A 57,671-nucleotide genomic window follows, 5' to 3' on the forward strand; every position below is an offset into this window, starting at 1 on the left:
CAGTAGTGGCCTCCATCGTGGTATCCTTTCCGCTTGTCTATCAAACGATGAAGGTAGGCTTCGCTTCCGTTGATCGGAATTTAGAGGATGCAGGCCGATCGATGGGGGCAAATGAGTGGGGCGTATTTAGGTATATTACGCTTCCGTTAGCTTTCCGCTCGCTCATCTCCGCCTACATGCTTGGTTTTGCGCGAGGTCTTGGCGAGTTTGGCGCTACGCTGATGATTGCGGGGAATATACCAGGCAGGACACAGACGATTCCCACAGCTATCTACGTAGCCGTCGATTCTGGAAATACCGCAATGGCTTGGGCGTGGACATGCGCGATCATTTTGATCTCTTTTTTATTGCTATTGCTTACAGGTCGGAAGAGCGCTTAAGTGATCTATTTATTCATAACCAGCGGCAGTTTGGGATTTGAAAATAATCTTCCAGCTTGCTGCTGTTTTATTGTAACGAGTCGCATATGATGAATCCGTCCTCCCAGCGATGATCCGCTTGATCCAATCGGTCCAATGAATGCAAATGATTTCGTTAACTACACAGGATTATCGGATCGTGTTCTTCTTCGAATCGGGGGAGAATGGGCATAACTAAGGCCGCTGACATCCGTTGGGATTATGTACAGGGCGATTCAATCGGAACAAAAGTGGGACAAAAAGCATCCCACGACGTGTACATCGACATGGAAGGCAGAAAGACAGCTGGTGAGAGCAGCATGTTCGACATCCTTCTACCGGAGCAAAATGAACTACCCATATATCAACAGCTTTACTTTAAAATTAGAAATCAAATCAGATTTGGGAGCATTCCCGATGGGACAAAGCTACCGTCTGTTCGTACTTTGCGGTTACAGCTCAATATCAGCAAAACGCCGATAGAAACAGCCTATCAAATGTTAACGCTGAAGGTTATTTGATACGCAAGCCGCGTTCTGGACTGTACGTGATTAATCCTCATGCGCCTATAACCGCACAGGCTAACGTTCCAATTGGCAAGGGGAGGTCTACCGGAGCTCCGACATTGCCACTGCTATCAACAATGCTGAAGGAAGCTCTTGAAGCTGATCATAGCTTGGTAGGAAAATATGGTGATCCTCAGGGTGAATATGATCTGCGCGCTGCCTTGTCCGAATATTTGCTGCATGCAAGAGGCGTTAATGCCGAGCCAGAGCAAATCGTTATCGGGTCGGGGATAGCATACAGCATCGGAATCTAATTATTGGGTACGACATTATCCCAATCCCGCTAAGTGAAGAGGGGCTTTCACTTAACGAGTTGGAGGCATGAAGTATTGTTTGCTCCTTCGCGCGTAGAGCAGTGGGCGATGCAATCCTTTTTAGAGCGAGGGCATTTGTATCGGCATATACGGAAAGCTCGGAGCTTATATCGCAAGAGGCATCAGCATTTAGTCGCTTTGATCCAAGACCAATTGGGTGATCATGTCGAGATCACGGGTCAGAATGCAGGTCTTCACTGGAATCCCTTTGTTAAAAAGGGTGTAGTCCATGGACTAAAACCATGTACACAAAGACGAATCGAAGGACGCAAACCGTTCTTTTAATTCTTGAAGCATAACGGCCTGATATTCGTTTCCGTCCCGATAGAGCTCGCCGATCTACCGGTAAACTTGATTTATATTGTCCTGATAATCTGGGTGCTGCTTATCGGGGTGATTTTTCTTGAACTGATCCATGACGGCTTGTATGTAAGCAGGCCGCGCCCCCCCAGCTATCCACAACATCGCCATTCATTTTCATTAAAATCGCGATGGGCTGCGCTCGGCCTCCATCTGTCAGAAAGTGATCCATCGTATCCAAATGTTCTTCCATTAGCAATACTTCAGTCGAAATCCGGCTTTGCTCCATCACTCGAAACAATACAGGAACATTCCAGATAACATCCGGGCACCAATCCGTACAAAGAATCAAACAATAGAGATCGAACCGGTCACTATAGGATGAAAAAAACAGCTTCTCCTCTTCATTTAACCATTTGAATTTTTCGTAATTGGCGGTACATTGCTCTTTGGTATTTGGAATACCGCTTAACGCCATTACCCGAATCTGCATGCCATCCTAGAACTGCTTGGGGGATATGCCTTGGCCTATTTTATGTTTTAAGTTTAAGCGTTTTTCCATTTGGTCACGCAACCCTTCGTTAGATTAGGTGTACTGTGAATATAAATCAAATCTGACCATCTATAAATGGTCAGTTTCATCAATTTTGACCATGACAGATGGATAATGCCGATTAGATGAGCAGCATACCTATGATACAAAAAAAGGAAAAGCTCTGTGTTTAAAGAATATTGGTATTAACGTTTTAATATCGATGAGAGGAGCAGGAGTATGATTTGCGAAGAGAGCAAGCAAATGATTGAAAATTATGTAGAGGCCTATAATTCATTTCAGGTTGAGGGCATGATTAAACTTATGCATAAGGACATATTATTCAGAAATTTCTCCAATGGGGAATTAAACACGGAGACCATAGGAATTGAAGCGTTTAGGGAACTGGCAGTGCAATCGTCAAAAATGTTGTCCAGCCGCCGTCAAACGATAACCAACTATCGCGCAGTGGATGACAAAATTGAGGTGCAAATTGATTATGAGGGAATAATGGCTGTTGATTTGCCAAACGGATTAAAGATTGGAGATCGGCTGGAGTTAAAAGGGAAGTCCATATTTGGAATTAAAGAAGGCAAGCTTTCATTGATTGAAGACTACAGTTGAGGAAGAGGCGAGACCCATCATGGCTTTAGAGAGGGAAAATCCATTCATGCGAAGTAAAGAAGGAACAAAGTTGGAGATCCGACGATTAGAAAAAAAGGATGTGCCAGCTGCAAAGGCACTTATGGATGATGTAATCTCCCGTCTGCCTTCACAGGATCTATTTGCAATGGACGATGAGGATTATTTGAACCACTTAGTCGATGACCAAGGCGAAATATACGGCGCGTATCTTAACGGGGAGCTCGTTGCGTATACGGCTCTAGCCTTCCCTGGACAGAGTGAGAGCAACCTCGGAAGGGAGTTTGGAGTACCCGAACAACAATTAGGTGATGTAGCAACTCTTGAGGCAACGATAGTCCACGAATCTGTTCGTGGCTTAGGCTTGCAGCGGTATTTTCATCAATTGCGCGAACGACGAGCTAGGGTGCTCGGTTTCCGCTACCTTTTTTCAACCGTACATCCTGAAAATCATGTGAGCTTAAAAAACTTAGAAGCTGAAGGGTTTATCCTCCAATTTACTCGGCCTATGTATGGCGGAAAGCTCAGGCATTGTTATGCGAAACGATTAGAGGAATAACCGTGCATCGGATGTTAATAAAATAGCTGCCTGCATCTGTAAAACGGATTATTCATGTAGGAGGTGCGATATGAAAATTCATAATTCGATTAATTGGAGGGACAATCTATATCTCTTTAATTACCGAAGTGTTAGCGAGGAGTCCTTGGAATATTTCCATGCCCATGACGGATTGGAGATCTTGTACATTCACGAGGGGGCAGGCAGCTACTTCATCGAAAATCAAAGATATACGCTGCAGCCAGGCACGTTAGTTCTTATTAAGCCTTTTCAAGTACATAAGCTAAAAGTCGTTGTTCCACCGAATTACATTCGCAGCTTGCTGAAAATCAAAGCTTCAGTCATAGAGCGTTTCCTCACCTCGCTGCCACAGCTTGCATCTGCATTCAATGAGCTGATGGCTCATCCATTGCCTAATCAAGTATTCCATTTGTCTCCTAATGAAGCCTGTTATTTTGAAAACCAATTTTTGCAATTGCATGAATTGCTTGCAGTCACTGCGTCTAAGCTTCAGAAGGAAGTCGTTACGTTGTTTTTATTTCAATTTTTCACGTATTTTAATAGCCATATCTATTCGCTGGAAAACAATAATAAGCGTAATCATGCTGCGGCACCCCGATCGACTGAGCCTATCGGTGCTATAGTGAAATGGATTGACAGGTATTACAAATTGTCATTCACCATTAACGACATCGCGTCTGAGCTTCATTTTTCCGCCAGCTATTTATCTAAAGTGTTCAAGGACCAGATGGGCGTAACCATCGTCGAATATACGAATGAGAAACGTTTGGAGGAAGCGAGAACACTTCTTGCTTTAGAGTTTCTAACGATTGAGGAGATCAGTAGGAAGACGGGCTTCAATTATCCGTCCTATTTTATCGCTATGTTCAAAAAAAAGTATGGGGTAACCCCGCTCAGGTATCGGATGTCGATGGAATAGTGATATTTTCGAGCAGCAATCTGTTATTGGTTTCGCCTTATAATGAAAGCGCTTAAACATTTAATCTCACTGAGAATGAAAGAGGTGATCGTTGCTTTAGATATTCGCGGTGAACAACGAGAGGCAGGAGGAGGCACCAATCGGATCAACATAAAACATATAAGGAGGATTAACTATGACTAATCAATCATTAAAGCTAAACCTTTTATCGCTGCTTTGCTTCGTGCTAGTATTCGCGTTTTACCCAAGCCACACAGTTCATGCGGCGACAAAAACAGTTCCAGCCGGTAATGTCGCAACTCTGCGCAGCTATTTGGCGAGTGCTCAGCCTGGCGACATTATTCAAGTATCAGGAACCTTCAACGTGTCAGATGGCACAATTGCCACATCAATCAGCGGAGCATCAGGCAAATACATCACGATCCGGGGAACTGGAAGCGGCGCAACGTTTAATTTTACCGCATCCGGAGGCAATTCGGTTATTCATATCAAGCATCCTTATTACAAGCTGGAGAACGTGACGATTAATGCCAACTCCAAATCAAACAAAGGGCTTTTAATTGAGGCCTCCCATGGTTACGTGACCGGAGTGACAGTCAAAAATTCGTTGTCAGAAGCTTTTAAGATTAGAAAAAACAGCCAGTATTGGCTCATCTCGAATAGCTCTGCGCAAAATGCGGGACAAAGCGGCAAGTTCGGAGAAGGGTTCTACGTAGGAGATGCGGATCAGAACTGGACGACAAAACCGAATCCGGACAAAAGCGGTTATATCACCTTTCTAAACTGCAGCGCCATAAAAACTAAAAATGACGGCTTTGATTTCAAAGAAGGCACGCATCACATTAAAGTGGTGAGCAGCGTAGTGGATTTTCAAAATACGGTACCCGAATCCACCGTAGGCAACAATGGCATATTCATGCGCGCCAACTATGTTCAAATCATCGACACGACTGTGAAAAACAACAAAGCGACTGGCCAGGCATACCGAACGAGCAAAATGACAGCTTCAGATGGCGTATCGTACGGGAACCATTTAGAGCTTATAAACGTAACCGCATCCAACCTATCAGGTGCCATGATTTATACGAACTACACCTCAAATAAACTATTTACCGATTATACAATGTCCGGCGTTGCTGGCGGGCTTTATCAATCCGGCTCACAAACAGCAGCATCAGCTAGTCCGTCCACATTCGTCGAGATGACTTGGAGCGGAGAAGGCGGGGGGACATACGGTTCCTAGAACAGCAGGGCAAATAAGATCAGTAGGAAAAGCCTGGGGCAAATGCCTCAGGCTTATTTTCGTTATCGAAACGAAGAGAGCCAAACAAGTCATTCGAGTGTAAAATAAAGGGATATTATATTGGCGAAGGAGTGATCGTTGTGCCGCGAATCACATTTCATGATTTGGATATGTTTTACGAAAAAATGGGCATGGGAGAGGCTGTTATCTTTTTACATAGTGGATATTCGCGCGGGATATTGGCTTTTGCTAGCCAATTATTAGATTTTCAACGAAAGTATACCTGTTACTTACCGGATTTAAGAGGGCATGGACGAACGAGATGCGAGAGCTTAGAGTGGAGCACTCCGCAAATCGCCGAAGATATTTTGCAATTTATGGATCGGCTGAATATTACAAAAGCTCATCTGGTCGGTTACAGCTTGGGAGCAAATGTAGCATTATACGTCGCGATTAATAATCCCGACAAAGTCGCTACCATAACGACGATAGGCACAAGCGGTTTTTGCGATCCAACCGGCGCTGAACAATTTGAACCCGAATGGCTGCTGCAAACGGAGCAAATGGATTTTATTAATCAAATGATTGAAAGGCATGAGGAAGCACATAAAGGAAATTGGCAGCAATATTTGCGGCAAAGCGCGTTAGACTGGACGTTATTTCCTCAGCTAACGAGAGAGCAGCTTGGGCTTATTCGTTGTCCGGCGCTGTTTATTACGGGGGAGCATGATCCGTACGTGGGCGAAGAAAAGCTCAAACTGCTCGTATCCATTGTAAAAGAATCAAGTTATCTCGTCGTTGCAGGCGGCAGCCACAGACCACATATGATAAGAGAAAATCCGGTTCTGGTAAACGATTCTATACTTGCATTTCTTGACGCAAACCCTATCCGTTAAATGCATCACTTCTACAAAGCAGTTCTTGCCTCGGCCGAGGGAGAGCTGCTTTTGCTATATTCACAAGTAAATTCCCTCCAGCTTGATCAACGTCCGTTTTTCCACATCCCCCATAATTATGTTATCTGTCAATCATCTATTGATACTTATGTATCTATTGGTACAATTTTCTATTTGATTATAGAATTGTTCTATTATTCAAACTATTTACATTTTGGTATGCTGGGTGTACTTAAAGTTTACAAAACACATTGGAATTATATGAATTAAATGTGAAGCTACATATTCCCTCAGGTGAAAGCAGGTGAGCGCGATTGGGGCTGCTGCTCGAAGTCGATCGATTACAGGTAGCATTTCGGACCGAACGAGGAGAAATGGTTGCCGTTGACGAGGTGAGTTTTGAACTGGAGCATGGAGAAACGATCGCAATTGTAGGTGAATCGGGCTGCGGGAAAAGCGTGACCTCCCTTTCCATCATGGGCTTGCTTGGCGCAAATAGCTCTATTAGGCAAGGTGAGATCCGCTTCGATGGTTCTCGATTAACCTCATGCACTGAAGCACAGCTTCGCAAGCTGCGGGGCAGCGAAATAGCGATGATTTTTCAGGAGCCAATGACGTCGCTTAATCCCGTCTTCTCGGTCGGCGAACAGATTGAAGAGTCGATCCGGCTTCATTTGGACCTTCCGCGTAAGGAGGCTAAGGCCAAAGCGGTGGATATGTTAAGAAAAGTGGGCATCCCTCGTCCAGAAGCGATCATGAAGGAATACCCGCATGCCTTATCAGGCGGAATGCGACAGCGGGTCATGATTGCAATGGCGCTCGTATGCCAGCCCAAACTGCTTATTGCGGATGAGCCGACGACAGCGCTTGATGTGACGATTCAGGCGCAGATCCTTGAACTTATGAAGCAGCTGCAAGCAGAAAGCGGAGCAGCTATCTTACTTGTCACACATGATTTAGGCGTGGTGGCGGAGATGGCGGACAGAGTTATTGTCATGTACGCAGGGCAAGTAGTTGAATCGGCGGATGTGTTTACGCTATTTCGTGAACCCCAGCACCCGTACACGAAAGGTTTAATGAAGGCGATCCCCCGTCTTGATCAAGACAACAAGGAGCGATTACATGTTATTCCGGGTTCTGTTCCTTCGCTACAGCAGATGCCCGCAGGCTGCCGCTTTCATCCGCGCTGTTCCTATGCAACAGGCCGCTGTCGAGAAGAACAGCCAGATCTAACCAACGCAGGAGCAGGACATCATGTACGCTGTTGGCTTATGGGCGATGCAAAATCAACATTCGTTGACCAAGCAGAAGAGGTTACCCTATGACAGCTATCGAACCGGTAAATAAGAACGAAAACAAGCAAACGTTATTGCAAGTCGATCGCTTGAAGACGTATTACCCCATTCGCGGCGGATTATTCTTGAATAAGCCGGGTTATGTCAAGGCAGTAGATGATGTCAGCCTCTCCATGTATGACGGGGAAACCGTTGGTCTGGTCGGTGAATCAGGCTGCGGTAAATCAACGATTGGACGCACCATCGTCCGCTTGGAAAACCCACAGTCAGGGCGCATTTTATTTGACAACGAAGATATTACGCATTACTCGCAGCGACAGCTAAAGACCGTTCGCACCCGAATGCAAATGATCTTTCAGGACCCCTATGCCTCGTTAAATCCGAAGATTCGAGTATTCGATACGCTAGCCGAGCCTTTGATCGCTCATAAGCTAGTGGGGCGGAGCGAGGTGCAGCGCGAGGTCGACAACCTGCTTCAATTGGTAGGGCTGCCCCGTTCTGCCAGCAATCGTTATCCGCATGAATTTTCCGGAGGGCAGCGTCAGCGTATCGGTATTGCTAGAGCTATTTCCTTCCGGCCAAAGCTGATTGTATGCGATGAGCCAGTCTCAGCGCTTGACGTTTCGATCAAAGCGCAGATTCTAGGATTGCTGCAGGATTTACAGGAAGAGCTGAAGCTAACCTATTTGTTTATCGCTCATGGCATCGGTGAAGTGAAGCATATTAGCACTCGTATCGCTGTCATGTACTTGGGAAAAATTGTGGAGCTAGCTCCGACCAACGATTTATTCCGCAAGCCGAAGCACCCGTATACACAATTGCTGCTAAGCGCGTATCCTCAGCCGGACCCGACGCTGCGAAAGCAAAAAAGTGTGATCATTCGCGGCGATGTGCCAAGTCCCGCTCATCCACCGGCCGGCTGCCGTTTTCATACCCGATGTCCTTTTGCGCAGGAGTTATGCATGAAGGCGGAGCCACCGCTTACAGATGACGAACATGCCGTAGCATGTCATTATCCTCTTGCAGATTACGAAGAAGGGCAAAGGTGAGGGCTATGATGGTTCATTACATCGTTCGAAGGCTGCTGATCGCCATTCCCGTTTTTTTAGGCATTACGATATTGAATTTTCTAATCATGAACATGGCTCCAGGCAACCCCGTGGATATGTTAATCAATCCGAACATCCCAAAAGAAATGCTGGAGCTGAAGAAAGAGCTGCTAGGGCTTAATGATCCTCTTTATATTCAGTACGTGAAATGGCTCGGCGGCTTCGTAAAAGGGGAGCTAGGCTATTCGTTTAGCAGCTTCGCGCCTGTATCTGAGCTGATCGGCGAGCGCATCGGTCCAACCTTGCTGCTGGCAGCCTCATCGATGCTGGTAGCGATCTTGATCGCAATTCCCGTTGGGGTGGTCAGCGCCGTTAAACAAAATTCGAAGCTGGATTATATAATGACCGGTTTATCCTTTCTTGGCACGTCGATTCCTCCGTTTTTTCTAGGGTTAGGCTTAATCTATTTGGTCGGTATCCAGCTCAAATGGCTGCCCACAGGCGGGATGTCGACGCTTGGGGGAACAGGTACGGTTAGCGATATCCTCGTACATATGATTCTTCCGGTTCTAGTCTTAGGCGTTACCATCGCAGGCAAGAAGGTTCGATATGTTCGCGCCAGCATGCTTGATGTGCTCCATCAGGATTACTTGCGAACGGCTCGAGCAAAAGGGCTTAGCGAATTTATCGTGACGAATAAGCATGCGCTTCGCAATGCGTTAATTCCGATAATTACTGTTGTCGGTGCGGAAATTCCGTTGCTGCTCGGCGGCAGCATCATAATAGAGCAGGTATTCCAGTGGCCAGGCATTGGGCAATTAACGATGGAGTCGATTCTATCGCGAGATTACCCAACGTTAATGGGGTTAAATATCGTAGCCGCTTGCGTTGTGCTTTCAACCAACTTATTTACGGACATCATTTATTCCTTTGTTGATCCACGCATTAAATATAGCTGATAGGAGGGCGAGACGATGTCCATACCGGAGATTCCTTGGAGAAATGACGTTTTCGCCTCCGGTGTGGGGAATGAGAACGAACAGCCAGCCAGCGAAATCGAGAGTTTTGCTAGGCAGGTGAGGCGCAAGTTTTTTAAGCATAAGCTCGCCGTATGGGGTCTAGTGACAACCTTGCTGCTCATAATTATCGTGCTCTTGGCACCTTGGCTTGCGCCGCATAATCCCGATGAGATTACCGAGGTGTTCTCCGCCCCTCCCTCATTTGCCCATTGGCTGGGTACCGACCAAGTTGGCAGGGACGTGTTAAGCCGGTTGATTTACGGAACAAGGGTATCGTTGGTGATTGGATTTTCCACGGTTGCCCTGTATGTGACTTTTGGTGCTTTAATCGGAATGATGGCTGGTTATTATGGAAAATGGCTGGATATGGCGCTTATGCGAATGACCGATATCTTTTTGAGCTTTCCCTATATGATGGTTGTTTTGGTCATTATAAGCGTGCTTGGCGCTAACGTATCAACCATCATCATTGTCCTCGCCTTATTCAAATGGCCAACGATCGCCATGCTAGTCCGCGGTAATGTGCTGTCATTGAAACAGATGGATTTTGTCCGGGCAGGCCTTGCACTCGGATTCAGTACACCGCGGATTTTGCTGAGGCATATTCTTCCGAACACGCTAGCACCCATCATTGTAAATGCAACGTTTGGCGTCGCCAGCACCATTCTTAGCGAAGCCGGCCTTAGCTTTCTTGGCATGGGAGTCAAATCTCCGCAGGCGAGCCTAGGAAATATGCTGTACGATGCGCAGTCCTTAACGGTATTAACGGAACAGCTTTGGTTGTGGGTACCTGCCGGCTTCGTTATCCTCATTACGGTTCTGGCCATTAATTTCGTAGGCGACGGCCTGCGTGACGCTATGGATGCGAGATCCTAGCAAACGCTCCATCGATAAGATTTGTGAATGAATAAATAAGAAAATCGACATTAGGGAGAGAAATCAATGAACAGAATAATTCGATTACAAGGACTTATATGGTTAATGCTATTAATGATTTTCGTATCCGCATGCAGCAGTGCAACCAAAGAGGAAGTTAGTGCAACAGCCGAGCCGACAACCGAGGCGGCGAACGTCAAGGAGACAGCAATTGATGTCACAGCCAAAAAGACGTTATACATCGGAATCGTGAACGCTCCCGTCACTTTAAACCAGATCAATACGCAAGATAATTCGGCGTCGCTCGCCCCGATTAATTTGCTTAATGATTCATTGCTCGATGTTACGGATTCGGCGCAGTTTTTGCCTAAGCTGGCGGAATCCATCGAGACAAAGGATAACCAGACGTTTCAGGTCAAGCTCAAGCCAAATGCCAAATGGAATGACGGAGCTCCTTTTACGACAGCTGATGTGGCATTCACGCTAAAGCTTGCGCTTCACTCCAAAGTCGATACGTCATTCAAGCTTAATTTCATAGAAGGATTAAACGATGCAGGGAAGCTGGAAGAAGGAACAACGGATATTTCCGGCCTGAAAATTATCGATCCCACCACCTTTGAGATCAGAACCAAAACGCCTATAGACCCATTAGTGTTCAATGAACGTTTTGGCGTGAAGGTTAATTTTTTGCCGGAGCACATTTTGAAGGACGCTGATCCGGAGCAGCTGTCTACGAATCCATATTTTCAAAAACCGACGGTAACGATTGGTCCCTATAAATATGCAAATTATGAAAAGGGCCAATATGTCGAAGTAACGAAAAACGAAAATTACTATCTCGACGTACCTAAAATTGACAGTATCTTTATCAAGGTTCTACCGGCCGCTAACCTTGTGGCACAGCTGCAAACGGGGGAAATTCAGATGAACTCCTTGCCGGTCGGCCTTGTCCCGATTACGGATTACGACAAGGTGAAGGGGTTTGAAAATGTAACGGTAACGTCTGCTACCGCTTCTGAGCCGGCTGAAATCTTCTTCAATACCGAGAAGCTCTCTGACAAAAAAATTCGCCAAGCGATCGCGCACGCCTTGAACCGCCCACTCATCGTAGAGCAGCTGTTAAAGGGGCAGGCAGAAATTATAGATGGCGGCGTACCAAGCTCGCATCCCTATTTTAATAAAAACATTAAAAACTATGATTATGATCCGGAAAAAGCGAAGCAGCTGCTAAAAGAAGCTGGCTGGGACTCCAAGCGCAAGCTTGCGTTTTTCATCCCGGTGGGGAATAAGGTTCGCGAGCAGGCAGCGGATATTCTCGTTCAAAACTTAGAAGCAGTAGGCATTAAGGTAGACGTCCAAAAGTTTGATTTCCCGACGTTGATCGATAAAGTGGAGAAAGGCGAGCATGATATTACGATTTTCACAAGAGATTACTATATCGAGCCGAGTCTATATTTTACAACCTATAAAAGCAATGATCCCGAAAGCGTTATTCGCTATAACAATCCGTTGGTGGATGAACTCATCCAAAAAGGGGAGCAAGAAATTATAGAAGCGAAGCGTCACGAAATCTATAACCAATTGCAAGAGGTACTGCATGAAGATGTGCCGACGTTAGCCGTTTATTCCGAGAAGCGTTTGCAGGTCGTATCCAAGAACGTACTTGTTGGCAAACCACTCAATCTGGGTACGTTCAATAATGTAAATCAGTGGGATTTGGCGGCAAAATAGTTGATTAAAGCAGCAATCGTGCTGTTAGCAACCGGTTATAGGGAATTTATTCCTTTATAATATAAAGCTCTCTCAAAAATTATAGGAGGTGTATGGTAAATGGCAGATTTAAATTGCTTGGTTTGCAAGTCGGATATCGATGTGGAGGAACGCGCAACTACGGGTGAAATTGTGGAATGCGGCTCTTGCGGCCAAGAGCATGAAGTGCAGGTAGAAGCCAATCTCGTTTCGATTGCTTTAGCTCCAGAAATTGAAGAAACTTGGGGGGAATAGGCTACGAATATGGAGCAAAATAGCGCTATTTTATTATGTGTAACGAAGCTGCGAGAGGAAGAACAACGGATTATCGATCATCTCAAGGTGTTTGGTATTCGCGTGCAGGTAAATCTTGATTCGATGGAGTTGCCTTTAAGCGGTGGTGAGGTTGAGCCTTTCGGCCTCGCTCTCATCCGTTGCCTATCTCAGAAAAACGCGCTGAATCGCGCCCATCTGCTGGAGTTAGCCGGGCATGAGACGCTGAATTCGGTAAAGGCGATTACGATTTGCACGAATAAAATTCACCAAGCGATCGTGTTTCAAAAGCATGGCATTCCTCAACCTCGGTTTAAAATTGCTTTTACGCCTGAGAAGCTGTACGACGCCATGCGGAATTTCGACGATCTGTGCGTCATCAAACCGGCGACTTCGTCTTGGGGCAGGGGAATTGCCAGAATTACCGGCAAAGAATGTTTGGACGGCTGGATTGCAGCGCGCGAATCCGTTGATCCTGGGCATCAATCCTTTCCGGTATTGGTGCAACAATTTGTAGAGAAGGGGGACTATGATATACGTGTTGTCATTGTCGGCCGTACGCCCATCGTAGCTTTCCGGCGGGTATCTGCTGATAACTGGAAGACGAATACGCACTTAGGCGCGGAAATCGATCCCATTCCAATAAACGAAGAGATTGCGTCTATTTGCAGACGGCTGACGCAAGTGTTAGGTGAAGGCGTTTATGGCGCAGATCTATTTTATGACTATAAAGAGCAGCGGTATCTCGTTTGTGAAGTGAACCAAAATCCGGAATTCGCTAAGTCGTGGAAAATCCATGGCGTCGATGTGGCCTATCATATCGCAAAATATGTGAGAGAAGTGGTAGAGCTTAAAAACACGGCCAAATACACGGTTATTTCTCAGTAAATAGGGAGGAAATATAGGAATGGGAGAAACTTTAACGAAGCCCGAGGCTGCCTTGCAGAAAGAAAACTATTTTCAGCTTTCCTTTGTATTAGCGAGAGTTTTGAACTCCGGCGTCATTATGAGTATCGAGAAAAATGATCATGAGCTAAAAGGGCTCGAGAAGAGCATCGCCAAGCTCACGAAAACCAAATACGTCTCCTTATTTAATAGCTATACAGGAGCGATTCACGGTGCGCTATGGGGACAGGATCTTGGATATGATTCAGCTGCAAGACTGAATCATCCAAGTGAACAAGAAACAAAATTCGTCCACTGGCTTGGTGTCTCGCTATCGGCCGATCCAAACGTGACGTTAGCGTATGAGACTATTGCCGTAACCTGGGAAAACCTCAATCGCTTGAATCAAATTATGCTTGGGATAAGTGGCCGTGCCCCCGTTGTCGTCCTAGATTTCACGGGGCTTGGCTTTGGACCTGCAGCTGCCATTGCAGCAAATAACGAAAATATTTGGAAAAAGGCTGAGCGTTTGAAAATATTTGGCGCCTTTGATTTGCAAACGATGTGGACGCAGGAAGAGAGTGAGCCGGATTTGCAGCCGGCCGCTCAATTCAACTACAGGCTCAGTCCGCTCGTTGCGGCATGCGTGAAAGTTGCCTTGCTCAGGAGGAATCCATAATGAAAACCGATTTTATCCGCAAGCCGCTTGGGCTGCCATCAGATGATTGGGTCCAAGATCCGTTAGCCTTCGTTGGCGGGCCTGCCATCATCCCAGAGGACGTCAGGAAAACGAATTTCCCGATTATTACGAAGGAAGACGTCGTCCAACTGCTCGTCTCGATCCAGCAGGATGGCGATCAGGTCGTTGATGAGTTCAAGGAGGCGTACCGCAACTATGTAGGTGCCAATTACGCAATTGCAACCGCTAGCGGCACATCGAGCCTGCATCTCGCGCTTGTAGGCGTGGGAGTGCAGCCCGGCGATGAGGTTATCGTGCCTGCATTTACGTTTATTGCAACCGCACAGGCCGTCGTTGCCGCGAAAGCAATTCCGATTTTTATAGATATCGATCCGGTAACGTATTGCCTCGATCCAATAAAAGCGGAGCAAGCGATTACGAGCAAGACAAAAGCGATTATGCCTGTACATGTGCACGGTTTGCCAGCTGATTTGCCGGCATTAAGACAGCTAGCCGATAAGTATTCGCTGCGGCTCGTGGAGGATGCCTCGCATGCGCATTCCGCCTCTATCCATCAACAATTGGCAGGATCGATCGGAGATAGTGCGGGACAAAGCTTGATGGCGGACAAAAACTTTCCGGTAGGCGGAGAAGGCGGCATCGCTTTTTTCAAAGAGAAGGAGGATTATGAGCGCGCGCTGGCTTTTCTTGCATCCTCGGGTATCGATTACCGAATGTCGTGGATCGCTGCGGCTTTTGGACACAGTCAGCTGGATCGCCTTCCTTATTACGATGCCATTCGAGCACGGAATGCGGCGTATTTAACAAACGCGTTGTCAGGCACGAAGCTGTTCAGTGGACCATTCGTACCAGAAGGCTATAAGCACAGCTATAACATGTATCGCGTTAAGCTCTCGCCAGAGAAGCTTGGTCTTGGCGATTTGGAGGATTACCGGGTGAAGGATGCCGTTCAGCAGCTCATTAACCACGAAGGGGTTTATGCGCGCGAGTGGCAAAACGTGCCGATTCCAGGCCATCTTCCGTTCAAAAACCGGAAGGGCTTTGGCAATGGTTATCCATTCACGCTGTCGGATCGGCTGGATTTTGGATATGATCTGAGCCATTTCCCTGAGACGCTGAAGATGCTTCGCAATAGCTTGACGATATGCAGAGAGCTAAGAACGCCGGTTGAGTATGAGCGAATTCAAGCCTATGCGCTGGCCTTCAAAAAAATCGATGCGAACCCGCATATTATCCGTGAGCTCGTAGAGCAGGGCGGCGATCTGAAGGTGCTGTATGAAAGGGACGCTAGATTAGGATGAGCATAACGGAGAATGGGAGGAAACGAGTAGCCATATTAGGCGGCAGCGGGTTCACTGGCGCTGAATTATACCGGCTGCTTCGCAAGCACCCTCATTTTGAAGTTGATTTTGTTTCCTCCGAGTCGAAAGCCGGTTTTCCCGTAGATAAGTTCTATATCGGGTCGATTCATAAGAAAAAGCCCGGCTCGTTAAAGTTTAACAAAGCTGCCGAGCTTGATGGTCATTACGATGCGATTTTCTCATGCTTGCCTACAGGCTCCTTGCCTAAGATCATCCAGCATGCGGCGGAGCATACCGATTATATTTTCAACGTAAGCGGAGATTATCGCATAGCCGACACCGATCTATTGAATCGGCATTATCCCGAGACGTTAAAGCATGATTTTGAAGGAGACTGGCACTACTATATCCCGGAGTTTAGTGAGATCAATTCCGCGGTTAAAGTAGTCAATCTTCCGGGCTGTATGGCAGTTGCGACGCTGTATACGCTCTATCCGCTCGTGGCGCATGACTTAATCGAAGGACGAGTCGTCACCGATGCCAAAACAGGCTCAAGCGGCGGCGGCAAATCGACGACGGAGCATCATGCGGAACGCTCCCATAACTTTAGAGCCTACAAGGTTCACGGGCATCGGCATAAGCCGGAGGTGGAGCATGCGTTGACGTACCACTTGGATCGCTCGGTGAATCTGCAGTTTTCAGTCTTCAGTCTTGATCTTCCAAGAGGAATCATGGCAACTTCATATTCATTGCTAAAGGAGCATGTTACGGACGTAGACGTGAAAAAAGCATTTTACAGCGCCTATGCATCCAAGCCGTTTCTTCATTACTTCAATTCAGGCAGCGGTTCGCCCATGATCAAAACGGTGGTCGGAACCAATTATGCCGAAATTGGCGCTTATGTAGAGGGACGAAACTGCGTATCCATTGCAACCATCGATAATTTGATAAAAGGGGCGGCAGGGCAGGCGATTCAAGCAGCCAATCTCTATTTCGGCTTCCCCGAGGAGGCAGGATTGCAATTCGAATTTGAAGGGGCGTGGCCTTGATGAGTAAAAGCAGCCTCTATGTCGTCAAGCTCGGGAGCAGCACGATTGTAAATCACCCCTCAATTTTCGCAGAGATCAATCGCATCGCAAAACGCGGTAACCAGGTGCTGCTTGTGGCAGGCGGCGCAGAAGCGATCAAGCAGAAATATGATTCGATACAGCGGGAAATGCCTTTTCTAACTTTGCCATCAGGCGATGAGGTACGCTACTGTTCACCCGAGGAGATGCCATTTATTCGTGCAGCTTATCATGAGTTCATCTTAACGACGATCCATACGCAATTAAAAAAACATGGCCTTTCCGTATACGCACAGCTTGGCGGCGACCAAGGGCTTGTCTATGGACAAAAAGCGAAGCCGCTTAAGGCGATCAGAGACCAGAAAACGGTCATCGTACGTGATTCCTTGTTTGGGCATTTCATGGGCAGTCACAAGGCGTTTCTGAAATCCGCTTTGGCTGCGTTCGATGTCGTATGCCTGACGCCGCCGATATTCGATCCAGAGCTTGACGCGTATATCAACATCGATGCGGATGTACTTGCAGCTCACTTAGCCGTTGATTTAGAAGCGCATCATTTGCGGTTCGTTACCGGAACTGCCGGTTTGCTGGAAGATATCCGCGATCCGTTTTCAACGATTCCAAATGTCTATAACGATGATGAATTAAGCTCTGTCCAAGGACGTATGAAGCAAAAGGTGAGAGCCGCAAAACTAGCGATCCGCGAAGGCGTCTGCGATGTGTTCATATCCGGCCCGCATACGCTGGAAGAGGCAAGCAAGACTTGGTTCTGGAACGTCGACCGGGAGCTGGGCGAGCTCGATTTGCTGAATAAGGTCGCCCGTATTCCTTCGGTTTCACAAGATGAGCATGAGCTTGCGCATTACTTATTAGAAACAATTAAATATCCATCGGTCGCCGGAAAAATTGACGAGGCAGGCAATATCGTATTCCAAAAAGGAAACGGGCCAAATAAGCTGCTGCTTCTCGGACATATCGATACGGTTCCTCATGTATGGCCGGTTCGCACGGATTCTAACGGTATCACTGGCAGAGGCATCGTGGATGCCAAAGGCTGCTTCGTTAATTTTATCCACATGCTGCAAGAGGTTGATGTGCCTGAGCATGCCACTCTGCTTGTCATCGGAGCGGTTGAGGAAGAAATCTCATCTTCTAAAGGCGCACACTATATTCGGGACCATTATGAAGCGGATGCCGTCATTATTGGGGAACCAAGCGGAGAAGAGAGCTTAACGCTCGGATACTATGGCCTGTTCAAGCTGCAAATTACGATTCACCGCGCACAGGAGCATACGGCAGCCAAAGATACGATCAGTGTGATCGACGAGCTGTATAACGTGGTGGCGGACATCCGTCACCTTGTACGGGATGTTGATCCGCAATCCTTATCCTCTCTGATCGATATCCAGCATCGGAATGAGCAAGGATTTTTAACGGTAAAAGGCACGCTTAATTTCAGAATATCCCCAGCGGCAGGCAATGATTATACGGGCAAAATCGACCTTGCATTTGGCGAAGGCGTGACTGTCGAAGTATTGCGTGCGACACCGGGCTTTGCCAATTCACGCTCAGACACCTTAGTTAAAGCCTTTGTTCGAAGCTTCGCTAAGCAAGGGAAATCGATTCACTATATCAAAAAACGCGGAACGAGCGACATGAACACGCTCGCCACAACATGGCATTCCGTCCCGATGGTTGCCTACGGCCCCGGAGACTCCAGCCTGGACCATACCAATGAAGAGTATCTGCACAATGATGAGGTGGAGTCAACGAGAACGATTTTGAAGGAAGCGATAACAGAGTGGTTTCGGCTACGAACGGAGGAGTAGATGGAGCAGACGATACCTATCCAAAGAGAGCATGACGATGAAATTTCATCCCTTATCGAAAGAGCCAATGAAGCGAGAAAACTAATTATCGACATGGCGGCTACCTCTACAGGCTGCCATATCGGAGGAAGCCTATCAGCTATCGATCTATTGATCGGCGCATATGCCAAGTATGGCCAAGATCCGAATACAGCCATCATTCTTAGCAAGGGACATGCGGCAGCTGCGCTGTACGCCGCATTGCATGTGTACGGAATCATATCGGATAACCCAGCGGAGAGCTATGGACAGAGCGGTTCTTTGTTTACGGGCCATCCCAACCACAAGCTCCCGGGTATCCCGTTCGCAACAGGGAGCTTGGGACATGGCATTCCTTACGCAGCCGGCTGGGCATTAGCTCAGAAAATGAAGCGTACGAATGGCTTAGGCATCGTAGTTGGCGGGGATGGGGAGCTGCAGGAAGGCTTATGCTGGGAAACCGCACAGATTGTGCAATCGCAGTCCATCACCAATTTTGTCTATATCGTTGATTGCAACGGTGGGCAAAACGATGGATACATTCAGGATATTTCGCCCATCCGCAATCTCCGTCAACGGTTTGAAGCGTTTGGCTTCACCGTAAGAGAGATTGACGGACATCGATTCGAAGAAATTGTTGCGGCCATTGAACCTGATCATGACAGGCCGGTTGCCATTCTAGCGAGCACGATCAAAGGAAAGGGTGTCCCCGCGATTGAAGGAAATCCAGATGCCCATTATGCGAAAATACCCGCAAAGCTTTCCCACAAATGGAAGGTGAGCCTAGCATGACAAAGTCAGGGAGAGACGCATATAAAGACGAGCTCGCTAAGCTCGCTGCAAGCAATAGCCAAATTGTTTGTATTGAAGCTGATTTAGGCGGCAAAAATCACCCGTTTGGGCAGCAGCATCCTGATCGTTTTTTCAACTTAGGCATTGCTGAGCTAGCCGGCATTGATATGGCAGCAGGACTTGCTGAAGCCGGTTATGTCCCGTTCTTCTCGACCTTTGCTGCCTTCGCAGCCTTGCGTGCTTCCGAGAGCGTCAAGCTGACGATGGGGTATATGGGCAAAAACGTGAAGGTCGTGGCTGCATACGGAGGTGTTTCCGGCGGATGGTTTGGCACGACACATCATGCGCTTGAGGATATCGCGGTTATCCAATCGTTTCAAAACATTCGAATCGCTTGTCCTCATGGCGAGCAGGAAACAAGGAAGGTCATTCAAGAGGCCGCCGTATCCGAGGAGCCGTATTATATTCGGCTCTCTAGGAATGATGCTTTTGAGAGTCTGTACCGCGATGAAGACGCAAGCTGCCGAGACATGCTTGTGCATGGCACGAAGCCGGCTGGCGGATCAAAGTTATGCATAATTTCGGTTGGCGAGCAAGCGACCGAGTTATGCAAGCAGATCATCCAAGAAGACGATTCTATTGTTCATGCGCATTTATGTTATGTCGATATCCAAAGCTTGCAATCGTATGCCGAGCAATTGCGCGTTTTGTCCGATCGTTTGCTTGTTGTGGAGGAGCATCGCGCTACCGGAAGCACAGCGTCCTATCTAGCGCTTTTATTGCCAACGCATCAGGTATATGCCCATCATTGCGGTGAAGAGTGGCCGATCTATGGCGGAACGCATGCTGAGGTACTAGACTATTTAGGGTTTGGAATAGAACCGTTAAAACAACAAATTCTGACGATCGCAGGAGGTAGCGATGTTTTTTCGAGTTCTAAAACCTAAAAACTTCCGCCATTATTTTATCGCCGATATCGTCTCCGGTTTTGGCGTTGGGATGAGCACGATTGGCGCGAACTGGTACCTATTGGATCAGACAAATTCGATTACCTCGATTGGGTTTATGCTTTCCTTAAACGTAATTGCAGGCTTCCTTATCTCCGCTTTTGTCGGCACCTTAATTGATAAGTGGAACCGGAAGTCGATTATTTTATGGGCGAATGCGATACGGGCGGCAGCGCTGCTGCTTATTACGGGCGCTTTTTTATGGACGGGTTTTCGCATCGAGTATCTTTATGCGTTTGCCGTTATTAACGGTATGGGATGGACCTTGTATATGTCCGCTTCTCGGAGCCTTGTTCAAGAGATTCTTCCAGAGGAGGACCTCATTCATGGCAACTCCGTAATCGAGATCAGCTTGCAGGTCGGCATGTTTATGGCTGGAGCGCTCTCGGGCATTTTGTACAAATACGTTGGATTTGAGATTATTTTGCTGCTGAACGCGCTCGCCTTTATCGCAAGCAGCCTCTTCCTTCGCCGGATCGAATATACGCCAATCCCCGTCGAGAACGAGGAGGAGACCTTCTACGGCACGTTTAAAAATGGCATTCGCTATTTGGCGGAACGGCCTTCCATTTTCTTATTGGGCGTAGTATCGATTATCCCGCTCGTTTGCACGATGGTCTACAACGTGGTTCTCCCAGGTTATGTAAGCACTGCTGTAAAAGGAGACTCCGTCGTTTTTGGATTATCGGATATGTTTTACGGGATTGGAGGGCTGTTGTCCGGCTTTGTTGCGGCACCCTTGGCGAGGAAAATCTCACAAAACGGAACGATTCTATTGTTTTTCCTAGTATCCGTATTGAACCTGCTGGCAGTTGCTTTTAATTCCACCATTCTATTGTTGTATTTCGGCAGCGTATTGATCGGCTTAACGAACTCTTCGCTGCGAATTTTAATGACAACAACGTTGATGGAATCAGTCTCGAAATCCTACATGGGACGCGCGACTTCGGTGTGGATGGCGATTTCGCTGCTCTTGCAAACCGTATCCGCCACAGGGCTTGGCGTTTTCATTGACCGTTATTCGCCGGGTGTGGGCTTTATCTGCATGAGCGGTTTGATGGCGGCTGGATTGGTCGTCTATTACGTGCTAAATAATCGATTATCCGAGAAAAAAGCGCTGGAAGCACAAGTATGAATCCATGCCAATCATTAAGGAGGAAAAAGATATGACTACAATCAAAACGGTCGCTTTTGTGGAACCCAGCTTCTATGGCGTTAGTTTCGCTAGAGTCGCTTATGAGCAAGGACATAAAGTCATTTCCATCGTCTCTTCCACGGAAAACCCGCAGAAATATGGCTATGAAGGCATCTACCATGAACTGATTGTTGCTGACATTCGAGATGAAGAGTCGCTTTATGAGGCGATCGTTCATTCCGGGTATGCGGATCAACTGGATGCGCTAATTCCGGCAACGGATTATGCGTCCCATCTAACGGCCAAGGTAGCGGAGCGGCTTGGGCTTCGAGGGGTGCCTTACGAGGCTGCCCTGAGATCGAGAAATAAAGATTTGGCACGGGTTGCCTATGCAGAGCATCATGTGCCAAGCGCAAAATTCAAAAAAATACGAACCTACGAAGAAGCGGCAGCTGCTGCGGAAGAAATCGGGTATCCCGTAGTGCTAAAACCGACCAATTGCGCAAGCAGTCAAAATGTATACTTCATCAACGATGAAGCGGAGCTGCAATACGCGATGGATATTATCGTGGCGTTCAAAGTGACGTATATGGATTTTAAAGTCCGCGAAGAGTATTTAATCGAGGAATATTTGGATGGGCCGGAGTTTAGTGTCGAGCTGTTCGTAAAAGAGGGCGAGCCGATTTTTTCAGCCGTCACGGAGAAGATTACGTCACCGCTTCCTTATTTTGTAGAGATTGCCCATACACTGCCTACTTCGGTGCATACGGACCGTCAGGATGAAATCGTTCAAACAGCCGTTGCTGCGTTAAAAGCGATTGGCATAACGGATGGCCCCAGTCATGTGGAGGTTAAGCTATCAAGCACGGGACCACGCATTATTGAGGTGAACGGACGGCCTGGCGGCGATAATATTTCCTCGGATTTATTGGTGCAGGCATTTGGGATCGATATTTTTGAAGCGACTGTGAACTACTACTTGGACAATCCGATTCATATTCAGAAAAAGCGGCATCGAGCAGCCTCGATTGCTTATATCACCGCGGATCGAGACGGAATTTTCGATGGAATAGAAGGTTTAGATGGTTTGGAGCAGCATGCGAATGTAGTTCGTACACACTTTGCGGCATCTGCCGGTGACGCCGTTTCGGTAGCAAAAAGCTCGGATGATCGTTTAGGCTATATCATTACCGTTGGCGATACCCCTCAAGAGGCGAAAGAGCTTGCTCTGTCGCTAGCAGGGAGCTTGAAGGTGACCTATCAAGCGCAGGAGGTTGGGTTAGCGAAAGCTTAGTATATACGAATTTGTAATGTGTCAGCAGGGAAGCGGGTATGTTGTATAAGGCAAGGGAAGTTAGAAGCTAGCAAAAGGAGAGGGACAGACGGATGGGGATCGCAGTCATTTATGGAAGCTCGCGCAAAAATGGTAATGCGGAGCAGTTAGCTAATCTTTTGGTGGATGGGTTTGAGACAGATAAAATTCATTTGTCTGACTATCGCATTGACCCTATCACAGACTATCGTCATTCCGAGAAGGGACCCTATCCAGAGGATGACTATCATCAAGTGATAGAACGCGTGCTCGCGCAGGATGTTCTCGTGTTTGCTACACCGATCTATTGGTATGGCGCATCCGGGCTGACCAAGACGTTCATTGATCGTTGGTCACAATCCTTGCGAGAGAATAAGGCAGATTTTCTAGCGAATTTCGCGACAAAAACAGCCTACGTCATTGGCATTGGCGATGATGAACCTCATTTGAAAGGAATTCCGCTCGTTCAGCAATTCCAATATATTTTTGATTATACGGGCACAAGCTTTGCTGGCTATATATTAGGCAGAGGCAATCAGCCGGGTGATATTTTGCAGGATACGGTTTCCTTGGCAACGGTTGAGGAAATACGGAAGAAATGGCGCTCTTGAGCTTTCAACTAGCATAATAAAACGCCAAACGAGCGGTTAGAATCACTTCTAAGGCTCGTTTGGCGTATTTTGGTTTGTCCATAGGAAGAAGCATCCTCAAACCCTACCGTCTGCGTACAATTAACAGGAAAAACTCCCGCTAGTTGAGCTTGTTATGATTTCCAATATTTCTCAATAATCGCATCGCGTCCTGAATAAACTCTTGATTCTTTATAAAATTACGGGTTTTTGCGGTGATAGTTCTGGTGGTACTCTTCAGCCGGGTAAAACACCTGTGCTTCCTCAATCTCAGTCGCAATAGGCTTGTCAAACCGGCCGCTCTTGCCGAGCTCCTCTTTAGACTTTTGAGCAAGCTGGCGTTGTTCCTCATTATGATAAAAAATTGCCGCACGGTACTGGCTCTTGCGATCATTGCCTTGCCCAACAGCATCCGTAGGATCGATCTGCGGCCAATAAAGCTCTAAGAGCTTTTCGTAAGGGAAGATGGTGGAGTCAAACGTAATTTGCACCACTTCCAAATGTCCCGTTTCCCCCGTTAATACTTGCTCGTAAGTTGGATTCTCCAGCGTTCCGCCCATATAACCGGACAAAATGCCGTGAATGCCTGGCTGTTCCTCAAACGGGCTTACCATACACCAAAAACAGCCACCGGCAAACGTTGCTTTTTGTATCATTTTATTACCTCATTTCATGGAATTCATTTATTATAGCATGTTGTGTAATTGAACTAGCTAGTTCCTGCAGCTTTTCTACGATTTTTGCTTCGTAATCTCCAACTAGCGGAATCGCTTCCGTAGCATACTGCGCAAGCTCATCATGATGCCCAATCATAATCGCTTGCTGGGCATTCTTGAACATTGTTATATCGTTTGTATCGTTGCCAAAAGCGATAAACTGCTTTTCTTCTACGCCTAGCTTTTGCAGAGCGCTCCACTTATGAATGTTCTGCGGACTAATGTCTATCACATTTTCATTGCGATGTCTGTGAACAACTACGCCAAGACTCGAGAGCTTTTGCTCCAACACTTCCGAATCGTTCGCCGTAATGATGAGTATCTTAACAATGGACAAGAGGGACTCGGCATCCACACGGTTGGCAAGGTTTGAGGTGTCGACATTTTTTAGAATAGGATGATCTAATGCGCCGGTATACGCATAGTCCCAATGACTATCAATCAGATAAGTCGCTTGATGTTCTTCTATATGCTTTAGAAGCACATTCTTTAGATCCTCGCTAAATGTTTCTATGTGCGTAATACTGCCTTCTTTAGAAACGAGTGAACCATTGCCCCCAATCAGGGAAAAGCGGTGAAAACGTTCATGAAGCACCGGAAGCATATCCCGGATAGGACGAGCAGAAGCAAAAATAACTTCATGCCCAGCATGTGCCAGATCTTCTAAGCAGCTTAGAATCGTCTCCGAGACAGGCTGTCCTTTAAAACAAATCGTACCGTCTAAATCGAATACAAAAATCATATGACAATCCTTTCTCTTTAAATGAATTCAATCTTGTTTTGATATAAATAGATATAACTAGATTAAATTAGTTTACTGCAAAAGTACAAGTTTATCTAGCGTTGATCAGCTGATTTTTACGTCACTATTTCTGACATATGAATATGGACGTTCAGCCAAAATTCAAGCATTAAAGATATCTGATTTAACTGTGATCATGAAAGTGAATTGCTCGATTATATTTACAATCCCTGTTGTGTAAGGGGTTTTTGGATCTGATGTGCAGCTTCCAGAACGAAAAGGGGCCAATTAACGATTGACAGAAATGGATTGCGCCATTATTATGAAGTCATATTCGTGTTATGAAATATAACATTAACTCTTGTATAAGCTCATTAATCGGTTTGAGCGTCTCGACCAGGCAACCGTAATTGCCCCAGGCTACAAGAGGCCGCATGAGTCGAAGTTTCCTTGTTTTCGCTGCCGCTACGGTTGCGAAGGCTGAAGGATAATTTCACAATGCGCCTCTTAAGCCTGGGTTTTTTGCGTTTCAATGGCAGGATGGGAAGTAAGTTTTTGCAAACAGCAAGCCCAAATAAATAATGAGGTGAGAAAAAATGAATATGAAATCGAAATCACAAGCCGAGCTTAATAAAACGGAACTTCCCCGCGACTGTACATTTACTCCGAATGATTGGCATGTTCTCTCCAATTACTGGTACCCCGTAGCCGTTGCAAGCGAGATTGCGGATAAACCAGTCGCCGTCAAGCTGTTAGATGTTAAGCTCGTTTGCTATCGAAGCCACGGCAAAGTCGTTATCGCCCGAGATCTATGCTTTCACCGCGGCGCCCCTCTTAGTAAGGGCTGGGTGGAGAATGACGAAATCGTATGCCCGTATCACGGTTTTCGTTACAATTGCGAAGGTGCCTGCATCGCAGTTCCGGCACATCCAAGCTCCAAAATTTCACCCAAGCTAAAATTGATTATATATCCTGCCATCGAGAGATATGGTCTAATCTGGACTTCACTTGCTTCTACCAATGAACAAATTCCGGAATTCGCAGGCTGGGATGATCCGGATTTCATTAATATTTTACCGCCTAGCTTTGATATCGCCGGTTCGGCAGGACGCCAAATGGAAGGTTTCTTGGATGTATCCCATTTTGCATACGTGCATACCGAAACCTTTGGAGATCGCAACAACACCGAAGTGCCGCAATACAAGGTAAAAAGGGAAGGGGATCAGCTGCTTGCCGATTATTGGAGCACGGTCAGCAACTATGGCAAGGGGCAGGAAAACCCTGCGCCTGAAGGTTTTATGTGGCTACGCGCTTTTCGGGTATTTGCTCCATTTGCCGCGTCGCTTACGGTTCATTTTCCGGATGAGGCAAAGCTGATGATTCTAAATTGCGCATCTCCGGTCTCGGCACGTTTTACGCGTTTATTTTGTCCGATATCACGGAATTTCGATAAACAAGCGCCAGTCGAAGATACGGTAAACTTTAATTTGCAAGTGTTTCAAGAAGATCGGGAAATGGTCGAAGCTCAAACGCCAGAAGATCTTCCGCTTGATCTGGCGGCAGAAGCTCATATTCCTGCCGACCGCACATCCATTGCTTACCGCCAGCTTCTTACCGAGCTTGGACTCGGCAGGAACTACACGTCTTAGTTTCAATTCCAGCGCTGCATACAAGTTGCAGTCAAAGCGATATCTCATTTATAATGTAGGGCAAGGGAGGCGATAGGTATGGCAAATCAAATTGCCGGAAGAAGAATCTGCTCATGCAAAGCCTAGTATTAGGGCGATACTTTGCATGGGGCCGGAATGAAATATTTTCGCCCAATTCAGCTTATATCGTTTCTAATGATGGCTTTGCCACTTATATTTTTCAATAAAAATAAGGGGCTGAAAAGCAATGAGTAATCCATTTATTAGAAACCATCAATATAACTTAATAAAAAAACAGGTAAACCTGCTGCAAACTGCGTGCAACACCGTATCTGATCCGAAAGTAGTGGAGGCGGTAAGGTCCAGCGCGCAAATCAAATCAATAGAGGCGTTCCCGGAAGCGACAGAGCTTCAAAAGCAGCATCTGGAGAAGATTTCGACGCTAAATAAGACGGAAGATTTCCAGCACTATTTGGAATCGTTAGAACCTTTGATGATGCCTTTTGCAGAAGTGACTGCAGCCCAAATCAAAAAGCTCTTTCACAAAGTGAAGAAGCTAAAGGTCCCCGATTTAGATGCTTTTGATTACCGTTATGTTACGTACATGGGCTGGCGCGATATTGCGTCGAACAAATTGTTTCTCGTGTATCGTCTTAACGGGCAGCTTGTCGGAATTGAAGGGAAGTTAACGCCTACAAATAAGAAAAGCACCTGTTTTTTGTGTAATCGGCATGAGGAGATCGCCTTGATTACGGCGATTGCGAAGAAGCCAGCCAATGCTTCACCCGATTACTACAAAGCGATTGGCAATTATATGTGCGTGAACAGCGATGTTTGCAATAAGAACATCACGGATACCGCCGCATTAGATAAGTTCATTAGCAGCTTATTAGGTCTATAAAACAAACAAGCGATCCCGTATGGGATCGCTTGTTTATTTTGAGCAAGTCAGCTTATTTTACAGAATTCACTGCTTGTTTCTCAATTGCAGCAACAGTTGCATTAATGCGCCGGATGACCTCAGGATCGAATTTATGATTCCGCTCATATGTGAGGAGACCGTTTACTTCCTGTTCGACATCGTAGAGCTGCGTGTAGCAAAATGCGCAAACGTACGGGTTCTCCAGCAGCGTTAACGTTAATCCTTCATACCGGGAGATGAATTCTTCCTCCGAACGCGGACGATCGCCATAACCCCAGCTCTTCTGATCGACTTGGCCTGGATTCCACCAAATGCCGCCATATTCACTGACGAAGTAAGGCTGGCCTTCGTATTTTTGACGATTGTCGAAGGTGACGAAACGATCTCCGCCGCTGCGCATTGCCTCATAATGTTGAGCAAATTTTTCCGGATTCTGTTCATAATCATGGACATCAAAAATATCTGTGATGACATGGAAATTGCCGCTCGTGTCAATGACTGGGCGAGTAGCATCCAATGACTTGGTCACTTGGTAGGTAATGCGCAGCACCTCATCATTTTGTCGGGCGCCTTGCGGACCGTCCCACGTTTCATTGAACGGGCACCAGCCCACTAAAGCAGGGCTATTATAGTCGCGTTTGACGATCTCCATCCACTCAGGCAAAAATTGTTGAAGGCCAATTGCCGTCGTAATATCGAGACCCCAGTTCGCATGCTCGCCCCAAACGATGTAGCCCAATTGATCTGCCCAGTACAAAAAACGCGCCTCAAACACCTTCTCATGCAAGCGTGCGCCATTAAAACCAAGGCTCATTGACAATTCAATGTCTCTTTTAAGATCTTCATCCGTTGGAGCCGTATAAATGCCTTCAGGATAGAAGCCTTGATCCAGCACCAAACGTTGGAATACAGGTTTGCCGTTAATGAGGATTGCATTGCTATCCCATTTTACAGAGCGAAGGCCAAAATAGCTTTCAACCGTATCGATGATTTTATCGTTATGTTGAAGAGATAAAGTCAGGTCATAAAGATTAGGCGAACCTATCTCCCACAAATGGCTTTCGGATAGCTTAACCGTCAAACGACCTTGATTGCCATTTACTACAGCGGATTGTAAGCCTACCGTTTTGCCGCCGAATTTTGCTTCTACAACAAAAGTTAAACCATCTGCCCCCAGAAACTCACCCTCGACATGAAGGGATTGATTCTCAGCATCCGGAGTGAGCTTGAAGGATTGCATATATTGTTCGGGTACGGACTCCAGCCATACGGTCTGCCAAATGCCAGTTGTTCTCGTATAGTCGCATCCATGGGAATGATACATGCCCGATTGCTTGCCGCGAGGCTGCAAACCTGAACGGAGATCGTCTTCCGCACATACCGTTAACACATTTGTGCCGGCTTGGAGCAGGTGGGTGATATCAAGGGCAAAGGAAGAATAACCGCCACGATGCGTGCCTGCGGATTTTCCGTTCACCCACACCTCCGTTTCGTAATCGACCGCGCCAAAATGTATGAGTGTACGGCTGCCTTTCCATTCAGCAGGCATTTCGATTTCCTTGCGATACCAGACGGCTGGCATAAAATCTTTACTCTCAATGCCTGAAAGTTTGCTCTCCGGGCAGAAAGGGACGATAATTTTATCTTTTAGTGAAGAAGCTTCAAACAGATTGCGCTGCTTTCCGCTTTTGCCATAATCGATCTCAAATTCCCACTCGCCGTTCAGGTTGAGCCATTCGGAGCGAACCATCTGCGGACGCGGATATTCAGGTCTTGGAATAGGTTGTTTAGCTGCTGTCACAATAATCCTCCTCGTAATCATGTTAATTTTAAAGTTAATTATAAAAGATGTATTTCAAGGAAATCGACTCAAAACCAGTATATGAAAACGATTATAGGGTTGTCAACAACGAATATTCGTAAATAATCATCCTTATTGATAACTTTAAGGTTAATCTAAAACATTTTCGAGGCTTCATCCTAAACCTTTCCGCAACCGGCTTATGGCTAAGCGATTTGCTGCTAGCCGGTTGTTATTGGGATAGGGGTTTATCTTTTTTCTTAGTCAGAATCCATACCGTTAATCATTCCTATCACGCGTTTGTATAAAATAATCACAATAGAATGAGCATTGTATTCACTATCCATGATGTTATAATTGCTCATGAGCGAGATGAGAATGATAATCATTAATGACATTTCGTTACTACCATACATACACAGGAGTGGGTTAAACATGTTTCTGCATGCAGGTTCGCGCAACAACATACGAAGAGGTCTCCTTGCGCTTCTAATTATCATTACGGTGCTCGCAGGCTGCAGCACTTCGCGAGAGAAGAACGTTTCTGAAGAAACAACGAACAATGGAAATGCACAAACAGACACAGCAGCAAAGAACGACGAGAGCGTACAGGCAAGTGACAGCGGAACACGGATCGTAAAGGATTTTTTCGGAGAGGTTGAAATTCCGGTTAAACCAAAGCGTATTGCGGCCATCTATTTGGAGGATTATTTAGTTGCCCTTGGCGTGGAGCCAGTCGTACAGTGGTACCATCCTTCTTGGGGCAAACAGGAATATTTAAATCTAAACGCCCCTGAATTCGATATAACGGGTAATATTGAAGCGCTGCTGGATGCAGAGCCTGATCTCATCATTACCGATGGCTACGCGGATCAAGCAATCTATGAGAAATATTCTAAAATCGCTCCAACATACCGGATGCCTGATGAGATTTTAATGGGCAAATCGTCTGAAATTCTCTTAACCATTGCTGATCTCATAGGCGAAAAAGATAAGGCGGCAGGTCTGTTGAAGGATTACGAGCAAACCATCGCAGATACAAAAGAGAAGCTGCAAGCGGCCATCGGGAACGAATCCGTTGCTGTCATGCGACTTAATATCGGGGAGACAGACCTCAATTTGCTCGGCATTAAAAACAAATTCGTCGGCTCTATCCTGTACAAAGAGTTAGGATTAACGCCGCCAAAGATGGTCGCAGAAATGGAGAACTTCATTGAGAACATCTCCATGGAGAAGATCCCTGATCTGAATGCGGATCATATCATTATTTTGACTTCAAACGGAAGCTGGACGTCGCCTGAGAATAAAGAATCTATCGATGGATTAATGAATAGTCCAATCTGGCAAAGCGTTCCTGCGGTCAAGAAAGGTAACATTTATCAAGTTGAACGGACATACTGGCAAACGGGTGCATTTAAAGCTAATCTGCTCAAGATCGAGGATTTAAAACGATTATTGCTGAAATAACAGAAAAGCGGCAATCACTTGGCATCATTTGTCCGAAGAGCATTTCAACCTACAGTTGAAGTGCTCTTCTTTATCGTTTATAGTATTTAAATGATAATCGTTCTCACATGAGGGAAGGGACGGGTAAATCTATGCGAGAGACTAACCCCGACAGGAAAGCTTCTGTTAACAAGCTCTATCGCTTAATCAGAGTCGTTTATAAGGAATTTGGACCACATGAACAACTGAAAGTGTGTAAAAAAGAAGACTTTCTATTACATATTTTTATGGACGGCGGAGGGCGCTTGGTTCTAGATGGACTTGGCTATCTTATCGAGCGTGGCAAATGCTTCATCTCTGAGCCAGGTATGACAGTCGCATGCGAAGCCTACAAACAAGGACTTTCCTATTATGAACTGGCCTTCGAGGTGCAATATATTGGACAAGGAGAGCAAGCCAGCTTGGAAAAAGGGTCGTACGAAACGTTCCCATGTATAGGTGAAGTTGAATGCGAACCGTTCTCCCAATGCTTGGAATTGATTGAGACGCTATTTAAACATTCCTTATCAGAAGCTAACGATGAGCTGTCCATGATCGATCAAAACATCTGTTTTCAAGAGCTGCTTCGCATGATTCTCAGGCAAAATCTCACCGCATCACACGCCCAGAGCAGCCGCGATGCCGTTGAGGCCACCATTGATCAGCTTCGCCGTGATTACCGCAGCGAGTGGTCGGTAAGTCAGCTCGCAGAGATGGCTGATGTTGGTCGTTGGCAGTATACACGACTGTTCAAAGAGATGACGGGTCAGGTTCCGCTGCAGTATTTGTCCGGCATCCGAATTGACCAAGCCAAGCATCTGCTGCAAGAGACCGATGACCGTTTATTTGACATCGCACAGAACGCCGGATTCGGCAATGAATTTTATTTTAACCGCCGTTTCAAGCAATCGGTTGGCCTTTCGCCAGGTCAATATCGGCGGCATTACCGGGAGGATATTCGCGTCTTCGCTCCTTTTCTTGAGGATTTTCTAGTGACGCTTGGCGTGACGCCGATCCTCCAATGCTCCATATCGAATTGGGGAAAACAGTCCTATTTGGGACTCGAGCATATTCCAGCTGTTGATTTGTTCGTTACACAAACGGTCCAGCTTCCGCTGAAGCCGGATTTTATTATAGTTGACGTTGGGTTTCAGGAAAAATGGGATCAAAATTTATTCGAGGAAAAGTTCCCGCTTTATAAAATGTCCAATCAAGGAGAAGACTGGCAGGAGACTTTACGAACGATGGCCGATTTGATCGGCAGGGGCAAGAGCGCCAAGGTTGTTGATATTATATCCGACTATGAACATAAAGCAGATGCCGCCCGGAAAAAGCTTCGCTCCATCCGGCATCAAACGACTGTTTTTCTTCGAGTCAATGCGCAAGGGATCTTATTGTATGGCGGTCCCGATAAAAGCTATACAGGTCCCGTTCTATACAAGGATTTGGAATTGACGCCTCATCCGCTTGTACATCAACTAACGAATAACGCAAGGTTTGCCGAGCTTACAGTCGAACAGCTTGCACAGCTTGATGCCGATAACTTGTTCGTCACGTTCGAGATTTCAGACCATGAGAAGAAGAAGCTTTTTGCGTCATCCGTCTGGCAATCCCTATCCGCTGTACGCAGTAACCGCGTGTTCGAGGTCGATTTTCTCAGCTGGATGAATTACGGCGTCCTCTCGCATGGCAAAAAAATCGATGACGTCCTGCGTGCGCTTGCCTAACAATCAGTAACGGCATAAGTAATATTCAATCAAGCAGCGCACGGAATCCGCATGAACAGCGGATTCTATTTTTTTTAGCAGAACAGCTGGCACGGTTACCGTATGATCGTGGAAATGCATACATATTCCGTAATATTGCATCTTATAGCTTGGGCCGCTCAGTCTCTATAATGAGAGTGTATGACAGGGAAAAGAGTATCCTCTGCCATGCCAAAATCGTCAAGCGGGGAGGGAGAACCGGAACGAAGGTGAACGCTTATAAGCGAGATGCTCTGATTTGTAACCGCTATCATTTTATGAATGGAATTGCACTCCGTTTCTCGCACCGACAACTTATTGAGGAGGAATATAATGCGCAACAAGTATGTCGCATGGTCGCTTGTCATTGCCATGCTGATCTCAAGCTTATACCTGTCTGCGGGGCCTTTCGCTCCCGTTTCTGCTGCAGGCGGACCTAATCTTACGTTAGGGAAAAACATAACCGCCAGCGGTCAATCCCAAACATACAGCCCGAGCAACGTGAAAGACAGTAATCAGGCAACTTACTGGGAAAGCACGAACAGCGCCTTCCCGCAATGGATTCAAGTCGATCTTGGCGCAAATACGAGCATAGACCAGATCGTTTTGAAGATTCCGGCAGGCTGGGAGGCGCGGACACAAACCATCGCCATTCAAGGGAGTACAAACAGCACGACGTTTACGAATATTGTTAGTCCATCGGCTTATGCGTTTAACCCTTCGATTGACAACAATTCGGTTACAATCAGCTTTGGAGCAGCAAGCACACGTTATGTTCGGTTAGAAGTAACAGGCAATACAGGCTGGCCGGCAGCCCAGCTATCCGAAATCGAAATTTATGGCGAGAGCGGACCGGCGCCGACACCAACGCCAACACCCGCGCCATCGGGCACTTACCAAGCGGAGTCCGCTGCATTGTCCGGCGGGGCAAAAGTAAACACGGACCACACCGGTTACTCCGGAACAGGCTTTGTTGACGGGTACTGGGCACAGGGCGCTGCAACAACGTTTACGGTCAACGTAGCAGAAGCAGGCAGCCGTAACGTGACGCTGAAATACGCCAATGCGAGCGGAAGCGCAAAGACGATTACCATTTACGTCAACGGTGCAAAAATTCGTCAATCCTCGCTGCCTAGTCTAGCAAACTGGGATACATGGGGCACCAGCATTGAATCGCTTAGCCTGAATGCGGGCAGCAATACGATCGCATACAAATACGATGCAGGCGATTCAGGGAACGTTAACCTAGACCAAATCTTGGTAGCCGCGACCACGAGCACCACGCCAACGCCTACATTAACGCCATCGGCTACACCGGCGCCGACAACGGCTCCAACACCGACGCCTACATCAACTCCAGTTCCAACTCCAACGACTACACCTACACCAACATCAACGCCGACAGCTCCACCTGGCGGCAACATTGCGATTGGCAAATCGATTAGCGCATCCTCCAGCACACAAACATTCGTAGCTGCAAACGCAAACGATAACAACGCCGCAACCTACTGGGAAGGCGGCAGCTCAAGCGTACTGACGCTCGATCTTGGAGCAAACCATAATGTTACATCCATCGTGCTTAAATTGAACCCGTCCACCGCATGGAGCACGCGCACCCAGTCGATTCAAGTGCTGGGACATAATCAGAATACAACGACCTTTAGCAATCTAGTTTCAGAACAATCGTATACGTTCAATCCTGCCACCGATAACACGGTGACCATTCCGGTGACGGCGACTGTAAAACGTCTGCAGCTTAACATTACGTCGAATTCCGGCGCTCCCGGCGGGCAAATCGCCGAGTTCCAAGTTTACGGCACGCCAGCGCCAAACCCGGATTTGACCATTACAGAAATGTCATGGGCACCAGCTTCACCGGTAGAAACCAGCGCCATTACGCTGAACGCGACCGTTAAGAACACTGGCAATGCCAGCTCTGCTTCAACTACGGTCAATTTTTACCTGAACAACACGCTTGCGGGATCTGCGCCAGTTGGCGTACTGGCAGCAGGCGCCTCGGCTACCGTATCACTGAATGCAGGGACGAAAGCCGCTGCTGCGTACTCGGTCAGCGCCATCGTTGATGAGAGCAACGCCATTATTGAGCAAAACGACGCGAACAACAGCTTTGCAAACCCATCTTCGCTCATCGTTGCTCCCGTTGCCAGCTCCGACTTAGTCGGAACGGTTTCTTGGACGCCTAGCAATCCGGTTGCCAATAATGCGGTCACTTTTAACGTCAGTCTTAAAAACCAAGGAAACCTGCCTTCGGCTAGCGGTGCTCACGGGATCACCATCGTGTTAAAAAATGCTGCCGGAGCAACGATTCAAACCTATAACGGAACTTATAACGGAGCCTTGGCTGCGGGGGCATCCGCGAATGTTGCCATCCCTGGAACATGGACAGCGGCAACCGGCAACTACACGATAACAACATCGGTAGCAGCTGATGCTAATGAATTGTTAATTAAACAGGCTAACAACGTAAGCTCATCACCTCTAGTCGTCTACTCCGCTCGTGGCGCAAGCATGCCATATAGCCGATATGATACGGATGACGCAACGAGAGGCGGAGGCGCCACGCTGCAGTCCGCGCCAACATTTGATCAAGCGCTAATTGCTTCAGAAGCTTCAGGCCAGCGTTATGTTGCATTGCCTACGAATGGCTCCTACTTGCAATGGACGGTTCGTCAAGGCGATACAGGCGCTGGGGTAACGATGCGATTTACGATGCCTGACTCGGCAGATGGAATGGGACTGAGCGGTTCACTTGACGTTTACGTAAACGGAGTTAAAGCCAAGACCGTGCCGTTGACATCCTATTACAACTGGCAATATTTCTCTAGCGATCAACCCGCAGATACACCTGCTGGAGGACGCCCGCTTTTCCGTTTTGATGAGGTACACTGGAAGCTAGATACCCCGCTTCAAGCTGGCGACACGATTCGAATCCAAAAGAGCAGCGCCGATAGCCTGGAATATGGCGTTGACTTCCTCGAAATCGAGCCGGTTCCCGCTGCAATTGCCCGTCCGGCAAACTCCGTATCCGTAACGGATTTTGGCGCGATAGCCAATGATGGATTAGATGATCTTGCAGCGTTTGAAGCGACAGTAACAGCTGCGGTTACATCAGGAAAAACGTTATACATTCCAGAAGGAACCTTCCATCTAGGGAACATGTGGAAGATTGGGTCGGTCAGCAATATGATCGATGATATCACGATTGCAGGCGCCGGCATCTGGCATACGAATATTCAGTTTACGAACCCGAATTCGGCTTCCGGCGGCATTTCGTTCCGTGTCAAAGGCAAGCTTGATTTCAGCCATATTTATATGAATTCAAAATTGCGCTCGCGTTACCACGAGAATGCAATCTATAAAGGCTTTATGGACAATTTCGGTAAAAATTCAAAAGTGCACAATGTATGGGTTGAGCATTTTGAATGCGGGTTCTGGGTAGGGGATTACGCTCATACGCCGGCAATCTTTGCTGATGGCCTAATTATTGAGAACAGCCGAATTAGAAACAACCTTGCCGACGGCGTCAACTTCGCCCAAGGAACAAGCAATTCGACCGTTCGCAATAGCAGCGTCAGAAACAACGGAGACGACGGCCTTGCCGTATGGACGAGTAACGTCAATGGCGCGCCTGCGGGCGTAAATAATACGTTCTCCTTTAACACGATTGAGAACAATTGGCGCGCAGCAGGCATTGCGTTTTTTGGAGGAGGAGGACACAAGGCAACAAACAATATCATCATCGATACAGTAGGCGGTTCTGGCATTAGAATGAACACCGTGTTCCCGGGTTACCACTTCCAGAACAATACCGGCATTCTTTTCTCGGATACGACTATTATGAACAGCGGTACGAGTAAAGACCTTTACAACGGGGAGCGCGGCGCGATCGATCTAGAGGCTTCAAACGATTCTATCAAAAATGTAACCTTTACCAACATCGATATTATTAACACGCAGCGCAGTGCGATTCAGTTCGGATACGGCGGCGGATTTGAAAATATCGTATTCAACAACATCAACATCAACGGTACTGGTCTCGATGGAATATTAACCTCTAGGTTCACATCGCCACATAAGGGAGCGGCCATCTACACCTATACCGGCAATGGCTCTGCTACGTTTAACAATCTAACGACCAGCAATATCGCTAATCCTAACGTGAATTACATCCAAAACGGTTTTGGTTTGATCATTCAATAAAAATGGGCAGTGGGGGGAGTTTTTCGAAACTCCTCCTTTTTATATTTTGGCTTAATGCAAACAATGGAAGAAAATGATTTTACCATTAACGAACAATGTTCTTTACGAACATTGTTCGTTATGATATAACTAGAGCAAGCCTTTAATAAACTATGCGAATTCCGAGGTGCTTAGCATGATGACAACAACAAATGATTTAGCAAAGAAACAACAACGTATCGCAATTATTGGGGCAGGTCCAGGCGGGTTGACGTTAGCCGGTATTTTGCAGCGTCATGGCATTAAAACGACCGTTTATGAACGTGAAGCTTCTTCAACCAGCCGCCAGCAAGGCGGTTCATTAGACATTCATCACGATTCCGGACAAATCGCGCTGAAAGAGTTGGGATTAATTGAACAATTCGAAGCGCTCGCAAGATATGAAGGAGAAGACTTCCGCCTTCTCGACAAAACCGGCAAAGTCTATTTGGATGAAGATGCCGATCCCGCAGTCGGCATTCGTCCCGAAATCGACCGAGGAGAGCTGCGCAAGCTTTTATTAAGCTCGGTTGACGCGGATTGCATTCACTGGGGGCATAACCTCATCGAAGCCATCTCCTTGGAAAATGGCAAGCATGAGCTTCATTTTGAGAATGGGCACGTGGATACCTTTGATCTTGTCGTAGCTGCTGACGGCGCCTTCTCCCGCATTCGTCCGCTTCTTACTGATTCCGCGCCTTCCTACACGGGACTTAGCATGGTTGAGCTCTATTTGAACAATGCCGCTGTCAATCATCCCGAGCTTACTACGTTAAATAAACGCGGGAAAATGTTTGCTCTCGCGGATCATAAGGGCATACTAGGACAACTGAATGGAGACGGACGCATCTGCGTATATTTGGCTTTTCAAATTGAACAAGCGTGGCTGGATCAATGTGGCATTCCGTTTGACCAGCCCGAAGCGGCAAAAGAGCATCTGTTGCAGCATTTCAGCGATTGGGACGAATCATTAAAAAATTATATTCGGTCCGCTGATGGACCTATGGTACCAAGACGCATCTATATGCTGCCCGTAGGACTTAAATGGACTCACAAACCGGGCGTTACGCTAATTGGCGATGCAGCGCATCTGATGTCTCCATTTGCTGGCGAAGGCGTAAACCTAGCGATGCAAGATGCCAAGGAGCTGGCTTTGTCCATCATCTCGATTAATGATATTAACGAGGCTGTCAAATCTTACGAGGATAAAATGTATGTCTATTCGTCCAAATCAGCAGAGGTATCAGATGCGAATCTAAAGCTTTGCTTCTCTGAAAATGCCGCACCAAAAATGATGGAGCTGATGAATAGTTTTCATACGGAGTAATGACTCGTGAAGCCTGAGGTTTACTAATTCATGCCGGCATGATATAAGGGAATTATGGAAAATTCAAATCGTACCGTGATCAGTCGTCGTTCGCGGCCTGCCAAGGAGCCGCTAAGCAAAGATATCATCGTGAAAACCGCCTTGGAATTGTTGAAAAACGAAGGCTCTTCCGGTCTGAGCATGCGTAAAGTCGCCAAAGCGCTAGATACGGGACCTTCCTCGCTCTATGTATATGTAAAGAACCTTCAGGAGCTAAGTGCTTATGTGTATGACTATGGTTTAGGTGCTGTTGTGTTCCCGGATAGTAAGGATGGAACATGGAAATCGAATCTGTTCGATCTGCTGCGCTCCTATCTTACCGTACTCTTCGAATCCCCTGGAATCGCTGAGCTTTCGCTTACGACGATTCCAGTCGGACCAAACTCACTCGCCATTACGGAATATATTTTAGGGCGGATGCATGAAGGGGGAATCAGCTCTACGTCAGCGGCGTGGGGAGTCGATCTTTTGCTGCTTTATGCTTCGTCTGTAGCCTTCGAGCAATCGTCCCGCAACCATAAAGGAAACACGCTTGAAGCGCTTTCCGCATCGTACCAAACGGTAGATGTTTTAAAATACCCGATGATTGGCCGTTTAAAAGAGGAGCTGCTCTCCTCCGGGGGCGAGGAACGGTTTCGCTGGGGGCTGGAAGTGATCTTGCAAGGTATTATGTTTAGGCAAAATTAGCTTTCTATATTTCGTGTACTGAACGAAAAAACCGTCTAATTGGTCATACCTCCGTCAAGTAGACAAATGAAAAAAAGCTAAGCAGTCAGCGCGCATCGGTATTCAATCGGTGCGCGTTGTTTTATTCACTCCAGCCATATCCTGTTTGTTCAGAGCATATTTGACACCATTACCGTGGATTATGGAGAAACGAAATTGATAAAGACAGAATTTGGCGCAGTACCCGCTGTTATGCATGCTCTAACCGCTTTTTATTTTTGGAAGCAGAGGAGCAAATTAAATATGGAGTAAGCCCATTAAAAGTTGTTTTCATTTTTAGGGTAAAGCTGTTACTATTATTCTGTTCTGTTACTTTGTTATGAATAAGGGGTTATGCCAAAAATGACAATGGGACTAGTGCAAACGCTCGAGAGAATCGAGACGAAGCTCGTTGGTTACACGGTAACGGCATCGTTAAATCAAGATCTAGAAGCTGGAATTATCGGAGGCTTACGCAATCAATTAGTTGACAGACGCCATGAGATTGCAAATCAATCAGATGATGCCGGGATCTACTTAGTCCAAGTTTATCAGGATTGCGAATGGACGCCAGATGTGCCGTTCGTAAGCGTAGTCGCGGTAGAAGTAAGTGATTTCACCCACATACCCGAGGGATTTGTTACGCACACGATACCCGCCGGCAGCTATGTGAAGGTTACGCATATTGGACCGGAATCCCAAATCGGAAAAACTTATGATTCCATCCGAGATCAAGGGATCGACGGAGCACGGCCTTTTGATTTCGAATATTGGGGTTCTATTGACACCCTTGAGCAAGAAGAGAGCGCAATTGACATTTATCTGCCTATTGAAGCTTAAAAAAAGGAATCGCGTAAATGCGCGTTTTCTTTTTTTTTTATGCGTCATAAGAGCGGAATCGATCAATCTGTTGCGTTTGTCGTTTCACTCACGTGCTGCTAGATAATTCATCGGATATGTGCAGCAGTGTTTGCTTCGCATGGAGAAGTAACGTTAGCTGAACGACATATATGGCTCAAAAAAAGTCGTTGCGGGCATCTATCGGATGGAGGATAATGGAAGTATTTCATTCTAGGAGGTGTACGAATGAAGGAACAAGCAGGCAATCGGAATGCCCCGGAGAAACGGCCTCAGGTAAAGCAAACAAATGAAACCTCCAGCATGCAGCCTGCAAGTGGTTTACCTATGATACAAGCGATGGCAGCCTCGAACCTTTCGCAAGCCCAGCTCCTAAGCTGGCAGCAGACGCTTGGAAACAGCCAGACACAGCAATTGATGCAGCGAATGCCGTCACCGCAAGTCGTGACAAGGGATCGCGCCGAAAAATCATCCTTGCCCGGATCAACGCTTTCAACTGGCAGCTCGCGCGGTGTCGTGCAGCGCGTGTTATCGGAAATTCGGCCAAATGAAGACTTTAAATCAGATGAGAATCCCAATAACATTGCCATCTCTGACGTATTGATCGCAGGACGCACGCCTTCTCCTTTCACCGCAACAATGGGCGCCCACTCTACGGCTTGGGTAGCTCATCTTGATGCGGTTCGCCGGCAGTTGATCGGTTATCTCCTTGATGAAGCATGCAAATATATCATTAATTTTGCCAAAGCACAGCAAGCATCGCCGCTGCTTCGGCTATCGGCCCACTTGGAGGAAGCCCATAAGAAAAAGCTCGATGATGCGAATATAGGTCTAAATACGGCGGTTTCAAACGTCGAGCCTTTCTGTGATGAAAAGAATATCATCGATTCTTTTTCCGTTATCGTGCAGCTGCAGAAGCTTATAAGCGCGCTCTTGACTTTCGTTAATTACCTGCCCATGGCAACGGTAGCTGGCGGAAATCCGGGAGGAAACGGCGAGGGCTCGGCGAGGGAATTATTAAATTTGTACGAATCCGCGTCTTCGGCGAACGAGTTTATCGAAGGTGCGGAAGAAGAAAAAAAGAACGCAGAGAGTATGATGGAAACCGAGGATAATGCGGAACTGGCAGAGGAGAGCATACAAGAACACGAGCGGACCATTCAATATTACGAAAAGGTACTCGCCGACATCAAGAAGGATAACAAGGCGGTAGACCTTAAGAAGAAGCCTCAGCTCAAAACGAAGGTGCAGAATCAGCTTCGCAAGCTGTTTGCCGCCGAGACGCCGGGCGTATTCGCGCAGTCCCGCGTTAACAGTCAGAATCCGGTATTGATCTGTGAAGTATGGGCGCTCGGCTTGCAGCATTTTCTTGATACAATCAGAGTTGCTTATCCATACTCCTATGAGTTTTCTGAATGGAATCAAGAGAAACAACTGACCGAAGAGCTTCGGCTGCTGCTTATCCGGCAAAATGACGCCGAAGAGGTTGAACAGAACTTTAAGCTATCCGGCAGCAATGATGAGGCCTATCAAATCATATACGATTTGCTGCGCGGCAAACGCGCCTTCCAAAATCTTGGCGGGACCAATAATGTGCCGATCGAGGATGTGCTGGCCAAACAAGCAGAACCTGTGGCAGTAGCCATCGGTCCATCCGATTTTATTAGCGAAAACAGCGGAACGCTCATGAGTACCGTTTTCCTTGATGAGAGTGGAAAAATTGGCGATGTACTTATTAAAGGCCGTTCGAAAAGCCCATTTTCCAGCACCGAAGGGATGGGGGCCCATTCAACCGCATGGACCGCCCATATCGATGCCGTCCGTACCACGATGACGGGCAAGACGCCCAAAGCAGCTGCAAGAGCTTTGGAAAGCTTAGCACTTGAAGCATTTGCTTCATCAGCCTATACGGTACTGAAGGATCAGGTAGACGGCAAACAGGCTCATATGCTGGGTGAAGCGGAAGGATGGCTGCGTAAGCTTCTTGATCAAGAAATCGATTTCAGCAATTTGCAATCAGTTATTGCGCATCTTCAGCAGCTTATCTATGCTTACTTAGATTTCGTGAACGTAACGCCGCTTAGCACGGTGGTCACCGGAGGCGTCCCTGGCGGCCGAAACGAAGGCCGGCATCGCAAGCTGCTGCTGTCTTTTGAGGATAACCAGCCCATTGTCTCAACTAAACTGAAGAAGCAGCTTCAGGAGGCGCTTTACGGGTTATTTGATCCGAATGCAATCGACCGTTTTTCACCTGACTCCGATAAGAAAGGCGGGGACATTGACAATCTGGAAGCGAAAAAATGGCTCTATGGCTTGAACACGCTGCTCCATACCTTGAAAGCTGCATATCCAAAAGCCTATAAAGCTGCTAATTTTGATGAATACATTCTGAATCAGCTTGATGCGCCCGTTGAAGTCGATATGGTTACGGAGCTCGATAGGAAGGAGCAGGAGAAGGAGGATAAAAAGGATCAGGACGTATTGCTGAGTGATTTGCAGGATAGAGAGACAATCTCCCAAGTGTTACGGGCAAGATCATGGAACATCGGACAAAAGGTGCAGGTAAGCGTCCCTTTCAAGGGCTTATATGATACTGGCTACATAAACGGCCGGCTGAATGAGCATGATTTTACGGTAAAGGTACAGTTTATTAAAGAAAGTCCTCAATATATGCAAATGGTCGGTATGGATGTTTATCAAATCGATCAAGTTCGTGCAATTGTTTAAACCGAATTTTTCAATCGTCTATTTCGAAGTTATTGGCATATGCTCATGCGGCATTATGCCTTTTTTTCGCATTTATGTGTAATTCATAATTGACACCATGTATGAAATAGATTACATTGTGTACATAATACTTTACTTGAAGTAAAGATTAGCAAACAGGAGGAGAAAATATGTCCTATCAGGAAAAGAAGAATATCGTGTCTCTAATGGGCAGCTTACTGGTATTTGTATTCTATTGTTTATATGTGTTCGACCGGTATCCACAAGCAACCCAAAATTCAACGGCTACCTTCAGCTTTTGGGCTTCCGTCATCTTAATCTTAATCCCGGTGTCGATAGTTGCCAAAATCATTATTTCAATCGTATTCAATATCATTTACCGGATAGCAACGAATGAAAAAGAACCCTCATTTGCAGATGAACTAGACAAAATCATTGCGTTGAAAGCAACAAGAAATTCTCATTACGCGTTTGTCATTGGTTTTCTTCTTGCGATGGGATCGCTGGTCATGAGCATGCCGCCCTATATGATGTTCATCATCCTAATTTTCTCAGGCCTAATGTCAGAGGTGGTCGGCGTTATTACTCAGATTTATTTTTATCGGAGAGGAGTCTAAGATGGGCAAATTGCTTATTAGCAATAACATTCGTAAATTACGTTTTAACCATAATGAAATGACCCAGCAGCAGCTAGCCGAAAAAGCTGGCGTGACCCGGCAAACGATCGTAGCGCTTGAGCAAGGAAAATATGCGCCTTCTCTGGAACTGGCTTTTCGTATCGCTTTTGTCTTCAGCTTGCCGCTCGAAGAAGTATTTTTTATCGAAAATAAGGAGGAGTTTTTATAAAAGCGATTGTTTGCACCCAATATGGAGCTTCGGAAGTTTTACAGCTGAAAGAAGTAGAGAAGCCCACACCCAACAATAATGAGGTAAGAATAAAAATATATGCAGCGGCAGTAACACCCTCGGACTGTGCTTTTCGCAAGGCAGACCCTTTTATGATCCGACTTATTTATGGCCTCAGAAAGCCCAAATATTCGATATTGGGCGTTGAGCTCGCTGGGGAAGTGGATTCGGTAGGCAAAGAGGTAACGTTATTCAAAAAAGGCGATCAGGTTTTTGGTGTAAGTCCAAACAGCTTTGGGGCTTATGCCGAGTACATGTGTTTGGCCGAAGATAAACCGCTGATCACAAAACCAGCCAATGCGACCTATGAAGAAGCCGCTGCCGTCTGTGACGGCGCCTTGACTGCATTGATTTTCCTCAGAGATACGGCAAAAATTCAGCGCGGGCAAAAGGTATTGGTCAATGGCGCATCTGGCGCAGTAGGCGCTTATGCCGTTCAGCTTGCCAGGTTTTTCGGAGCAGAAGTGACCGGTGTATGCAGCACCAAAAACTTAGAATGGGTGAAGTCAATCGGAGCCGATAAGGTCATTGATTATACCAAAGAGGACTTTACTAAAAGCGGCCAGACGTATGATGTTATTTTCGACGCGGTAGGCAAGCTTTCATTTTCAATATGCAAGGGCACGCTTAGCCAAAGAGGGATCTATCTCTCGACGGTACCGGCGCTTGGAACAATGCTTCAAATGCTAAGGACTTCAAAGTTCGGAAGCAAAAAAGCCATGTTCACGGCCGCAGGCTTAAAGCAGAGCAAAGAAAATCTCGTTTTCCTCAAAGAGCTTTTTGAGACGGGGAAAATAAAGGCTGTCATCGATAGACGCTATCGGATGGAAGAGGCAGCGGAGGCTCACAAATATGTAGAAAAAGGACACAAAAGAGGAAACGTCGTCCTAACTCCGCAACACTAAGGTGCAATGCTTGTCATAACTGGACTTATAAATAAAGGTTGATCTTCATTGTCGAAGACCAACCTTAAACAGCCCTGAAGCCGTCAATATCCCCAGTAACATCACATGCATTTTGATGCGTTTCATTTTACTGAACGATGACCGTTTAGCCCTTCCAAAAAAACATTTACTGCCTGATAAAAGCCGTTTACGTCGTCGGAATGGACACCGTGTCCGCATTGTTTAAAAACGGCAAGCTTGGTAAGAGGTCTTTGTGATACCATTCTCTCCGCCTCATCTAATTGGAGTGCCCAGCTTTTTTGCCCGTGGACTAGCAGAATAGGGCAGGTCGAGGCAAGCCAGTCGCCCCAGTGATTTCCGTTTATGCCTTGGGTTGAGATTGCCATCCCTGTGATATCAAATCGAAAGCCCCAACCTTTCTCATCCTCAAACGCGCTCTCAGAAAAGTAGTCAATGGCTCTAAACCCTGCATCGGCAAGCGCTTCTCTTAGATGCTGCAAGGATGCAGAGCGTTCCGGGAGGTTAACAACGTATGAGATATCGTGATTTAATTCTACGCCAATGTCCTCTACAATGACTGCGTCGACAAGCTCAGGATATCTGGCCGCAAATTGATAGGCATTAACCCCACCGAGCGAATGACCCAGTATCGTTACAGGGGTTCCTCCAAGTTCTTGATCAATAAAAGTGAAAATGTCCGCAATATAGCTCGCTCTCGAATAGTCTTTCTCAGGAGGATGCTCGCTCCAACCATGGCCGCGCTGATCTAAAGCGATCACCCGCCAATCGGCGAATTTGTGTGCGAGCTTAGCAAATTCTCTAGCATTACCCATGTGACCGTGCAGCAGCAGCAGTATCTTATGGCTGTCGCCTTCAAAATCAAGATAGGAAAGGGTTAGATCACCCGATCTGAAAAATTTTCTAATGCCCAGTGGATGATAAGAATGCGTCATTTTGTGCTCTCCTTTTTTTTCAAAAGTTAGCTCCGAGTAAGCTGTGCTTATCTGGGATTGATTCTAATTGTAGAGCTTAATAGTGACAGCTCTTGTCATGAATATATAAAAAGGAGGGAAAAGAATTTTAAATGCATACTTATCCCTATAGTTGTTGAAACTAAAAAGCGAGTATGTTAAGATACAGCTAATTCATGGAATGGAGTTGAAACGCATAATGTAATATTTCTTGCTATCTATATAAAACAATAAAACAAAAAACGCAGTTTATTTCGCGTGTTTTATTCTTTATATGCAAGAAAGTTACTTTATCTTTTCACTCAAACAATATACCCATATCTAATCCCATAGTGGGGTTTGATTAACTGTATTTATTTGAGCTACAAGAAGGTAACTTTCTTGTAGCTTTTTTATTTTTCATACAGGGGATGATTTTATGTCATTAATTAATGTTACAAACCTGACGTTTGCCTATGAAGGCAGCTACGATAACATATTTGAAAATGTCAATTTTCAAATTGATAGTGATTGGAAATTAGGATTTACGGGAAGAAACGGCAGGGGGAAAACAACCTTTATGGGTTTGCTGCTAGGCAAATATGAATATAGCGGCAATATTTCCGCTCATGTCCGTTTCGAATATTTCCCTTTTCATGTCGAACACAAGGAAAACAATACCATCGATGTAATCGAAGACATATTCCCGGACTATGTTCACTGGAAATTAATGCGCGAGCTTACGCTGCTAAAGGTTTCTGAAGATGTTTTGTACCGGCCCTTTGATTCTTTGTCGAACGGTGAGCAGACCAAAGTGCTGCTGGCTACTTTATTCATTAAAGAAAATAGTTTTCTGCTGATCGATGAGCCCACCAACCATCTTGACATGCATGCACGCAAACTTGTCAGTGATTATCTTAAATCCAAAAGCGGATTTATATTGGTGTCTCACGACAGATCCTTTCTTGATAACTGCGTAGACCATATCCTTTCCATCAACAAAACCAACATCGAAATTCAAAAAGGCAATTTCTCCGGTTGGTGGGAAAATAAGAAGAGGCAAGATAACTTTGAGCTTGCGGAGAACGAAAAACTTAGAAAAGACATTAAGCGCTTATCGGATTCATCTAGAAGAACGGGCAACTGGTCGCATGAAGTCGAAAAAACTAAAAACGGAACCCGAAACTCAGGCTCAAAGCTAGATAAAGGATATGTTGGCCACAAAGCCGCTAAAATGATGAAAAGATCCAAGTCCATTGAGCAAAGGCAGCAATCTGCGATTGATGAAAAGTCTAAGCTCTTAAAAAATATCGAAAACGCCGACAGCTTAGAAATTTCGCAGCTTGCTTTTCATAAAAGCCAGCTTGTTGAAATGGATGATGTTTCGATTTTTTACGGCGATAAGACGGTTTGCGCAGACGTAAGCTTCACGATTGAGCAAGGTGACCGAATTGCGCTTTCGGGTAAAAACGGCTCGGGGAAATCGAGCATCATCAAATTGATTTGCGGCGAGGATATAAGCTATACAGGCAGCTTCAGGAAGGATACTCAGCTGAAAATATCCTATGTGTCACAGGACACTTCCCATCTGCAAGGCAACTTGTCTGACTTTGCCGCAAATAACGGGATTGATGAAAGCTTATTTAAATCCATTTTAAGAAAGCTTGATTTTTCCAGAATTCAGTTTGAAAAGGATATTTCCGATTTTAGCGGAGGGCAGAAGAAGAAAGTGCTCATTGCAAAAAGTTTGAGCGAGGAAGTTCATTTGCATATATGGGATGAACCGCTTAATTTTATTGATATTATTTCACGGATGCAAATTGAAGAGTTGCTGCTTGAATACTCGCCTACTATTCTTTTTGTGGAGCATGACAAGGAATTTTGCAGCAATGTTGCAACCAAGACCATTGAACTGAAATGATAAAGGAAATGGCCGGCAGAATAAAGCTGCCGGCCATTTAAATTGTTGCTCCTATTTTTTTGCACCTGCAAGCTGGAGAGCCTCGGACATTTCCTTATACCCTCGGTTTTTGGCATGCTGCAGGGGAGTAACCCCATCTGAATCAGCAAGTTCTACATCAGCGCCGTGATCAATCAACAACTTTACGATTGCTTGATGATCTGCCCCGCCATCCCCAAGAATGACCGCCTCAAGAAGCGCAGTCCAGCCTAAATGATTCACATGATTAATATTGACATCGGATGTGGTTAACAGCTCTTTCACGATCGCAACATGGCCACGATCCGCTGCAGGAATAAGCGCCGTGCCGCCAAAACGGTTTGTGATGGTCGTATCTGCGCCGGCAGCAATCGCAGCTTGGACAAATTCCATCTTGCCTTCCGCGCCTGCATAAAGAAGCGGATTATCCAAACGATCATCCTGTATATTTATGTTGGCGCCCAGACCCGCCAAATGGTTAAAAACGTCCAGCTTGTTTGCATGTACGGCTATCATCGCAGAGGTTCTTCCTTGACGGTCAACTGCATTAATGTCGGCACCTTCGGCTAACAGCTTAGTTATCGAAGCGATATCACCCTGCTCCGCCGCAGTTAGCAATGCTTTGTTCAGCTTGTCCATTTCGTTATTCACCGTTTGGGCTGCTTGCTGCTTCTCGTTGTTCAGCACTTGATCATCACTTTTCTGGCAGCCAGAAATGATAAGCACGATAATGATGATGGCCATTCTCAGCACAGCATACCCATCCTTTCCTGAAAAATAAGTTAATTTAATAGCTCTAGTATACATCTATCATAGCAGAGAGAGTTAAACACCAAAGAAACCAGATGTTAATAAATTCTAAACAACAGATTAACATGATCACAAAACCTGAATGCCCAGCGGAGCTTTTGGTTTGCTCTGGCACGGAGACTGTTGCCATATTGGGCAGATGGACATACTGGTATTTGCAGCATGAAAATAACGGGCCACTCGATTGTAGCACTAGTGAAAGGGGGGCTTCAGGTGATCGATGCATACGAGCTCAATGAATCCGTCCGCAAAGCCGTGGCGAGCTATTCCGACAGTCTGGTCAAGATAGCGTTCGCCTATCTCAAAAACGTTGCCGATTCGGAGGAAGTTGCTCAGGAAGTATTCCTGGCCTATCTCCAGAAATCCCCCGTCTTCGACAGCGTTGATCATGAGAAAGCCTGGTTAATCCGAACAACGATCAATAAATGCAAAAACCTGCTCAAGACGGGCTGGTTTAAAAGTCGAAGCCCCATACCGGACAACCTGTCATACCTTCCAAAGGACGAATACACGGTCATGCAGGCTGTTTTATCATTGGATAAAAAATATCGGATACCGATCCATCTCCATTATTACGAAGGCTACTCCTTGGAAGAAATAGCGGACATTCTTCATGCCAAACCCGCGACGGTAGGCACTTGGCTTGCTCGCGGGCGCAAGCAACTTAAAGAAATTATAGGCGGTGATCTCTGAAGATGAAAAAATCGAGCTATAAATCGGCCATGTCCAAATTGAAAACGAGCGAAGACTTTCAAGAACGTACGCTTGAGCGCTTAAGCCTAGACAGGCATAAACTAATCGATAACGATAAACGAGATGGAAAAATGCCTATGAGAACAGCCAATCCGGCAGCAAATAAAAACAAGGCAGTTATCTGGGCGGCGAGCATTGCCGCTTGCGCTGTATTAGCTTTGAGCATGTATGCGGTTAACCAGAACGGAAATGGAAATGGGACTGCTATTGATCCAAACGGCGTTAATGGAAATAACGGTCCGGGATCTGGTACTTCGGCTAAGCAGCGAGTCAACATTGAAGGTGTCATTGATGAAGTAAGCGCCGACGGACAAAGCTTCCGAATCGGCGAGTTATGGGTGACGGTAACGGAAAAAACGACTTATGGCATAACGGGTCCGACAGCACCTGATCCATCAGAGCAACTAGTGAGCAAAGAATTTAAAGTCGGCCATACGGTATCCGGCTTCACCTCGGGAGACATCACGAGCGGGAAAGTCACCGCGGACGTTATTTACAACAATTTTTAAGTGAACCATTAACAGACAAACCGCATTCACATAGGGATGCGGTTTTTTGCTAAAGCAACGAAAGAGATACAATTCCATATCCAAAAAATGCTGGAAGAAAAAAAGGGTGTTTCTTTAGGATGACGAATAAATTACTTAAATAATAAATTTGGTGGTGTGAGCTCATGAAAGTTCTTGTAACCGGTGCTGCCGGCAATGGCGGTCAAGCTGTCTGCAGAGCATTAATTCAAGCAGGTTATTCGGTTAGGATGGCAGATGTTATGCCTCCAAATGCGGACGATTTGAGAGAAATCGAGTTTGTTAGGTGCGACACAAGGAGCCCCGGAGATGTGCGTCAAGCTGTAACAGGTATGGATGCGGTTGTTCATCTGGCAGCATGGCACTGTGCACACAATCCGCCTGTTAGCGATGAGACGATTTTTGCTGTAAATGTAGATGGCACATTCCATGTTCTGGAAGCATGCAGGCAATTGGGGATTCAATCTATTGTGTATGCTTCTTCAATGGCATATGGATGGTCATCGATCTATGGGGTTAGTAAAGTTATTGGGGAAGATCTTTGTAGATCTTATCATGAAATGACCGGTGCATCGATAGCCATGCTTCGTTACCATGAGTTTATACCACGCCCGTACTTAGAGTTCGGAGAACGGTTGCTTCGCAATGGTGTCGATAGAAGGGACGTTGCTGCAGCTACAGTTGCCTCAGTCAAAGCAGTTTTGGAGAAGAGAGTAGGTCTTTTTCGCACGATTGTTCATACGAATCACGGCATGCCGATAGAAACCATCCAAAACTTCAAAAAACATGGGCCGGATTGGTGTGAGACACATGTTCCTGGTGCTATCCATTTGTTAAAGAAATACGGAATCGAATTGCCTGAGCAAGTGGAGCAACATGACCTCTCTGAGGCTGAAAACACAATTGGTTGGAAACCTCGGTATGGCTTCCTTGAGTTTCTGCGAGACTTAAAAGCACGCGACGAAAAAGGGATCGATGTCATAAACCTTAAGGTTCCTTCTGAAATCCCGGAAATGTAGTTAGGATATCGATTAGAAGGAAGATAGTTGTCTGGATTAGCTGCTTTTTTAAGTAGTGGATTAGAAGCGAGGAACTAGTATGAAAAAACATCGGTTTAATCACTGGTCTGAAATTAAGTATCTGAAGGATATTGTCACCAATCCCATGATTGAAGTAGGAGAATACGCTTACTATTCCGGCTATTACGATAATCATGATTTTGAAGATGGGTGCGTAAGATACCTTTGGGGAGATGAAAAATCAAGAAAGCTGTTTAACCCTATCGAAGACCTTCCGTTTGCGGAGCATATTGAAACCTCTTATGAGCGAAAAGGGGATACCATCATCGAAAGTGATGCTTGGATTGGCATGAATGCAATGATAATGCCAGGTGTGAAGATAGGTGAAGGCGCCATTGTTGCAGCAGGATCGGTTGTTGTAAAAGATGTCCCGCCCTATACGATTGTTGGCGGCAACCCTTGCAAAGAGATAAAGAAACGTTTTACAGATAAAGAAATCGAAATGTTGATGGAAATGCGTTGGTTCGATTGGGAACGCGAGAAAATTGAACGAGCCAGTCATCTCTTATCAAGTTCTTCTATTCATCAATTATATGACTTTTATCAAAGGGAATTATAAACATAACCTTACTTAATAAAAACGACTCGAAAGCACGGATGACACGAATTACAAATTAATCAACTATGGCAAAAACAATAGTCGAATAACAAGAGTATGAGCAGGCACTTCGGTGGCCTGCTTTTTTTATTAAGCCTACAGGCAGGATACTTCGATAACATATGGAATGTTTTCTTATTACCTATCAATATTTTTGCGCGAATCTTTCATCCAATTTAGCGGGGGTGTATGTAGATGGAAAATAACCGAAACTGGGCAGGCAACTATAAATATAGCGCTGCGGAACTCCATGTTCCGGAAACGGTTGAACAAGTACAAGAATGGGTAGCACGCAGCAGTCGAATCAAAGCGCTTGGCACTCGTCATTCGTTTAATGGAATCGCAGATTGTACCGAGAGCCTCATCTCTCTTCACAAGCTTAACCGAGTAATAGAAATAGACCATAAACGCAATAAGGTTACGGTCGAAGGCGGTATTAGATATGGGGATCTGTCCCATGAGCTGTACGGATGCGGCTATGCTTTGCACAATTTGGCGTCGTTGCCGCACATTACCATTGCAGGTGCATGCGCAACGGCAACACATGGTTCCGGTGACCGCAGCGGTAATCTGGCTTCAGCGGTCCATTCCATGGAGGTTGTCAAAGCGGATGGAGAGAGGGTCGTTTTCTCCCGTGATCAACAAGAAGGGCTCATCGCCGGAGCGGTTGTGGGACTAGGGGGACTAGGCGTTATCACGCAAATTACTCTTGATGTGGTACCCGCATTCCAGATTAGTCAATACGTATTCGACAATTTGCCTTTAGCGCAGCTTAAGGATCATTTTGACGATATTTTCTCTAGTGCTTACAGTGTTAGTCTCTTCACGGATTGGAAGACATCCAATTTCAATCAAGTCTGGCTAAAGCGGAAAATATCAGACCATGACTCTACCTTTGTGGAATCCGATTTTTTTGGCGCGAAGCCCGCTAGTGCGCCTCGGCATCCAGTACCAGGTTACTCTGCGGAAAATTGCAGCGAGCAGCTTGGCATTCCCGGGCCATGGCATGAACGGCTGCCGCATTTCCGCATGGATTTCACGCCTAGCGCCGGCGAGGAACTACAAAGCGAATATTTTGTGCCGCGTCAAGATGCCTATCATGCGCTATGTGCGATTGACCGGATACGGGATTGCATATCGCCACACCTGTATGTGTCCGAGATTCGCACGATTGCGGAAGACCATCTGTGGATGAGTCCTTGTTACAAGCAGGATTCGGTGGCCATTCACTTTACATGGAAAGCGGATTGGGAAGCTGTCCGGCAACTATTACCGATAATCGAGGAACAGATTGCGCCTTTCCATGCCCGTCCGCACTGGGCAAAGCTGTTTGCCATGCCGCCCGTCCATCTACAATCCCTATACGAGAAATTGCCAGATTTTCAGCAACTGCTCCTTCAATGCGACCCCCAAGGCAAATTCAGCAACGCCTTTTTGAAAAACTATATTATGGAGAACTATTCATAGACACCTAATCAAATAGTGGAGCAGATCCACCCTCTGCATGAAGAGAAAAGGCTGCCAGCAAACGGCAGCCTTCATGATTCCGCAGGATCAACGCTTTCCGACTAATCAGAAATATTCCGGGTATAATATTCGATTATATCTTTTCGCCGAATAATACCAAGGAAGACGCGATCGGCGTCTACGACTGGAACGAAGTTTTGATCGGCCGCCAGCGCCAGCATATCGTCCAAATCAGCATTTATCTCGACGCATTCGACTTTCATCCTTTTTTTGATGGAGACGACTGGTATTTCGTGAATCGTATCGAAGCCAAGGCCGGGCGTGGCTTTCAGCTTCCATAACAAATCTCCCTCGGATAACGTACCGAAATATAAGCCATTGTCGTCCAAAATCGGAATGGCCGTATAGTGGCTTGCCTCCAATTTATCCATGGCTTCTTTCATATTAGAGGATGTCTTGAGGTAAGAGACCTCATTCTTCGGATATAGAAACGATTTGATGTCCATTAAATCACACTCCTTTGGTATATTAAAACATATTTCGCCGCGTGACGCATGTGGAAGTGACTGGGGCATGGCTAACATTGTCGAATAAAGGTTGCTAATCGCTATGTTAGAGAAGAGAACATAGACGAATGAAGTCCGTGCAAATAGCGGGCTTTTTTTATTTATTAGAAAAAGTTAAACAATGTCTGAGTATGGTTATAGCTGTAGCATTTCAACAAAAAAACCGCCACTTTTATGTGCCGGTTAACCAATAATGCCAAGAAGGATGATCCCTAAAAAAGTCATGGATACATAATAGTCTATAAAAAAATTCAACATAAGTCTATTACTTTTTTTCGATAAATTGTATGTTAATTAAGCGACCGCGGCGCAAAGATGTTAAAGAGAATTAAACATGGAGCCAACTATTCATTTACCAAAGCTAATGAAGGGAGCAGATCTCTATGATTACGCTCAGAAAAATCACGCTGGAAAACCGACGTGCCATATTTAACCTGGAAGTTACAGAAGATCAACGACGCTTCGTTGCGTCCAATCTGTCAAGCGTGGCTTCGTGTTATGTCCTTGCCACCAATGGGGGACATCCATTTCCGTTTGCCATTTACGCGGATGAACAGCCTGTAGGATTTGTTATGATTACTTACAGAATCACCGGGTACGAACTCCCTGCAATCGCAGACGATAGCTATTGCATCCTGCGACTGATGATTGACAAGCAATATCAGAACAGGGGCTATGGTCGGGAAGCCATGAAAAAAATCTTGGAATTTATCCGCACCTCTCCGGCAGGGCCTGCACTTTACTGCTGGATTTCTTATAAGGCTGATAACCTCGCAGCCAAAAAGCTTTATGAAAGCTTCGGCTTCCGTGACAACGGTGAAATCATTGAAGAAGAGCTAATTACCTTAATGCGACTCTGATTTGCTTTCTAACAGCATTTGGGAACATGGCCTAAGGAGATTATGAGATGAAGAACACCCTTGACTGAGATCGTTGTCGTTTTTCAGTCAAGGGAACACGGGGGAGTACAGGATTTGAGAAAGTCGCCATAATAAAATAATTTCATTGCCAAGCACATCAATTGCATTCTGGTCCAACGATTTGTTGCTATTTAGGGCCAGATCTCGCAGTTCTAGAACGCTCCAATACGACAACGGGCTCATCCATTTGCAGTTGTTTTTTCCAATCGTCCTCCGTTCCTGCTTATATGACTTTGTAGTGAAAAAGTCAATTACTGATATTGAGGTTGAGCCAAAAATGATATAATCCTCCTATCATAAAAATATCGAATAAGAACAAATGTCGAAGATTAGGACTATGCGATGCAATCAATCATGAGGAAATCAACGTACAAACTATATGTTCTGTGTCTAACCTGCGTATTATTTCTGCTATTTCCCGGCTCATCTGCGTTAGGAAAAGGCATTCAGCCTGAGGCAGTGAAAGGTATTCTGGATTTATCAGCGTGGAACGGGGAGCATGACGGGCTGAAAAATCTGGATGGCGAATGGGAGTTTTATTGGAACCATTTGTTAACTCCCGCTGATTTTACGGGCAGTCTGGATAGCGCAGCTCCTTATGCTCCCGCTTATGCCTTAGTGCCGAAGGTGTGGGAGGGGCAAGAGTCGGGCGGGCAAGCTTTGTCGAATCAAGGCTATGCGACCTACCGGCTGCGGATTCATACATCGGCTGCTGACAACGGCACCAGCATGGCGCTCTATGTTCCAAGTGTCGCGACAGCGTATCAATTATGGATTAACGGGGAGCTGGCGGCAGCGAACGGCAAGGTTGGAACGAGCAAAGAAACGATGGATCCGGCTAATTTCCCTAAACCTGTCTTTTTTCATTTGCAGGGCAGCGAGACCGAAATAGTCATTCAAGTGTCTAATTTCGTGCAGCGCAAAGGCGGCTTGTGGGAATCCTTCCGCATAGGCGTTTCCAAAGATGTGATGGTCAGCCGCGAAAAAGAGATTGCATTTCAACTACTTATGATAGGCAGTTTGTTTACGATGGGGTTATACCATATCGGCCTCTTTCTGGCACGCAGAAAGGATAAATCGCCGCTATTTTTCGGTTGCTTCGCTTTGGGGATGGGATTTCGAGCGATGGTCACTGGACCTACGTTAATCACGTACCTATTCCCGCATATCGCTTGGGAGTTTCAGGTTCATTTGGAATATTTGTCGGTGGTTGTTGCCCTCTTGATGCTGATCATGTTCTCCTACTCGCGATATCCCGGCGAAATGCATCGCAAAGTGAGAGATTGGTTTGTCCTAGCCCTTGCAGCTTATAGTTTATTTGTCCTCTTGACGCCAGCGTCGATATACACATATAGTATGCTAGCTTTTCAAGTTGTCTCTGTGCTCGCCATTTGTTATGTCATCTATGTTTCTATTCGGGCTTACCTGCGCAAAAGAGAAGGGGCTTCGCTCAACATGGCGGCAGTGCTCGTCCTATTGGTATTAGTGCTCAATGATATTCTTTTTTACAATCATATTGTGGCAACAGGAGATTTGATGCAGCTTGGCATGGTGTTTTATGTGTTCATGGAGTCCGTTAATTTATCGCATCAATTTTCAAAATCGTTTGCTCGTGTTGAGAGCATGTCGGCCCAATTGCTAGAGTGGAACGAATTGCTAGAAGTAAAGGTAGAAGAAAGAACCGAGGCGCTGGAACAATCCAATGCAAGCATTCAGGCGATCAATCAGGAATTGGTGAAAATGGAGCAGTCGCGTCGTCATCTGTTATCAAACATTTCGCATGAACTGGGGACACCGCTTACGCTCATCCAAGGTTATGTGAAGGCTGTTTTGGACCGAATAGATGAGGATAACCATGATCGCTATTTGCGGCTGACTTATGAAAAAACAGTGATTTTAGATCGTATAATCAGCGACTTGTTCGAGTTGTCGAAGTTCGAATCGGGCAAAATTCGGTTTGATTGCCAAGCGGTTGATGCCGTGGCGTTTTTTCGCTCCCTATTTGATAAATTGGAGCTGCCGATCAAGCAAGAAGGCCATAGCTTTGCTTATATCGATAAGGCCGATTCCCTTGCGGATAAACAGCTAATCGTATGGATCGACGTTGTGCGAATCGAGCAAGTTGTGATGAACCTGTTGTTCAACGCTCAAAAATTCACGCCAGTTAGCGGCTCCATTCATCTCATCATCGAAAATTACGGTTCTCTTGAGAAGGGCAACTTAGGTTTAAGGGTTAAAGTCTCGGATACGGGAAATGGCATTGACGATGATGATTTACCGTTTGTATTTGACCGTTTTTACCGGGGAAGAGAGTCGCACAAGAGCCGTTCAGCTGGAACAGGCCTCGGTTTGGCAATTTGCAAAGAAATTATTGAGCATCATGGGGGGACGATTGATGTGGAAAGTAAAGCTGGCATAGGAAGTACGTTTACCATTACGCTCCCAGCGATGGTCGATATGGAGGGTGAAGCAGACGTATGACGGCGGGCGCAAAAATATTAATCGTCGATGACGAAAAGGAAATTCGGGAACTGATTGCCCTCTACTTGCGGAATCACGGGCTGCAGGTAGTCATGGCGAACGACGGGAGCCAGACGTTGGGGCTTTTGAAGCAGGAGAAGCCCGATCTGGTAGTTCTCGATATTGTGCTACCCGATATGGATGGCGTAGAGTTGTGCAGGCAGATTCGTGAGGACTCGGATATACCGATCGTTTTTCTGAGCTGCAAAAAGGAAGCGGACGATATCATCGGGGGGCTCGATACCGGCGGGGATGATTACATGACCAAGCCGTTCGATCCGATGGTGCTCGTCTCTCGAGTGAAAGCGAATCTCAGACGAGCGTCAGCCATTCAAAAACGCGGAAAGGAAAGCATGTTGATCACATGCGGCGAATTGCAGGTGAATTTGCATAGCTTGGAAGTTCTGGTGAAGGGAGAGGTAATTGATTTGTTCGCCAAAGAGCGGCAGCTTTTGCTTTTTCTGCTGAAAAATCCGAACCAAGTGTTTAGCGCGGAACAATTGCACAGGCAGGTGTGGGGCTGGGACAGCTTTAGCGATGAGCGAACAGTAATGGTCCATATTAGCAATTTACGCAAAAAAATAGAACCCGATCAATCATCAACCAAGTACATTCAGACGGTTAGGGGCTTCGGGTATAAATTTAGCCGGGTTACATAAATTTCAATTTTAGTAAAAGCGATATTCCTTATATGGAATATCGCTTTTTTTTAACCGTTTTTAAACTTGGGTTGTTATCATTTCACGTATCTAGGGGCTTTATTGTTTTGCGATAAGAATGGTTTTCGAGGAGGAGCGGAATGTCTTTGTATACGTATAGTTTTGAAACAAATTGGAAATTCGAGTCTGATATCAATCAAGTTTGGGGACTGATCGGCGGTTTTAAGTATGGCGATTGGTGGAGTGGAGTTAGTTCCGAGCCCCTTTATCAAGGACCTAGGCAAGATGGGATTGGCAATACGTATCATTATGTTTTCAGAACGAAGCTCCCCTACCAGCTAGCTTTCGTAGCCGAAATCGTAAGGAAAGAAGAGCCCAAGTATCTAGAAATCAGGGCGACAGGAGAATTGGAAGGCAGAGGGGTTTGGACCTTATCGCAAGAAGGCAGCCTGACTCATGTCCAATATGTGTGGCAGGTAAATGCGAATAAGAAATGGATGAACTTGTTAGCTCCGATCTTGAGGCCCGCGTTCGTTTGGAATCACGATCAAGTGATGGAACAGGGCGCTAAAGGCATTGCCGATGCGTTGGGGGTTAAACGAATTACCTAATAATCGTTGGGTATCGACACTTAACAGGGGGTTCTGACATGTACCGAAAATTATTATTAGGCGCTGTTATTTTTTCAGGCGTAGCCTATCTTTTTGCCTTAGCGGGCGAAAATATGACGCTGCGTTGGATTTTTAAGCCGGGAACGATCGTTCTGATGATCGTGCTGGCAGCAACTATAC

The 57,671-nt window shown here is 46.2% G+C and carries 53 protein-coding genes, 1 pseudogene and 1 riboswitch (2 of these 55 only partly in view); of the genes and pseudogenes, 47 read left to right on the top strand and 7 right to left on the bottom strand.

The genetic code is table 11. The annotated features are described in order from the left end of the window. The 3 genes from modB to A7975_RS34665 form a co-directional block, all read left to right on the top strand. On the top strand, window positions 1-380 hold the 3' portion of the coding sequence (modB, locus tag A7975_RS04410) for a molybdate ABC transporter permease subunit (protein WP_065384265.1). Its footprint begins 280 nt before the window's first position; the window shows 380 of its 660 coding nt (coding positions 281-660); its start codon lies off the left edge, out of view; the stop codon is at window positions 378-380. A 203-nt stretch (window positions 381-583) separates the two neighbouring features. Beyond that, a complete protein-coding gene (locus A7975_RS34660; RefSeq protein WP_065384266.1) occupies window positions 584-919 on the top strand; it encodes a GntR family transcriptional regulator in 336 nt (111 codons plus the stop codon). A 104-nt stretch (window positions 920-1,023) separates the two neighbouring features. Further along, window positions 1,024-1,218: an aminotransferase class I/II-fold pyridoxal phosphate-dependent enzyme gene (locus A7975_RS34665; RefSeq protein WP_065384267.1), complete on the top strand. Its 195-nt coding sequence runs from the start codon at window positions 1,024-1,026 to the stop codon at window positions 1,216-1,218. Window positions 1,219-1,663: 445 nt separating this feature from the next. On the opposite strand, the gene A7975_RS04425 is transcribed toward A7975_RS34665, so the two are convergent. Further along, window positions 1,664-2,071: a thioredoxin family protein gene (locus tag A7975_RS04425; RefSeq protein WP_255314164.1), complete on the bottom strand. Its 408-nt coding sequence runs from the start codon at window positions 2,069-2,071 to the stop codon at window positions 1,664-1,666. Between the two features lie 279 nt (window positions 2,072-2,350). Here A7975_RS04425 and A7975_RS04430 point away from each other — a divergent pair, with 279 nt between their 5' ends. The 21 genes from A7975_RS04430 to A7975_RS04530 all read left to right on the top strand — a co-directional run bounded on the left by A7975_RS04430 (window position 2,351) and on the right by A7975_RS04530 (window position 23,308). Continuing rightward, on the top strand, window positions 2,351-2,734 hold the full coding sequence (locus A7975_RS04430) for a nuclear transport factor 2 family protein (protein WP_065384268.1): 384 nt from the start codon (window positions 2,351-2,353) through the stop codon (window positions 2,732-2,734). A gap of 19 nt (window positions 2,735-2,753) precedes the next feature. Beyond that, window positions 2,754-3,311 (top strand): GNAT family N-acetyltransferase, encoded by a 558-nt coding sequence (locus A7975_RS04435; RefSeq protein ID WP_255314165.1) that lies wholly within the window; start codon window positions 2,754-2,756, stop codon window positions 3,309-3,311. A gap of 70 nt (window positions 3,312-3,381) precedes the next feature. Beyond that, complete coding sequence (locus A7975_RS04440; protein ID WP_065384269.1) at window positions 3,382-4,251, top strand: helix-turn-helix transcriptional regulator; 870 nt, start codon at window positions 3,382-3,384, stop codon at window positions 4,249-4,251. A 175-nt stretch (window positions 4,252-4,426) separates the two neighbouring features. Next, window positions 4,427-5,494, top strand: a complete 1,068-nt coding sequence (locus tag A7975_RS04445) for a hypothetical protein (RefSeq protein ID WP_065384270.1) — start codon at window positions 4,427-4,429, stop codon at window positions 5,492-5,494. 140 nt (window positions 5,495-5,634) lie between these two features. Further along, on the top strand, window positions 5,635-6,390 hold the full coding sequence (locus tag A7975_RS04450) for an alpha/beta fold hydrolase (protein ID WP_255314166.1): 756 nt from the start codon (window positions 5,635-5,637) through the stop codon (window positions 6,388-6,390). A 314-nt stretch (window positions 6,391-6,704) separates the two neighbouring features. Beyond that, on the top strand, window positions 6,705-7,715 hold the full coding sequence (locus tag A7975_RS04455) for an ABC transporter ATP-binding protein (protein WP_141680199.1): 1,011 nt from the start codon (window positions 6,705-6,707) through the stop codon (window positions 7,713-7,715). After that, on the top strand, window positions 7,712-8,734 hold the full coding sequence (locus A7975_RS04460; RefSeq protein ID WP_065384271.1) for an ABC transporter ATP-binding protein: 1,023 nt from the start codon (window positions 7,712-7,714) through the stop codon (window positions 8,732-8,734). The genes A7975_RS04455 and A7975_RS04460 overlap by 4 nt, the downstream gene beginning before the upstream one ends. An 8-nt stretch (window positions 8,735-8,742) precedes the next feature. Beyond that, the gene (locus A7975_RS04465; RefSeq protein ID WP_053375965.1) at window positions 8,743-9,693 is read left to right on the top strand and encodes an ABC transporter permease; all 951 of its coding nucleotides are present in this window, start codon (window positions 8,743-8,745) and stop codon (window positions 9,691-9,693) included. Window positions 9,694-9,708: 15 nt separating this feature from the next. Beyond that, the gene (gene opp4C, locus A7975_RS04470; protein ID WP_065384272.1) at window positions 9,709-10,629 is read left to right on the top strand and encodes an oligopeptide ABC transporter permease; all 921 of its coding nucleotides are present in this window, start codon (window positions 9,709-9,711) and stop codon (window positions 10,627-10,629) included. A gap of 66 nt (window positions 10,630-10,695) precedes the next feature. Further along, complete coding sequence (locus tag A7975_RS04475; protein WP_065384273.1) at window positions 10,696-12,360, top strand: ABC transporter substrate-binding protein; 1,665 nt, start codon at window positions 10,696-10,698, stop codon at window positions 12,358-12,360. Window positions 12,361-12,459: 99 nt separating this feature from the next. After that, entirely contained in the window at window positions 12,460-12,633 is a 174-nt protein-coding gene (locus tag A7975_RS04480) for a lysine biosynthesis protein LysW (protein WP_053375968.1), read from the top strand. Between the two features lie 9 nt (window positions 12,634-12,642). Further along, window positions 12,643-13,539, top strand: coding sequence for a RimK family alpha-L-glutamate ligase (locus A7975_RS04485; RefSeq protein WP_065384274.1), 897 nt, complete (start codon window positions 12,643-12,645; stop codon window positions 13,537-13,539). A gap of 19 nt (window positions 13,540-13,558) precedes the next feature. Continuing rightward, complete coding sequence (locus A7975_RS04490) at window positions 13,559-14,215, top strand: degT/DnrJ/EryC1/StrS aminotransferase (protein ID WP_065384275.1); 657 nt, start codon at window positions 13,559-13,561, stop codon at window positions 14,213-14,215. Next, window positions 14,215-15,537, top strand: a complete 1,323-nt coding sequence (locus A7975_RS04495) for a DegT/DnrJ/EryC1/StrS aminotransferase family protein (protein WP_065384276.1) — start codon at window positions 14,215-14,217, stop codon at window positions 15,535-15,537. The genes A7975_RS04490 and A7975_RS04495 overlap by 1 nt, the downstream gene beginning before the upstream one ends. Then, complete coding sequence (argC, locus tag A7975_RS04500) at window positions 15,534-16,586, top strand: N-acetyl-gamma-glutamyl-phosphate reductase (RefSeq protein ID WP_065384277.1); 1,053 nt, start codon at window positions 15,534-15,536, stop codon at window positions 16,584-16,586. Before A7975_RS04495 ends, argC begins: the two co-directional genes overlap by 4 nt. Then, window positions 16,586-18,433: a M20/M25/M40 family metallo-hydrolase gene (locus A7975_RS04505; RefSeq protein WP_065384278.1), complete on the top strand. Its 1,848-nt coding sequence runs from the start codon at window positions 16,586-16,588 to the stop codon at window positions 18,431-18,433. The genes argC and A7975_RS04505 overlap by 1 nt, the downstream gene beginning before the upstream one ends. Beyond that, window positions 18,434-19,243: a 1-deoxy-D-xylulose-5-phosphate synthase N-terminal domain-containing protein gene (locus A7975_RS04510; RefSeq protein ID WP_065384279.1), complete on the top strand. Its 810-nt coding sequence runs from the start codon at window positions 18,434-18,436 to the stop codon at window positions 19,241-19,243. Further along, the gene (locus A7975_RS04515; RefSeq protein ID WP_065384280.1) at window positions 19,240-20,190 is read left to right on the top strand and encodes a transketolase family protein; all 951 of its coding nucleotides are present in this window, start codon (window positions 19,240-19,242) and stop codon (window positions 20,188-20,190) included. Before A7975_RS04510 ends, A7975_RS04515 begins: the two co-directional genes overlap by 4 nt. Next, entirely contained in the window at window positions 20,165-21,385 is a 1,221-nt protein-coding gene (locus tag A7975_RS04520; protein ID WP_065384281.1) for an MFS transporter, read from the top strand. The genes A7975_RS04515 and A7975_RS04520 overlap by 26 nt, the downstream gene beginning before the upstream one ends. Window positions 21,386-21,416: 31 nt before the next feature. Then, complete coding sequence (locus A7975_RS04525; RefSeq protein WP_053375977.1) at window positions 21,417-22,679, top strand: ATP-grasp domain-containing protein; 1,263 nt, start codon at window positions 21,417-21,419, stop codon at window positions 22,677-22,679. A 92-nt stretch (window positions 22,680-22,771) separates the two neighbouring features. After that, window positions 22,772-23,308 carry a flavodoxin family protein gene (locus A7975_RS04530; protein WP_053375978.1) on the top strand — a complete coding sequence of 179 codons (537 nt, stop codon included), beginning with the start codon at window positions 22,772-22,774 and terminating at the stop codon, window positions 23,306-23,308. A 221-nt stretch (window positions 23,309-23,529) separates the two neighbouring features. On the opposite strand, the pseudogene msrA reads toward A7975_RS04530, so the two are convergent. Both msrA and A7975_RS04540 read right to left on the bottom strand, forming a co-directional pair. Further along, window positions 23,530-23,979: pseudogene (msrA, locus tag A7975_RS04535) on the bottom strand (peptide-methionine (S)-S-oxide reductase MsrA); the annotation flags it as partial. Window positions 23,980-23,986: 7 nt separating this feature from the next. Beyond that, complete coding sequence (locus A7975_RS04540) at window positions 23,987-24,784, bottom strand: HAD-IIB family hydrolase (RefSeq protein WP_065384282.1); 798 nt, start codon at window positions 24,782-24,784, stop codon at window positions 23,987-23,989. 341 nt (window positions 24,785-25,125) lie between these two features. Further along, window positions 25,126-25,227: riboswitch (purine riboswitch) on the top strand. A gap of 153 nt (window positions 25,228-25,380) precedes the next feature. Between A7975_RS04540 and A7975_RS04545 the strand changes: the two genes are divergently transcribed. Further along, window positions 25,381-26,433, top strand: coding sequence for an aromatic ring-hydroxylating oxygenase subunit alpha (locus A7975_RS04545; protein WP_304362763.1), 1,053 nt, complete (start codon window positions 25,381-25,383; stop codon window positions 26,431-26,433). A gap of 247 nt (window positions 26,434-26,680) precedes the next feature. Then, window positions 26,681-27,334, top strand: a complete 654-nt coding sequence (locus A7975_RS04550) for a FusB/FusC family EF-G-binding protein (protein ID WP_065384283.1) — start codon at window positions 26,681-26,683, stop codon at window positions 27,332-27,334. Between the two features lie 52 nt (window positions 27,335-27,386). On the opposite strand, the gene A7975_RS04555 is transcribed toward A7975_RS04550, so the two are convergent. Then, window positions 27,387-29,156 carry a glycoside hydrolase family 2 protein gene (locus A7975_RS04555; RefSeq protein WP_304362764.1) on the bottom strand — a complete coding sequence of 590 codons (1,770 nt, stop codon included), beginning with the start codon at window positions 29,154-29,156 and terminating at the stop codon, window positions 27,387-27,389. A 435-nt stretch (window positions 29,157-29,591) separates the two neighbouring features. Here A7975_RS04555 and A7975_RS04560 point away from each other — a divergent pair, with 435 nt between their 5' ends. The 10 genes from A7975_RS04560 to A7975_RS04605 all read left to right on the top strand — a co-directional run bounded on the left by A7975_RS04560 (window position 29,592) and on the right by A7975_RS04605 (window position 44,092). Further along, the gene (locus A7975_RS04560; protein ID WP_065384285.1) at window positions 29,592-30,623 is read left to right on the top strand and encodes an ABC transporter substrate-binding protein; all 1,032 of its coding nucleotides are present in this window, start codon (window positions 29,592-29,594) and stop codon (window positions 30,621-30,623) included. A gap of 131 nt (window positions 30,624-30,754) precedes the next feature. Further along, window positions 30,755-32,368 carry an AraC family transcriptional regulator gene (locus tag A7975_RS04565; RefSeq protein WP_255314167.1) on the top strand — a complete coding sequence of 538 codons (1,614 nt, stop codon included), beginning with the start codon at window positions 30,755-30,757 and terminating at the stop codon, window positions 32,366-32,368. Window positions 32,369-32,719: 351 nt separating this feature from the next. Further along, window positions 32,720-36,607, top strand: coding sequence for a discoidin domain-containing protein (locus A7975_RS04570; protein WP_065384286.1), 3,888 nt, complete (start codon window positions 32,720-32,722; stop codon window positions 36,605-36,607). A gap of 178 nt (window positions 36,608-36,785) precedes the next feature. After that, window positions 36,786-37,952: an FAD-dependent oxidoreductase gene (locus A7975_RS04575; protein ID WP_483295902.1), complete on the top strand. Its 1,167-nt coding sequence runs from the start codon at window positions 36,786-36,788 to the stop codon at window positions 37,950-37,952. Window positions 37,953-38,006: 54 nt separating this feature from the next. Then, window positions 38,007-38,678: a TetR/AcrR family transcriptional regulator gene (locus A7975_RS04580; protein ID WP_065384288.1), complete on the top strand. Its 672-nt coding sequence runs from the start codon at window positions 38,007-38,009 to the stop codon at window positions 38,676-38,678. Between the two features lie 381 nt (window positions 38,679-39,059). Then, window positions 39,060-39,536 (top strand): GyrI-like domain-containing protein, encoded by a 477-nt coding sequence (locus A7975_RS04585; RefSeq protein WP_065384289.1) that lies wholly within the window; start codon window positions 39,060-39,062, stop codon window positions 39,534-39,536. Between the two features lie 246 nt (window positions 39,537-39,782). Continuing rightward, window positions 39,783-42,281, top strand: a complete 2,499-nt coding sequence (locus A7975_RS04590) for a hypothetical protein (RefSeq protein WP_065384290.1) — start codon at window positions 39,783-39,785, stop codon at window positions 42,279-42,281. Between the two features lie 170 nt (window positions 42,282-42,451). Then, entirely contained in the window at window positions 42,452-42,898 is a 447-nt protein-coding gene (locus A7975_RS04595; protein ID WP_065384291.1) for a hypothetical protein, read from the top strand. Between the two features lies 1 nt (window position 42,899). Further along, a complete protein-coding gene (locus A7975_RS04600) occupies window positions 42,900-43,127 on the top strand; it encodes a helix-turn-helix transcriptional regulator (protein WP_065384292.1) in 228 nt (75 codons plus the stop codon). Beyond that, entirely contained in the window at window positions 43,124-44,092 is a 969-nt protein-coding gene (locus A7975_RS04605; RefSeq protein WP_065384293.1) for an NAD(P)-dependent alcohol dehydrogenase, read from the top strand. Before A7975_RS04600 ends, A7975_RS04605 begins: the two co-directional genes overlap by 4 nt. A gap of 122 nt (window positions 44,093-44,214) precedes the next feature. Here A7975_RS04605 and A7975_RS04610 read toward each other — a convergent pair whose 3' ends face one another. Further along, window positions 44,215-45,045 carry an alpha/beta fold hydrolase gene (locus tag A7975_RS04610; RefSeq protein ID WP_065384294.1) on the bottom strand — a complete coding sequence of 277 codons (831 nt, stop codon included), beginning with the start codon at window positions 45,043-45,045 and terminating at the stop codon, window positions 44,215-44,217. A 436-nt stretch (window positions 45,046-45,481) separates the two neighbouring features. Between A7975_RS04610 and A7975_RS04615 the strand changes: the two genes are divergently transcribed. Then, window positions 45,482-46,963, top strand: coding sequence for an Lsa family ABC-F type ribosomal protection protein (locus tag A7975_RS04615; RefSeq protein WP_053375989.1), 1,482 nt, complete (start codon window positions 45,482-45,484; stop codon window positions 46,961-46,963). 51 nt (window positions 46,964-47,014) lie between these two features. Here the strand turns inward: A7975_RS04615 and A7975_RS04620 are convergent, their stop codons facing one another. Further along, the gene (locus tag A7975_RS04620) at window positions 47,015-47,734 is read right to left on the bottom strand and encodes an ankyrin repeat domain-containing protein (RefSeq protein ID WP_483295891.1); all 720 of its coding nucleotides are present in this window, start codon (window positions 47,732-47,734) and stop codon (window positions 47,015-47,017) included. Window positions 47,735-48,004: 270 nt separating this feature from the next. Here A7975_RS04620 and A7975_RS04625 point away from each other — a divergent pair, with 270 nt between their 5' ends. The 5 genes from A7975_RS04625 (at window position 48,005) to A7975_RS04645 (ending at window position 52,215) form a co-directional block, all read left to right on the top strand. Next, entirely contained in the window at window positions 48,005-48,484 is a 480-nt protein-coding gene (locus tag A7975_RS04625) for an RNA polymerase sigma factor (RefSeq protein ID WP_082197967.1), read from the top strand. A 2-nt stretch (window positions 48,485-48,486) separates the two neighbouring features. Next, window positions 48,487-49,053 carry a hypothetical protein gene (locus tag A7975_RS04630; protein WP_065384295.1) on the top strand — a complete coding sequence of 189 codons (567 nt, stop codon included), beginning with the start codon at window positions 48,487-48,489 and terminating at the stop codon, window positions 49,051-49,053. Between the two features lie 164 nt (window positions 49,054-49,217). After that, entirely contained in the window at window positions 49,218-50,090 is an 873-nt protein-coding gene (locus A7975_RS04635; RefSeq protein WP_065384296.1) for an NAD-dependent epimerase/dehydratase family protein, read from the top strand. Window positions 50,091-50,169: 79 nt separating this feature from the next. Next, complete coding sequence (locus tag A7975_RS04640; RefSeq protein WP_065384297.1) at window positions 50,170-50,709, top strand: CatB-related O-acetyltransferase; 540 nt, start codon at window positions 50,170-50,172, stop codon at window positions 50,707-50,709. A 234-nt stretch (window positions 50,710-50,943) separates the two neighbouring features. Further along, window positions 50,944-52,215: an FAD-binding protein gene (locus A7975_RS04645; RefSeq protein ID WP_065384298.1), complete on the top strand. Its 1,272-nt coding sequence runs from the start codon at window positions 50,944-50,946 to the stop codon at window positions 52,213-52,215. A 101-nt stretch (window positions 52,216-52,316) separates the two neighbouring features. Here A7975_RS04645 and A7975_RS04650 read toward each other — a convergent pair whose 3' ends face one another. Continuing rightward, window positions 52,317-52,721, bottom strand: a complete 405-nt coding sequence (locus A7975_RS04650; protein WP_053375994.1) for a CBS domain-containing protein — start codon at window positions 52,719-52,721, stop codon at window positions 52,317-52,319. A 443-nt stretch (window positions 52,722-53,164) separates the two neighbouring features. On the opposite strand from A7975_RS04650, the gene A7975_RS04655 reads away from it, so the two are divergent. The 5 genes from A7975_RS04655 to A7975_RS04675 form a co-directional block, all read left to right on the top strand. Further along, window positions 53,165-53,641, top strand: a complete 477-nt coding sequence (locus A7975_RS04655; protein ID WP_053375995.1) for a GNAT family N-acetyltransferase — start codon at window positions 53,165-53,167, stop codon at window positions 53,639-53,641. Window positions 53,642-54,055: 414 nt separating this feature from the next. Then, a complete protein-coding gene (locus A7975_RS04660) occupies window positions 54,056-56,182 on the top strand; it encodes a sensor histidine kinase (protein WP_176707665.1) in 2,127 nt (708 codons plus the stop codon). Further along, complete coding sequence (locus A7975_RS04665) at window positions 56,179-56,880, top strand: response regulator transcription factor (RefSeq protein WP_065384300.1); 702 nt, start codon at window positions 56,179-56,181, stop codon at window positions 56,878-56,880. The genes A7975_RS04660 and A7975_RS04665 overlap by 4 nt, the downstream gene beginning before the upstream one ends. 140 nt (window positions 56,881-57,020) lie before the next feature. Next, window positions 57,021-57,491, top strand: coding sequence for an SRPBCC family protein (locus A7975_RS04670; protein ID WP_065384301.1), 471 nt, complete (start codon window positions 57,021-57,023; stop codon window positions 57,489-57,491). A gap of 38 nt (window positions 57,492-57,529) precedes the next feature. Continuing rightward, a protein-coding gene (locus A7975_RS04675; RefSeq protein WP_065384302.1) for a lysoplasmalogenase crosses the window boundary here: on the top strand, window positions 57,530-57,671 show its 5' end (the start). 539 nt of this gene lie beyond the right edge of the window; the window shows 142 of its 681 coding nt (coding positions 1-142); the start codon lies at window positions 57,530-57,532; the stop codon falls past the right edge of the window.

It is taken from the genome of Bacillus sp. FJAT-26390, assembly GCF_001682865.1.
Taxonomy (GTDB): Bacteria; Bacillota; Bacilli; order Paenibacillales; family Paenibacillaceae; genus Pristimantibacillus.

Excerpts from the sequence above, each read along its gene's own strand:
- A7975_RS04615 (WP_053375989.1), top strand. The coding sequence starts at position 45,482 with ATGTCATTAATTAATGTTACAAACCTGACGTTTGCCTATGAAGGCAGC.
- A7975_RS04630 (WP_065384295.1), top strand. The coding sequence starts at position 48,487 with ATGAAAAAATCGAGCTATAAATCGGCCATGTCCAAATTGAAAACGAGC.
- A7975_RS04475 (WP_065384273.1), top strand. The coding sequence starts at position 10,696 with ATGAACAGAATAATTCGATTACAAGGACTTATATGGTTAATGCTATTA.
- A7975_RS04465 (WP_053375965.1), top strand. The coding sequence starts at position 8,743 with ATGGTTCATTACATCGTTCGAAGGCTGCTGATCGCCATTCCCGTTTTT.
- A7975_RS04435 (WP_255314165.1), top strand. The coding sequence starts at position 2,754 with ATGGCTTTAGAGAGGGAAAATCCATTCATGCGAAGTAAAGAAGGAACA.
- A7975_RS04495 (WP_065384276.1), top strand. The coding sequence starts at position 14,215 with ATGAAAACCGATTTTATCCGCAAGCCGCTTGGGCTGCCATCAGATGAT.
- A7975_RS04645 (WP_065384298.1), top strand. The coding sequence starts at position 50,944 with ATGGAAAATAACCGAAACTGGGCAGGCAACTATAAATATAGCGCTGCG.
- A7975_RS04530 (WP_053375978.1), top strand. The coding sequence starts at position 22,772 with ATGGGGATCGCAGTCATTTATGGAAGCTCGCGCAAAAATGGTAATGCG.
- A7975_RS04490 (WP_065384275.1), top strand. The coding sequence starts at position 13,559 with ATGGGAGAAACTTTAACGAAGCCCGAGGCTGCCTTGCAGAAAGAAAAC.
- A7975_RS04600 (WP_065384292.1), top strand. The coding sequence starts at position 42,900 with ATGGGCAAATTGCTTATTAGCAATAACATTCGTAAATTACGTTTTAAC.
- A7975_RS04610 (WP_065384294.1), bottom strand. The coding sequence starts at position 45,045 with ATGACGCATTCTTATCATCCACTGGGCATTAGAAAATTTTTCAGATCG.
- A7975_RS34660 (WP_065384266.1), top strand. The coding sequence starts at position 584 with ATGGGCATAACTAAGGCCGCTGACATCCGTTGGGATTATGTACAGGGC.
- A7975_RS04445 (WP_065384270.1), top strand. The coding sequence starts at position 4,427 with ATGACTAATCAATCATTAAAGCTAAACCTTTTATCGCTGCTTTGCTTC.
- A7975_RS04585 (WP_065384289.1), top strand. The coding sequence starts at position 39,060 with ATGACAATGGGACTAGTGCAAACGCTCGAGAGAATCGAGACGAAGCTC.
- A7975_RS04480 (WP_053375968.1), top strand. The coding sequence starts at position 12,460 with ATGGCAGATTTAAATTGCTTGGTTTGCAAGTCGGATATCGATGTGGAG.
- A7975_RS04580 (WP_065384288.1), top strand. The coding sequence starts at position 38,007 with ATGGAAAATTCAAATCGTACCGTGATCAGTCGTCGTTCGCGGCCTGCC.
- A7975_RS04640 (WP_065384297.1), top strand. The coding sequence starts at position 50,170 with ATGAAAAAACATCGGTTTAATCACTGGTCTGAAATTAAGTATCTGAAG.
- A7975_RS04595 (WP_065384291.1), top strand. The coding sequence starts at position 42,452 with ATGTCCTATCAGGAAAAGAAGAATATCGTGTCTCTAATGGGCAGCTTA.
- A7975_RS04540 (WP_065384282.1), bottom strand. The coding sequence starts at position 24,784 with ATGATTTTTGTATTCGATTTAGACGGTACGATTTGTTTTAAAGGACAG.
- A7975_RS04430 (WP_065384268.1), top strand. The coding sequence starts at position 2,351 with ATGATTTGCGAAGAGAGCAAGCAAATGATTGAAAATTATGTAGAGGCC.
- A7975_RS04505 (WP_065384278.1), top strand. The coding sequence starts at position 16,586 with ATGAGTAAAAGCAGCCTCTATGTCGTCAAGCTCGGGAGCAGCACGATT.
- A7975_RS04525 (WP_053375977.1), top strand. The coding sequence starts at position 21,417 with ATGACTACAATCAAAACGGTCGCTTTTGTGGAACCCAGCTTCTATGGC.
- A7975_RS04440 (WP_065384269.1), top strand. The coding sequence starts at position 3,382 with ATGAAAATTCATAATTCGATTAATTGGAGGGACAATCTATATCTCTTT.
- A7975_RS04575 (WP_483295902.1), top strand. The coding sequence starts at position 36,786 with ATGACAACAACAAATGATTTAGCAAAGAAACAACAACGTATCGCAATT.
- A7975_RS04425 (WP_255314164.1), bottom strand. The coding sequence starts at position 2,071 with ATGCAGATTCGGGTAATGGCGTTAAGCGGTATTCCAAATACCAAAGAG.
- opp4C (WP_065384272.1), top strand. The coding sequence starts at position 9,709 with ATGTCCATACCGGAGATTCCTTGGAGAAATGACGTTTTCGCCTCCGGT.
- A7975_RS04655 (WP_053375995.1), top strand. The coding sequence starts at position 53,165 with ATGATTACGCTCAGAAAAATCACGCTGGAAAACCGACGTGCCATATTT.
- A7975_RS04650 (WP_053375994.1), bottom strand. The coding sequence starts at position 52,721 with ATGGACATCAAATCGTTTCTATATCCGAAGAATGAGGTCTCTTACCTC.
- A7975_RS04550 (WP_065384283.1), top strand. The coding sequence starts at position 26,681 with ATGAGTAATCCATTTATTAGAAACCATCAATATAACTTAATAAAAAAA.
- argC (WP_065384277.1), top strand. The coding sequence starts at position 15,534 with ATGAGCATAACGGAGAATGGGAGGAAACGAGTAGCCATATTAGGCGGC.
- A7975_RS04565 (WP_255314167.1), top strand. The coding sequence starts at position 30,755 with ATGCGAGAGACTAACCCCGACAGGAAAGCTTCTGTTAACAAGCTCTAT.
- A7975_RS04670 (WP_065384301.1), top strand. The coding sequence starts at position 57,021 with ATGTCTTTGTATACGTATAGTTTTGAAACAAATTGGAAATTCGAGTCT.
- A7975_RS04515 (WP_065384280.1), top strand. The coding sequence starts at position 19,240 with ATGACAAAGTCAGGGAGAGACGCATATAAAGACGAGCTCGCTAAGCTC.
- A7975_RS04545 (WP_304362763.1), top strand. The coding sequence starts at position 25,381 with ATGAATATGAAATCGAAATCACAAGCCGAGCTTAATAAAACGGAACTT.
- A7975_RS04460 (WP_065384271.1), top strand. The coding sequence starts at position 7,712 with ATGACAGCTATCGAACCGGTAAATAAGAACGAAAACAAGCAAACGTTA.
- A7975_RS04485 (WP_065384274.1), top strand. The coding sequence starts at position 12,643 with ATGGAGCAAAATAGCGCTATTTTATTATGTGTAACGAAGCTGCGAGAG.
- A7975_RS04560 (WP_065384285.1), top strand. The coding sequence starts at position 29,592 with ATGTTTCTGCATGCAGGTTCGCGCAACAACATACGAAGAGGTCTCCTT.
- A7975_RS04520 (WP_065384281.1), top strand. The coding sequence starts at position 20,165 with ATGTTTTTTCGAGTTCTAAAACCTAAAAACTTCCGCCATTATTTTATC.
- A7975_RS04590 (WP_065384290.1), top strand. The coding sequence starts at position 39,783 with ATGAAGGAACAAGCAGGCAATCGGAATGCCCCGGAGAAACGGCCTCAG.
- A7975_RS04635 (WP_065384296.1), top strand. The coding sequence starts at position 49,218 with ATGAAAGTTCTTGTAACCGGTGCTGCCGGCAATGGCGGTCAAGCTGTC.
- A7975_RS04660 (WP_176707665.1), top strand. The coding sequence starts at position 54,056 with ATGAGGAAATCAACGTACAAACTATATGTTCTGTGTCTAACCTGCGTA.
- A7975_RS04570 (WP_065384286.1), top strand. The coding sequence starts at position 32,720 with ATGCGCAACAAGTATGTCGCATGGTCGCTTGTCATTGCCATGCTGATC.
- A7975_RS04510 (WP_065384279.1), top strand. The coding sequence starts at position 18,434 with ATGGAGCAGACGATACCTATCCAAAGAGAGCATGACGATGAAATTTCA.
- A7975_RS04665 (WP_065384300.1), top strand. The coding sequence starts at position 56,179 with ATGACGGCGGGCGCAAAAATATTAATCGTCGATGACGAAAAGGAAATT.